Raw genomic sequence first — 46003 nt, forward strand, 5'->3', positions numbered from 1 at the left:
GACCGTCCTGCCCGTCCTCGAGGGCTCCTTCCTCGGCATCCGCGGCTATCTCTATGTCGTCGTCGGGGTCTCGCCGAAGCCCGGCGAGGAGGCGCTGCTCGACATCCGCCCGAGGCTGCGGACCGCCGTGGCCGACGGCGATGCGGTCGAATGGTGCCGTGCCCGGGCGCCGATGCGCCTGTCGGCCGATGACGGCGGCGCCTTCGAGCTGCAGTTCGCCCGGACGGGCACGGCGACCCTCGATCTCGTGGAGGTGTGGTGATGCCGCTGTTCCCCGGCACGGTCCGCGCCCAGGCGCAGGGCCAGCACGTGGTCTGTGCCCTGTTCGTGACCTTCGCGTTCAAGCAGGGCGCCCTGCGGGTGTGGGAGGGCGACGGCCCGCTGGACCGCGGCGGCTTCACCTGGCGCGGCATGGGCCACCGGCAGGACGGGGCGGGCAACCCGCTGCAGTCGATCGAGGGGCTGGAGCAGGCGATCAACGGCACCGCGCCGCAGCTCACCCTGACCCTGTCCGGCGTCGACCAGACGGTGGTGACGGCCGCGAAGCAGGATGCCGACGCCGACGAGATCGAGGGACGCGACCTGACGATCTCGATCGGCTTCTTCGACGCGACACGGCCGGGGCTGGTGCCGCTGGACGGCCTTGTGCCGCTGGGCACCTGGATCATGCAGAAGCCGGGCTTCACCGCCACCGGGCCAACCCTGCGCACCATCACGCTGCCCTGCGAGACGCTGTTCGCGCAGCGCAGCCGCGCCCCCTTCGGCATGCTGACCGACCGCGACCAGCAGCGCCGATTCCCGGGTGACCGGGCCCTGGAATTCGTTCCCAAGATGGTGGATCGGACCGCGACATGGCCGAAGTTCTGACCGCACTCGCGATCCATTGCCGGGTGGGCGCCTCGAGCGCCTTCGCCTGGGGCCGGATGGACTGCACCTGCTGGGTGGCGGACTGGGTGAGGGCCCGCACCGGCGCCGACGCGATGGCGGCCTGGCGCGGACGCTATCGCAGCCGGCTGGGCCAGGCCCGGCTGCTGCGGCGGGAGGCGGGCGGCCTGGTCGGCGCCGCCTCCCGCGGCCTGGCCGCCATCGGCGCCGTGCCGATCGATCCCGCCGCGGCCGGGCCCGGCGATGTCGGCATCATCGACACCGAGGACGGGCCGGCCATGGCGATCCGCGGCCAGCTGGCCTGGCTGGCCAAGACCGGTGACGGGCTGTGGCGCTGCCCGGCCGCGACGATGGCGTGGAGGATCTGATGCCGCAGGCGATTCCGCTGGTGATCGGCGCCGTCGGCTCCGGCTTCCTGTCCGCCGGGCTGGCCGGGGCCACCACCGTTCTCGGCGTGGCGCTGGGCACCACCGCGATCACAGCGATCGGCGTCGGGCTGACGGTCGCCGGCACGCTGGCGCAGGTGCTGCTGACGCCGCAGCCGCCCAGGCCGAAGTTCCAGGACGGCAGCCAGAGCGTGAAGCAGGCGGTGCCGCCGCGCGTGCGCTGCTACGGCCGGTATCGCCTCGGCGGCGCCTACATCGACTATGTCGGCGACGACGGCGATCTGAAGGTGTTGCTCTGCCATTGCGCGCATGAGATCGACGCGGTCGAGGAGCATTGGCTGGCCGACGACATCGTGCAGGTGGACACGGCCCATGGCGGTGCCGTGACGACCGGGAAGTACGACAAGTATCGGCTCGGTGACGAATCGTCGGTCTATGTCATCAGCCATCTCGGGTCGCCGGGCCAGACGATCGCATTCGGCATCGGTGACTGGACCGCGGAGCATCGCGGCCGCGGGCTTTGCGCCACCTATGTCAAATATTCCGACCTGAAGGCCGAGCAGCAGCAGGAGGTGTTCCCGAACGGGCCGCCGGCCTATCGGGCGACGCTGCGCGGCGCCAAGGTGTTCGACCCGCGTGACGGCACCCAGGCAGCGGGCGACGAGGCGACCTACACCTGGTCCGACAATGCGGCCCTGGTGATCCTGGATTATCTGACCAGGACCGAGGCGGGCGTGCCGGTGGGCTTCGGGCTCGACATGGCGAGGATCGACCTGGCCAGCTTTGCCCTGTCGGCGGATGTCTCGGACCAGATCGTGGCGCGCAAGCCGGCGGACCCGGCCTATCCGGACGAGAGGCGGTGGCGGATCTGGGGCGCCTACGAGCTGACCGAGGATCGCAAGACGGTGCTGTCCGACATGCTGGACGCCTGCGGCGGCCGGCTGACGCAGGGGCCGGAGGGCCGGATCGGGCTGACGGTCGGCGCCGGCGACACCAATGGCGAAACCGATATCGAGGGCAGGCCCGCCGCGTCGGTCGCTGTCGGCGACGACCAGATCCTGGAATACGACTTCTCCACCGGCAAGGCGGCGATCGAGCGCATCAACGAGGTGCGCGCCACCTATATCAGCCCGGACCAGGACTGGGTGGAGGTCGAGGCCGGCATCCAGCTCGACCAGGCTTCGATCGACCGCAACGGCACGGAGAGCAGCCAGGTCAAGCTGCGCTTCGTGCCCTCCGAAGGCCAGGCCCAGCGCATCGCGCGCTATACGCTGAAGCACGGCAACCCGACCTGGTCCGGCCGGATCCGCGGCACGCTGGCGCTGCTCGACGCCTGGGGTGAGCGCTGGGTCCGGCTGCAGCTCGCGGAGCTCGAGATCGACCGGATCTTCGAGATCACGTCGATGCGGCTGGACCGCACCACCATGTCGGTCGAGATGGAGGTGACCAGCTACGACGGCTGGTGGGACTGGAACGCGGCCACCGACGAGGCCGACCCGGCGCCGATCCCGGGCGACGACGCGGAGGAGGACGACATGCCGGTGCCGGCCGGCGTCGCCGTCTCGATCGAGCATCGGCCGATCAACGGCCAGAGCTACGCGGCGATCGGCGTCATATCGTGGGACCCGCCGCCGCGAAGCGTCTTCGTCGGGCAGGCCCGCTATCGGCCGGTGTTCCCGGAGCCCACCTCTGCCGGGCCCTGGCAGTTCCTCACCGCCGAGCAGGATACCGACACGGTCAAGACCGAACCGCTGGTCGACGGGCAGGCCTATGAGGGCGAGGCCCGATTCCTCGGTCCGCGGCGAACGGTGAGCGGCTGGTCGGATCCGGTGTCCTTCACCGCGGTGGCGGATCCGGTGGCCCCGTCGAGCCCGGTCGGCCTGATGGCCCAGGCGAACACGCCGGCGGTCGGCCAGGTGACCGTCACCGCGGCCCAGGCCAACGACCCCCGCGCCGCCTCGCTGCGCTTCTACCGGAACGGCAGCAACGCATTCACCGGCGCCACGCCGCTCGGCGATCCGTTCTTCGTCGGGCCGGGCGGGACGCGCAGCACCGTCGACACGCCGGGGGCGGGCGACTGGCACTATTTCGCGATCTCGCGCAACTGGTCGAACGTGGCCAGCGCGCCGGCGGGCGGTGTTCTGGCGGAGGTGTCGCCGCCTGCCCCGGTGATCACCGGCCCGTCCGACCCGACCAGCAGCTACGACCGGCGGCCGCCGGTCTCCGGCAATGGCGCGATCGCCGGGGCTGCGATCAGGCTCTACGCCAACGCGATCCAGGTCGGCACCGCGGCGGCGGCCGGCGACGGCACCTGGGCCGTGACGCCGTCGACCGATCTCGGCATCGGCGCCAACAGCATGACGGCGACGCAGAGCGTGGCCGGCAACGAGAGCGTGGCGTCCGGCTCGGTGACCATCACGGTGAATGCGATCGACACCGATGCCTGGGCCTACATCTCGGCGATGACGGTGCGGCCGAGCCTCGCCCGGCAGACGCTGATCAAGACCCTGGTCGAGAGCCTGAAATCCGCCGGGCTATGGGCGAAGCTGGACTGCCTCTATCTGCTGGCGGCGCATCACGAGCAGGCCTCGCGCCTGAATGCCAGGTCGCCGGGCAGCTTCACGCTGGTGGCGACGACGGCGAATTCCGTCCTCCCGAGCTTCACGGCCGATCGCGGCTGGCGGGGCGGGGGCGCCGGCACCACGGCCGGCGGCTATCTGGCCGGCGGCTTCAACGCCACGGTCGGCACCAACCAGCTGCAGCAGAACAGCGCGCATCTGGCCGTCTGGGTGCAGCAGACCTCGGCCGGCGCCACGCAGGGCACCTACCGGGAAGCCGGCGGCGGCCAGGCCCTGATCGCCTGCCGGAACCCGACGGCCGTCCTGTGGTGCATGTCCAATGCCGCCGGCGCCGACGTGCCGGCGCAGGGCGGCGACGGCACCGGTTTTTACGCCTGGAGCCGGCAGGGCGCGGCCAGCTACCGCGCCTATCAGGATGTGAACGACCTCGGGACGATCTCCCGGGCATCGGCGGCGCCGGTCTCGGGCGCCTTTCACGTGCTGCGCGGCGGCTCCGGCTACTCCGATGCCCGGGTCGCGGCGGCTGGCTGGGGGGCGGGGCTCGGCGGTACCGAGATCACGGCGCTGCGCAACGCGCTGCACGACTATCTGGCCGGCGTCGGCGCCGTCCTCTGATCGCCGCTGCGGCGGCCTGACACGACAACCGATGGAGTGATGCGGTCATGGCGATTCCGACCGTTGACGAGGTGTGGGCCGATTTCAACCTGGACGGCTCGGTGAAGGAGCCGGCCAAGCAGGACATCCGCCGCCTGCTGCGCTTCATCCAGGCCATCGCCGAGGCGAACGGGATGAAGACCTATCCCAACAAGGCGGCGATGGACGCGGACCTGACGCAGCCCGACGGCAAGCCGGCGCTGCTGTGGGCGGACCCGGTCGAGGCGAACAACTATCCGACCGTGTGGGTGTGGGATGACGGCGGCAATCGGTGGATCGAGGGGGTGGATCGGATTTCCGGCCTGCGGAGCCGGCTCGATGTCACCAGCGGCACCGTGGATGATCTCAAGGCCGGCCTCGTCCAGCAGCCGAACCGGGCGAACTTCAAGTCCAAGACCGGCTATGCCCAGACCTGGACCACTATCTCGAACCCGCAGACCCGCTGGACGATCACGGAGACGGACGGCAACTACAAGATCGACACAATGTCATCCCTGCCGCAGGTGTGGCCAATCGGCGTGAAGATGCCTTTCGATCTCGTCCCCGGCGACACGATCGAGGCCGAGTTCGTCCTGACGTCCGGTACGCTCGGCGGAGACGCAGGCCCCTTTATCGGGACCGATCCGGCGACCGGCGGCGATATATCGACCGGGGCGATCCTCTACCATTGGCGCAATGCAGCCGGCGGCTCTGGTATCTATGGCCAGGACTCCACCGGGACTGGTGGCATTGTTAGCGGCTACGCCACTGTGCCGCAGGCGGGTACTGATGCCCAGTTCGTTCCCTTCGTAGCCGGCGACCTGCTGAAGATCAGGGCGCAGGTCCACTTGGACCGCAGCCTTAATCTGGAGCTGTTCGTCAACGGCGCGTCAAAGATCAAGGTGTTGGCGCCGGGCGTGCTGCCGGTCGGCAGGGTGATCGTTGGCATGGTCACTCCGGTCAGCGGATCGGCCACGCTGCGAAGCATGAAGCGCATCGGCTTCAACGGCACCACCATCTACGTCGACGCTGAGGCGGATATCAGCGGTAACGGGTCTCTCTGGGCACCGGTCAAGACTTGGGATGAGGCGGTCGCCGTCGCCCAGGCCAACCGGCTCACAATGCTCGACGTGGTAATCCTCTCTGCCGAGTTGCGCGCCGCCATCGTCGCCGATGACAAGGCCTTCGCTCGATATCGGATACGGGGACGCGGCGGGGCTCAGACAAAGATCATTTCTGCCGACGAGAATCCAACGGACTGGCAGTCGCTGTCAGGCACCACGAAAGTCTTCTTCAGGCCGAACAAAAATGCGGCTGGCGCGGCAAACACGGCAAATTCGGGAGCAGTCTACCTGATAGAGAAGCCCATGGCGCCGATGCCCTGGTACACGCTGCCGGATAGCATCCTGCCCTATTTCACTGGAGCGCCGGCTGCCATGGAGTCAGAGGCGGCCGGCGGCCGGCGCGTATCGGGCGGCCAGCTTTATGTCCGCATTCCCGACAGCCTTGGCACAACTCCCTCCGTGACGCGTATGGAGGTGAACATCTCCGTCGCAACCCTCTATTGCATCGGCGCGCCCGAGATCGAATGCGAGAACGTCATCTTCAGCCGGGGCGGGATCTACAACGTCTACCTCGACCGGGCGACGGCCAGGTTTCGACATTGCGGCTTCGAGTGGAGCGAGAGCAACGGCACTGAGGACGCCGCAGGCAATGCCTTTTACCAGGACTGCTGGTGGGATGCGGCGTACAACGACCTCGCGGCACGCACCTTCCCGGCCGGATATGTCGAGACGCCGGCTGCTCCGCCTGTGTCGGTCTACGACGGCTGCCGGTTCCGCCGCACCGTCATAGGCGATGCAATCGCGCCGCACGCCAGCAGCACCGCCGTGAGATCCCGCATCCGGGTCCACAACTGCGATATTGAGGACATCGCCAAGGACGGCATCGTGCCTGCAAGCTGCGATTTCGAGATCAGTAGCACCAAGATCCGCCGCTGCGGCTGGGCACAAATCGAAGTGATCGGCGGCGCGACGTCGACCGCGCTGGAGGCCGGCATGGCCGCCCGCGGCTCGATCAGTAACTGCGTCCTCGATCCCGCCGGGGTCGGTCTGTATGGCTACTTGGCGACGGGCGCCGACGGCGGCTTGATGAATGTGACGCTCGACCAGTTGCACATCACGACGCCGGTCACATCCGAGATGCGCGGCAACCGCATCGTGGTATCCGGCCGGACGCAGGTGGTCACCGACTTTATGACGAAGTACACCAATCTGACGACCGAGCGTGACGCCGGAACGCGCTCGATCAGTGCCAACGGTGTGGTAATGTTTACGAAGGGTGCGTCCTTCGCGATCTGAGGCTACCTATCGAAGCCGGAAGACGACTAGGAGATCGCCAACGTCTTCCGGCGCAAAGTCCTGATCATCGACTTTCGCATAGACTCGGTCCACACGATCCCCGAACAGATCCAGGATCGCCTGCGCCGTGGGCAGCCGCTTGGCCGAACCGACGATGTATCCGGTCCGCTCGGCCGCGACCTGTTCTGGCGACTTCCGGCCCCACTCGATGCCAACGGCAACGATCGCCCCCGGCTTTGCTACGCGGGTGATCTCCGCCGCTGCGACGTCTTTTTGGTCAGAATAGGAGATCACCCAGCCAGCAATGATCACATCGAAGCTGGCATCGGGATAGGGCATGGCGTGCATATCGCCGAGTTGGATGCTCGGGGAGTAGCTGATCAGGTCAAGGCCGGCGATGTTCCGACGCCGGAATCCATGCGCGACAAGGTTGAAGATCTCGCCTTCGGTGCGCGGCCCGATCGTCAGAACCTTTTGGTCTGCAAGACTAATTCGTCGGGCCGCCGCCCACATGGCGATCGGGTAGATGAGTCTAAGTGATCGCTCGACATGCAGATCTAGCATGCCGCGCAGATTGTGCTTGATGGTGCTCCTGGCGACGCCGTCCGAACCAGATACGGTTCGGAGACGATGAAGGATAAACACGAACCACACATATCGCACGCCGGCAATAATGAAGCGGACCAGCTTGGTCCGGAGCAGTTCGCGCGGGAAGTTGCCAAAAATTGGCCAGAGCCAATTGACCAGTGCACGCCGCAACGAGCGACGGTGCTGGGTGGTCGAGCCATCGGCCGCGGTCAGGTCGGTGGTCATGACAATGATCCTCTAAAAAAGGCGAGCACCGTGTTGCGGTCCATGGCGCCTGTCAAGCGGCTGCCTTAGCCCCGGATCTCGCTTTCAACGGCTTGCGCGTGGGTTCGGCGCGCCTCCCTTGCGGCTACCGCCTCCGCGAGGCGATGCCCTAGGGCGTTCATTGGGCGTTCGACCAGTCTGAAAACGAGCCAGGCCAACAGAAGCGCGGTAAGGACGGAAAGCGGAATGGCGATCAGCGGGGACGGACGAAGGTCGGCAAGTGCAAAGGCCAGTTCAACGGCATCTCTGGCGTGGACGTGAAAGAGGTAAAGGGAATAGCTGATGGCGCCCAGCAGCACCATAAATCTGCCGGAGAGTCTGATTGCCGTCGTCAGCGCGACGAAGATCGCCAGCGCTGCCAGATATGAGATCAGGTACCTGACCCAGTTCTCCTCGAGACCGAGATCAATGTCATAGGCTAGGAGGCTTACGATGGGGATGACCACGACATAGACACCGAGCATCCAGACGGCGTAGCGACGGTGCATCTCGGAACAGTTCGCAATCGCCTCACGCCACAGCGTGCCCCAGAACATGATTGAGAGCGACAACGGGATAGCTACAGGAACCTTTCGCTCCAAGAAGTGCCGAGCGAGGGCAAACATGATCGCAACCGTGAGCCAAGCGACGCTGGCGCAGAGTGTGAAGCGCGGGGCGCGCAAAAGGCCGACGGCGAATGCGGCCGCGCACAGAATGTAGAAGAGCGCCTCGATGAACAATGTCCAGTAGACGCCGAGCACATTGGGATATCCGAGCGCCGCCTGGATCATAGTCACATTGGCCAGAATGGTGGTAAGGGACGGCAAGGTTGCCCCGGCAGCGGCGAGGAGAACGAGATAGCCGACCATAGAGAGCCAATAGGCGGGATATAACCGGAACAGCCGTGAGATTGCGAACCGGCGAAGCGGTGCAGGCCCCTTAGAGAAGCTGAACGGGATCACGAATCCGCTGATTGCGAAGAAGACTACGACCCCCACCTTGCCAGGGTCGACGATATCATAGATCAGTGTTTTGACCGGGCCGGTCGCGATCGGCTGGATATTGTGCATCAGGACAACAAGTAGCGCCGCGATACCTCTCAACGAGTCGATATAGGTTAGGCGCGCCTTTGCTGCCGACGGAGTCATCGCCGAACCTCCCGCAGCAGCGGGCGGACAAGCAAAGTCGGCCGGCGCCGTGTCAGCGCTATCGCGATCCAGAAGCTGATAAATGCCAGGTTGAAGAAGATGCCGTAGGCGGCCAGGAACGCATTGACCACGACGGCGGCCGCAATCTGGATCAGGAAGACAACATAGAGCGGTAGCGCCGCGACATCGCCCTGGAGCACTCTCAGCCGCACGAAAGAGACGAAGGCGCCCAGGAGCAGGCAGAACAGCGGTGCCAGCGGGCCAAAATCTACATAGAACGGACCGAACATGGTGGTGTAGAGGCCCACTCTGGGAACCGAGAAGACGACCGCGTTAGCGTCATAGGGCACACCCCAAAGGGACGACAGCAGGCGTGGGAAGAACGGGAAGCCGTAGATCCCCCACTGATCGCCTTTCGCGTAGTGCTCGACGAGATAGACGAATTCTGGCACCCCGTGAAGGACGTACTGGGCGAAGGTCGTCGCGATGAAGACGGTATCCCTCTGCCATATTGGAAGGGAGGCCGTGATCCGGTCATACTCGTTTGTAACGGGCACCAGGTGCGTGAAGGCAGAAAACTTGATGACCCCCTCGACCTTAAGGCCGATCTCGTTGAAGCGTGCAATGAACAGCAGGCCTCCAAGGTAAATCAAGCCAATGAAAACTAGGATGATTGCTGAAATCGCCAGCTTGGACGTGTGACGGGAAACGATGATCCGGGTTATTGCAATCATCCCGATGCTCATGAACATGCTAGATCGGGAGCCAATAACAATGGTCAGCAGCGGCCACAGCATCGCGAGGGCAAGGCTGGTCAGGGACCCGCCGACCCGCAGCCCGTTCCGCCGTGCTATGGCGTAGAACATATAGGGGACTACGGTGAATGGGATCAGCATCGCTGATGCCATCGAAAAGATGTTCGCGCCGGCGGTTTCGATCTTCTCACGGTTTTCCATGAACTCGGTATCGATCGACAGTCCGCGCAGAAACACCCAATCCGCGATGCGCAGAATGATCCCGAGAATGCCCAGAACGACGGCGACCCTATACAAGGTTAGCAGTTGACGTCTCAGTTCCTCCTGATCGACCACTCTACGTTTCAGAGTCCCTGGCTCGAAGAGCGTAAAGCCGAGGAGCAAGAAAACAAGACACGCTGCCAATAGGAAGTAAGGATAACTCAAAGTTGATCGGTACATCTCGATCGGCGCAACCCAGAAGATTGTTAGCCAGAAGATGGACATCATCGTCAGAACCCTGATTGGTGTCAGAGTTCTTGCGTTGATCAGGTCGATCTCAACGAAACGGATCATGCACGAATGGCCTATATGAATCGTGTCGATCTTCGCTGGTCCCGCTGATGAACGCCAGTCCCATTGCCCGACTTCGGCGGGCTTTTTGATGCTCCTCCGGGAGCGGGCTCCCCTCGTCAGGAGACCGATATGGCCGATCCGAACCTGCCCGACAGAAGCCGTTCACGATTCTGATGGCCTGGCCGGGCCTGTGATCTCCGCCGAGGTCGGTGTCGCGATGCACCACGTCCAACGCGCCGCGACGGGCGAGCCATTCTCGTTGCGACGGCAGTCCTTCGAGCTTCCGAGCGTGATCGGCTTTGGCATCGTGAGTGGTGCCCTGGACGACTTGCTGGGCGCCACGGAGACGGTGCGCTGGGAGCTGGCGGTGACGCTGGGTTACCTCGGCCTCAGGTGGTGGAGGTCGTCATCTTCTGCCGTTGAATAGTGCGGCAGGACCCGAGCTGACGCCCTACTTCGGGGGCTGGCCCTGGAACACGATACCGCCCTGTGGGCCGATGGTGCCGCCGAGCTCCTTGACCAGAGGCTCCGCGGCCCGGTCCACAACGCTGGGCTGCTTGGGTTTCGGCGGGGGAGGCGGCCCCCACTCGCCGGCACAAGCCGCCAGCCCGGCCAGCAATCCAGCAGACCCGATCCTCGCTAACGCTTTCATGCCTCATCCCCTTCCACTCCTCGCGCCAATCTAGCGCTGCCGCGGCTTGGCGGCATCGGCAAATCCTTCGATCAGCCCCGCCACAGAGCGGGGTTTTCCATTCATGGAGACCCACATGTCTGCACAGACCCGCGGTGAGCGGAACAATAACCCCGGGAATATCGAGCGGAGCTCCGTCAATAAGTGGCAGGGCCGCATCTCGGATGCGGACTATCGCAACTCCGCCGAGTATCGGAAAAATGGGGGGCGTTTTGAGGTGTTCTCGGTCGAGGAATGGGGCATCCGCGCACTGGCCGTGCTGCTGATTGCGTACCAGGACCGGCACGGCCTGCGGACTATCCGCGGTATCATCGTGCGCTGGGCGCCGGGGCATGAGAACAACACCGGCGCCTATGTCGACCACGTTGCCAAGCTGACCGGCTTCGGCCCCGACGCCATGCTGGACCTGCACAGCTACGAGCATGTCGCCCCGCTGGTGAAGGCGATCATCACCCATGAGAACGGCCGCTGCATCTACAGCCGGGCGACCATTGATGACGGGCTCTTCCGTGCCGGCGTGAAGCGGCCTGGGATGGTGGTGACGAGCCGGGCTGCGAACGCCGCAAAGGCCGCGGCGGTCGCCGGCGGTGGCGGCATCGCGCTTGTGGGCGCTGTCACTGACGGGCTTCAAGCCGCGGCGCCGGCGATCCCGATCGTCAAGGACATCGCCAGCCTGCCGTGGTGGCTTCTGCTCGCCGGCGGTGCGGCGGCCGGCATTGCCGTCGTGGTCTGGCTGGTGCTGAGGGGCCGGTGATCGCCGCGGCATGGGCATGGTTCGCCGGTTCGAGGGCGGGACGGTGGGGCATCGCCGCGGGCGCTGTTGTGCTGGCGATCGGGGGCGCCCTGCTGCTCGGCCGGCGGCAGGGGCGCCAGGCGCAGGAACGGGAGCAGGAGGCGCAGGACCATGAAGCCTATCGCGATGCGGTGGAGACTCGCCGCACGGTGGAGGATCGCATTGGCCGCGCTGGCAACGGCACCGCTGCTGACGAGCTGCGACGGCGCTGGTCGCGCGACTGACTGCGCCTGGGTCCGGCCGATCTACATGAGCCAGGGTGATCAACTGACCGACGGCACGGCGCGGCAGATCCTGGCGCACAATGAGACGGGAGTAGCAATCTGTGGATGGCATTAATGCTCCTGCATCTGCAGCGCAGGCGGGTCTAGCCAGGGTGCCGGTCGATCTCGAATATCCAGAGCGATACGCGAAGTTGGAGAACAGCCGGTGCATCATCCTGATGCGCCAACTCCGCCATCGTCATGTCATCACCGGCGCTGCCTTTGGCGAAATCGCTGCCGTCGAGCCCGTAGATCGTCGGAGGTTTCATTAAGAATATTATTATTATATTGAAAAATATCTTCATTTGAATAAAATTTACTTGAGATCATTGTCAAAAATTGTAAAAGGAGCCGGATGATATCTTGATCATCATTCTGCGAACATTGCGATGCGGTCGGCCTTTCTCGTCTGGACAGCACCAGTCTGGCCAAACGGACCGGACTGGCGCCGATGATCGGCCATGGCCGAAAGCGCCTTGGCTGGCCGTGAGAAGAGGGCGGAGGCCGGCCCGGCCTCCGCCCTTGATCAATCTAGAACCGGCCGGCGCGGAAATCCTCGATGGCCTCGATGATCTGCGCCTCCGTCGTCATCACGAAGGGGCCGTACTTCGCCACCGGCTCGCGCAGCGGCTTACCGGCGACGATCAGCAGCCGCGCCGGGCCGGCCTGAGCCGCCGTGCGCACGCCGTCGCCGGCGCCGAGCACGCCCAGGGTGCCGCGCTCCAGCACCTCGCCGCCGATCTCGGCCGCGCCCTGGTAGACGTAGGCGAAGCCGGCATGGCCCTCCGGCAGCGGCAGGTCGACCGCGGCGCCGGCCTCGAGGTGGACATCCAGATACACCGGCTCGGTGGTGCCGCCCTCGACTGCGCCCGCCGTGCCGCCGAAGCGGCCGGCGATGACGCGGATCCGGGCGCCGGGGGCGGCCGCCACCTCGGGCACCGCCTCGGCCGGGATGTCCTGGTAGCGCGGCTCCGCCATCTTCTCCGCCGCCGGTAAATTGACCCAGAGCTGGAAGCCCCACATCAGCCCGTCCTCCTGCTCCGGCATCTCGGAATGGACGATGCCGCGGCCGGCGGTCATCCACTGCACGCTGCCCGGGCCGAGCAGGCCGACATTGCCCTTGTTGTCGCCGTGCCGCATCCGGCCGGCCAACATGTAGGTCATGGTCTCGAAGCCGCGATGCGGATGGTCCGGGAAGCCGGCCAGGTAGTCGGCGGCCTCGTCGGACCGGAACTCGTCCAGCATCAGGAAAGGGTCGAGGTCGGGCAGGCCGGGCTGGCCGATCACGCGGGTCAGCTTCACCCCGGCGCCGTCGCTGGCGGGGCGGCCGCGCAGCATCCGGGTCACGGCGCGCGGGCGGGCCAGGTTGGCGGTCTCGACAGTGGCCATCATCATCTCCATTCGCGGGCGCCGGGATCGCCGGCGCGGTTTCGCTCTGTCGCCAAGATCGGATCGACGGCCGGCGAAGAGAATGCAGCTTTCCTCGAAATCGCCGTTCGATATGATCGAACGATGCGATACAAGCTCGATGACATTGCCACCTTCCTGCAGGTGGTGGACAGCGGCAGCATCAGCGCCGCGGCGCGGCGGCTGAACCTGTCGAAATCCGTGGTCAGCAAGCGCATCAGCGACCTCGAGGCCGCGCTGGGCGGGGCGCTGTTGCAGCGCTCGACCCGGCGGGTGCTGCCGACCGAACGCGGCCTCGCCTTCTACGAGCGCGGCCGCAGCATCCTGCGCCAGCTCGACGAGGCGGCGGAGGAGGTGGCGGAAGGCGACGGCGACCTGCGCGGGGCGCTGCGCGTCGCGGCGCCGATGAGCTTCGGCACGCTTTATCTCGGCCCGGTGCTGTTCGACTTCGCCCGCCGCCATCCGCGGCTGGCCCTGGCTCTCGACCTCGACGACCGCATGGTCGACCTTGCGGCGCAGGGGTGCGATCTCGCCATCCGCATCACCCGGCCGCGGGATTCGGCGCTGATCGCCCGGCGTCTCGCCGCCAGCCGGCGCGTGGTCTGCGCCAGCCCCGGCTACGCCGCCGCGACGGGACTGCCGAAGACTCTGGCCGAACTGCCCCAGCACGAGGCGATCGGATATGCCGAGGCGCCGTCCACCTGGCTGTGGCAGTTCGAGCCCTTCGCCGCCGGCGGGCCGCCGCGCAGTGTGGCGATGCGCAGCCGGGTCACCGTCAACAACGGCGAGGCGGCACGGGATGCGGCCATCGCCGGGCTGGGCCTCACCGTGCTGCCGACCTTCATCGTCGCCGACGCGCTGCGCCAGGGCCGCCTGGTGCCGGTGCCGCTGGATGCCGAGCCGGTGGCGGATGTGATCCATGCCCTGTATCCGCAGACCCGGCACCTGTCGCGCCGCGTACGCGCGCTGATCGACCACCTGGCCGACACCTGCAGCGAGGCCGCGCCGTGGGAGCACGGCCTGTCGTTCGCCCCGGCCGAACAGCGGTTTTCCTGATCCGCGGCTTTCACCTTCGGCCGGCCGGCCCGATCTTCCCGGCATCACCACCGGATCGGAGAGATCGCGATGATCACGCTGCACGACCGCATGGCCCGGGGCCGCACCGAGACCGGCCTGATCGAGGCCCGCCACACCTTCTCCTTCGGCCGGTTCCACGATCCGGCCCGCATGGGGTTCCGGTCGCTGCGGGTGCTGAACGAGGACCGGATCGTCCCCGGCGCCGGCTTCCCGGCGCATCCCCATGCCGAGATGGAGATCCTGACCTATGTGCTGTCCGGCGCAGTCGAGCATCGCGACAGCCTCGGCAACACCGCGGTGATCCGCGCGGGCGACCTGCAGCGGATGACGGCCGGCACCGGCATCACCCATGCCGAGATGAACGCCTCGGCGACCGAGCCGCTGCACCTGCTGCAGATCTGGCTTCATCCGGACCGGCGCGGCCTGGCGCCGGGCTATGAGCAGCTGAGCGCCGGGGAGGGCGCGACCGGCGGGCTGCGGCTGGTGGCGGCGCCCGACGCCGGCGACGGCGTCCTGCGGATCCACCAGGACGCCCGGCTTTCCGTCGCGCGCCTCGCTGCCGGCGAGACGGCAGAGCATGCGATCGCGCCGGGACGGGCCGCCTTCATCCAACTGACCCGCGGTGTCGTCATGCTCGACGGGCACGAGATGCGCGCCGGCGACGGGGCGGCGGTCGAGGACGAGCCGGGCCTTCGCATCGTCGCCGAGACGGAGGCGGAGGTCCTGCTGTTCGATCTCGCCTGATCGCGACCCTGCGGCCCGGGACGTTTCGCACCCGGGCCGCAGGCCGCGTCCCTCGACAGCCGCGGGACGGCCCGGGCAGGATGGGGCCGGCAGCGGTGGCGGGACGGGCGACGGATGAGCGGGCAGGGGGCAGCGGCGGGGCAGGGCAGAGGCGCGGCGGGGCGGCTGGTCGTCTTCCTCCGGGATGCCGCCTGGCTGTCGGCCGATCGGGCGGAGGCCTATGTCCGGGTGCTTGCCGTCATGCTGGCTGTCGTCGCCATGGGGTGGATCGCCCTGTCGCGGGACGGGGTCACCGTCGCCGGATACCCGCTCGGGTCCGATTTCGTCAGCTTCTGGGCGGCCTCCGAGCTCGCGCTGGAGGGCCGGCCCGAAGCCGCCTACGACCCGACGGCGCATTACGCCGTGCAGCGGATGGCGGTGCCGGCGACGGATGAGAGCTATTACGCCTTCTTCTATCCGCCGGTCTTCCTGCTGGTCTGCCTGCCGCTCGCGGCACTGCCCTATCTCTGGTCGCTGGCCGCCTGGCTGGGCGTGACCGGGCTGGCGTACTGGCGCTGCCTGCGCGCGCTGCTGCCCCAGCGCTGGGCGGCATTGCCGATCCTGGCCTATCCGGCGGTTCTGATGAATGCGGGGCACGGCCAGAACGGCTTTCTCTCCGCCGCCTGCTTCGGTGTGGGGGTGCTGGCGCTGCAGCGCCGACCGGTGCTGGCAGGGCTGGCCCTCGGCGGGCTGGTGTTCAAGCCGCATCTGGCTGTCGTGGTCCCCTTCGCCTTGGCGGCGGCCGGGCGGTGGCGCACGCTGATCTCGGCTGCATTGTCGGCGCTTTCGCTCTGCCTGCTGTCCTGGCTGGTCTTCGGCACCGCCACCTGGCGCGGCTTCCTGGCGCAGACAGCGTTGGCGCGGGCGGTGCTGGAGCAGGATCTGGTGGGCCCGGCGAAGATGGTGAGCACCTTCGCGGCGGTCCGGCTGCTGGGCGGCAGCGTCGGTGTCGCCTATGCCGCGCAGCTCGCGGTCGGGCTGGCGCTGTGCGGATTGCTGTGGGGCATCCGCCGGGTTCGCCCCTCGGGGCTCGACCTTGGTGCGTTGATAATGGCAATGGCGGTGCTGGCCTCTCCCTTCCTGCTCGACTACGACCTGGTGCTGCTGGCGCTGCCGATGGCCTGGCTGATGGCTTCGGCGCAGCGGACCGGCTTCCGGCCGTGGGAGAAGACCGTGCTGTTCGTGGCCTTCATCGCACCCCTCTTCGTCCGCACCATCGGCCTCAGGCTCGGTGTGCCGCTCGGTCCGCCGGTGCTGGCCGCGCTGCTGCTCGTGGTCGCGGGCCGCGTCTTCTCCCCTTCCGAACCCTCCCGGTCTTCGGCGCCATGCGCATCGCCCTGCTGATCGCGGCCATCGCCGCCTTCCTGATCGGAATCGGCGTCTGGAGCTTCGCCATCACCGGCGACCTGGCCGGAATCGACGGTGGCCGGGCCATCCGGATCGCCGCCGCCGCGGCGGTGGCGGCCCTGCTGCTGATCGGCGGCTTCGTGATCCTGATCCTGCGGGGACGGCCGCGCGACCGGGATCGGGGCTGACCCGACCGTGCAGGGGCTTGCGCCGGCCGCGGCCCTGTGGCCGGATGCCGGAAACCGCGGGAAGCGCAGCAGAACCAGGGCATGGCCGACGATCCGATGACCGAGCCGCCGCAGCGGGTGGGGTTCCTCCTGGTGCCGAACTTCTCGATGATGGCCTTCTCGGCGGTGCTGGAGCCGTTCCGGGCCGCCAACTGGGTGGCGCGGCGCACGCTCTACGACTGGCGGCTGCTCTCGGTCGACGGCGAGCCGGTCACCGCCAGCAACAGCGGCGTGCTGATGGCGCAGGGCGCGATCGGGCCGGAAGATTCCTTCACCATGATCGTGGTCGTCGCCGGGCTCGACCCGCAGGAGGGCCGCGATGAGCGCATCCTGGCCTGGCTGCGGCGGATGGCGCGGCGCGGTTCGCGCCTCGGCGCCGTCTCGACCGGCACCTACCACCTGGCCTGGGCCGGCCTGCTCGACGGCTATCGCTGCACGATCCATTGGGAGAATCTCAGCGCCTTCACCGAGACCTTCCCGCGGCTCGACGTCACCGGGCGGCTGTTCGAGATCGACCGCGACCGCTTCACCTCGGCCGGCGGCACGGCGTCGCTGGACATGACCCACTATCTGATCGCCCAGGCCCACGGGATCGACCTCGCCAACCAGGTGGCGGAGCAGTTCCTGCACGCCCGGCCGCGCCAGGGCCATGCGCCGCAGCGGATGGAGCTGCGCGAGCGCCTCGGCGTCAGCCATCCGAAGCTGCTGGCCGCGATCGCCGAGATCGAGGCCAATCTGGCGGAGCCGCTGCCGCGGGCGGCGCTGGCCCGCGCCGCCGGGCTCTCGACCCGGCAGCTCGAGCGGCTGTTCCGGATCTACCTGAACTGCACGCCGTCCCAGTACTATCTCGAGGCCCGGCTGAAGCACGCCCAGATCCTGCTGGCGCAGACCTCGATGCCGATCCTGGAGGTGGCGGTGGCCTGCGGCTTCGCCTCGGCCTCGCATTTCGCCAAATGCTACCGCTCCCTGTTCAACCATTCGCCGCGGGCGGAGCGGGCGCCCCGCCCGGTCGCGCCGACCCAGGTGATGGGCCAGCGCCGGGCGTGGTAAGAGACCGTCCGGAAATGCTGCTGGCGCGGCCGTCTGACGGCGGACTCGAAGCTTCCGGTGCTCACGGACTCAATGTCCGCTGCGCTCCGGTTCTCGAAACCACCGCCAGCCGACTCACGCCAGCGCATTTCCGAACGGCCTCTGACAGGATCGGCGCTGCCGGCTACGGCAACTGCACCCGGGCGGCGGTGACGCGGTTCTCGCCCTTTTCCTTGTCGCGGACCACGCCCCAGATCACGCCCGGCTGCGTCCGGTCCCAGGCGATGCCCTGGCCGGCGATGTCGAGCGGCGCGGTGCCGACCCAGCGCAGCACCGAGCCGGCGTCCGGCAGCTCGAGGGCATAGACCTCCGGCTCGTCATGGCCGGTGATCCAGAGCCGCCCGTCCGGCCCCCAGGATCCGCCGGAATTGCTCATGTCGCCGAACTTCTCCAGCAGTTCGGGCGGCAGCACCCAGGCTTCGGCGACGCGCCAGCCGGGATCGAAGCGGACGATCTGGGTGTTGTATTTGTTGCCATAGGCCATCGGGCTGCGGTCGAACACCCGGTTGTAGTTGGCGAAGCCGCCCCACCATGTCCCCTCGTGATAATCGATCCAGGTCAGCGAGCCGCGATCGATGCCGAAGCTGTGCGTGCCGACATGCTTCAGCGTCGCCGCGTCCCAGATCTCGACGGAGCTGGTCATCGGCCATTCCGGGTAGTTGGAATGGGCGGTGTAGAGCTTGCCGTCGACGACCACGCCGCTGTCGAGATGGACGATCGGCCCGTCCCTGGCTTCGGTCCACGCCGCGATCCGGGCGCCGGTCTTCCGGTCGTAGCGGGCGATCGCCCGGCTGTTGATGGCGTAGAAGGACTCGGCGTCCACCGCCACGGCCTGCCGCGCCTCGGACGCCGGGAAGGAGGCGACCGCCTCGACCGGATACGGCTTCGGTTCCTCCGCCCCGGCCGGCGCCGAGAGCAGGCCGGCGGCGAGAAGCAGGGCTGGAACAGCGGTCATACGGATCATCGATCGTCCCTCGCGTCTTCGGAGGGCGCCGACCCTAGGCCCCGGGTCGTGACAGGACGATGATGCTTCCTTGATGCTTCGATTGCCGGCGACGACGGGTCAGCGCAGCAGCGGCGTCACCTTCGCGCGCAGCAGCCGTGTCAGCTCCGGGTCCATGAACTCGAAGCGGTCGGGGATGTCGAGGCAGATCACGCGGGGCCGCTTCAACGAGCTGCGGAACCGGGCGGACAGCTTGGCGCGCTGTGTCCTCTCCATGACGAAGATCAGGTCCGCCCATTCGACCAGCTCGGCTGTCAACGGTTCCTCGGCATCGGGATTCAGTCCGGCGGAGGCCGTCTCGACGCCCTGCGCATCGGCGAAGATCGCTTCCGCCGTGGGGCTGCGTCGCAAGTTGCGGCCGCAGACGAACAGGATGCGCTTCACCCGGCCGTCGCGTCCGCCCGCTGCAGGATCTCGGCCAGGCCTGGGGGCAGGGTGCCGTTCAACAGCATCACCTGCAGCCGCAGCAGGGCGGCGACGGTCAGGGAATCGGTGAGCCGGCCGTCCGCCACCATGGCGAAGGCTTCGGCCAGCGACACCGTGCGCAGTGCCAGATCCTCCGTCTCCTCCGGCTCGGCCTCGCCCTGGGTCAGCCCCCAGGCGACGAACAGATGGGCGGTCTCGGTCGAGACGCTGTTCGACGTATGCATGGTCAGGATGTCATGCCAATGCGTCGCCTCCAGCCCGGTCTCCTCGCGCAGCTCGCGCTGGGCCGACACGACCGGCGGCAGCTGCGGGTCGCCGCCGCCCTCGGGGATCTCCCAGCTGTAGAGGCCGAGGGCGTAGCGATGCTGCCCGACCAGGGTGACGCGTCCGCGATCGTCGATCGGCACCACCCCGATCGCCAGGTTCTTGAAGGTGACCACCCCGTAGATCCCGGGCGTGCCCGCCGGGGTCAGCACATCGTGCTCGTCGACCTTGATCCAGGGATTCTCATAGACCGACTTGATCTTCAGCGTGGTCCAGCGGTTCAGGCCGCCACCACCGCCGCCGCCGTCACCACTCGCCACGGACATCCTCCACCAGCCGCTCCAGGCGGGTCAGGTCGGCGACATGCAGATGGTCGGCGGCGCGGACGACGATGCCCGATCTGGCGAGGTCGCTCAGCACCCGCGCCACCGTCTCGCGCGTGGTGCTGACCCGGCTGGCGATGTCGGAATGCACCGGGATCGGCCGGATCGTCGCACTGCCGTCCGGCTGGGCGCCGTGCGTCGCCAGGCGCAGCAACTCGGCATGCACCCGGTTGTTGGCGCCGACCGTGCTCAGCTCCATGATCCGTTCGTTGGCCCGGCGGACCATGCCGACCAGATGCACCATAAGGGCCAATGCCAGGGCCGGATGCTCGGTCACGGCACTGCGGAAGACGGCGGTCGGCAGGGCGGCGACGGTCGCCTCCGTCAGCGCCATGACGTTGGCGGAGCGCGGCGCCCGGTCCAGCGCCGACAGCTCGCCGAAGGCGGCGCCGGCCGAGAGGTCGTCGAAGGTGATCTCGCGGCCGGAGGCGGAATAGATCACCACCCGGACCTTGCCCTCGACCAGGAAGTAGACGTGGTCCGGATCGTCGTTGCGGTCGATGATCTGCTCATGCGGCGCGAAGCGCTGCCAGCGGCATTGCTTCTGCAGCTCGGCACGCAGGGCGGCCGGGGCGACCGCGAGGAGATCGATCCCGTCGAGGGGGCGGGGGTCGTTGGCAGGCACGGAGGCGTCTCGTTCTTGAGGCGCGCCAGAATAGGGCCGGCGGGCCGCGCCCGCCAGAGCCGATCTGCGTTCCTCAACTCGGCCGCTGGAAGGCGGGGCGCAGCGGACGCGGCGCGCCGATCCGGCGCAGCCAACCGCGGGCCGGCACCTCGACCAAGCGGTGCAGCAGGATGGAGAGCGGCAGCAGCGCCGCCACCATCACGGCGATGACCATCAGAGACTGTGCCGCGGAGAAGCCGGCGTCCTTCAGTTCATAACCGGTGATCAGGTGCCAGCCGAGAATCACGCTGTCGAGCAGCAGCACCTGCGCCAGGTAGACGGCGTAGGAAATCTCGCCGAGGAAGATCATCGGGCGCGTGCCCAGCGCCCGGCCCACCCGCCCCGTGTTCTGTGCCAGGCAGAGGATCAGCAGGCCGAACAGCGGGATCAGAAACACGCCACGCATGTTCACATGCATCGCCAATACGATGGCCGCTGCCGCAGCCAGCGCCGGCCCATCGGCCGCCATCCAGCGCGGCGTGCCGTCCCGCCAGAGGCGGTGGAGAACCATGCCGCCGACGAAACCGAGGACGCAGCGCGGCACGCCCCAATCGGCGGTCAGATCAAGATCGATCTTCGGTCCGGCGGACAGCAGCACGAAGCCGATCAGCGTCGCCATATACAGAAGGAGCAGGCCCGCGGGGCGCAGCCGGGACACGACCGGCACCAGCAGCGGGAAGGCGAGACCGACGATCCATTCGGCGCTGATCGACCAGGACGGCCCGTTCCAGGTCAATGCCTCGTAGATGCCGGCGGCGTTCAGCAGCAGGAGGCTGCCCGGCAGGGTGGCGAGGGTGTGCGGGTTGCCGAAAGCGTCGAGGCCGGAGCGGTCGACCGCGAGTTTCAGCAGTTCCAGCAATACGAATCCGCCGAGCACGACGAGGTGCAGCGGGTACAAGCGTGCAAGGCGGGCTTTGAGGAACGGGCCTAGCGTCGCCGCGGACGGCCCGTCGGCAAAGCCGCGGCCGTAGACATGCATCAGGATGAAGCCGCTGAGCGCGAAGAACAGGTCGACGAAGAGATAGCTCTTGCCGAAAAAGAAGGTCACCTCTGTCGGATGCAGGTTCGGGAAGGACCCGACCGAGTAGTGGAACAGCACGACGCAGAGCGCAGCGATGCCACGCAGGGCGGTCAGGGCGGGGAAATATTGCTGCTGGCTGCGGGGGAATGCCTCGGCCATGGCTCCGGAATGCTGTTGTCGATGACGCCTGATGGACCGAACCATCGGGTCGACGGAACGTTCCCCGGGTTGCGGCGTCCCGCCTCAGCCCCGTCCGGCCAGGGCGCGCTCCTCGACGCCGATGCGGTGGCGCAGCAGCAGGGCGTTGGCGAGCGAGAAGGCGATGGCGATCACCCAGGCGTCGAAGGCCAGGGGCAGCACCGCGATCTCCGCCGTCACGATCAGGTAGTTGGGGTGCCGCACCCAGCGATAGGGGCCGCGGCGCACCAGCGGGGCGCCGGGCAGGCTTAGCACCCGGGTGGTCCAGTACGGCCCCAGCGTCGCCACCACCCAGAGTCTTGCGGCTTGCAGCAGCAGGAACAGGGCCAACATCGGCCAGGACGGGATGCTGTCGGCCGGCACCAGCAGGAAGACGGCCAGCAGCCAGGCGCCGTGCAGCAGGATGAACAGCGGATAGTGCCGGGCGCCGCTCTCGACCGCGCCACGGGCGCGCAGCCGGGTCTCGTTGCGGCGGGCATAGGCCAGCTCGCCCAGGCGCTGCGCCGCTACCAGCAGCGCCAGCAATTGCGCCCAGCCCAGCATCAGCCGCAATCCAGCACGGCGAAGCCGGCGCAGAAGCCGGGGCCCAGCGCGCTCAGCAGCCAGCGGCCGGCCATCTGCCGGCGCTTCTCCGCCAGCACGAACAGCACCGTCACTGCCGACATGTTGCCGTAGCGGCGCAGCACCGCCCGTTCCGCCGCCATCGCCGGGTCCGGCAGGTCGAAGGCATCGCGCAGCGCCTCGACCACCTTGGTGCCCCCGGGATGGAACACGAAGCCGGAGAGGTCGCCGAGGGCGAGCCCGTGCCGGTCGAGGAAGGCCTCCGCCGCCGGCCGCAACTCGTGGCGCACCAGCGCCGGGATGTCGCGCGAGAAGATCACGCCGAGCCCGTCCGCCTCGACCGACCAGCCCATCACATCCAGCGTGCCGGGCCAGCGATGCTCGCCGGTCGGCCCCAGGGCCGGCACCCCGTCTTCCGGCCGGATCAGCACCGCGGCGGCGCCGTCGCCGAACAGCGCCGTGGCGACGACATTGCTCTTGGTCAGGTCGCCGCGGCGGAAGGTCGGGCCGCACAGCTCCACCACCAGGAGCAGCACCGTACCGTGGAGCGCGCGCGACAGGGCCGCGGCGCGGGCGAGGCCCAGCACGCCGCCGGCGCAGCCCAGGCCGAAGACCGGCAGCCGCACCGTATCCGGCCGGAACGGCAGCCGCTCCATCAGCCGGGCGTCGAGGCTGGGCGTGGCGATGCCGGTCGAGCAGATGGTGACGATGGCATCGACGTCGCCGGCGCCGATGCCGCCCTCGTCCAGGCAGCGCCTTGCCGCGTCCTCGAGGAGGTCGAGCGCCGTGTCCAGGAACACCGCGCTGCGGTCGTGCCAGTCATGCGGGGCGAAGTACCAGTCCAGCGGCACGGCGGAGCGGCGGGTGTCGATGCCGGCAGCGTCGTAGATCGGCGCCATGCGTTCGAACAGCTCCGGCCGCGCCGCGAAGACGCGCCGGGCGCCCTCGCGCGCCTCGTCCTGGGTGATCACGTGTCGGGGAACGGCCGTGGCCAGCCCCGCGAGCCTGGGCATACTCTACCTCCGCGGGGTCCGCCCCGCTCAGGGTGAGACCAGGGAACTGGTCCGTCCAGGCTGTTCGGACAGGGCGACCGCCGCGTTTCCGGCAGCGAACGGCGTCAGGATGCCGCGGGGCCTGTGACCCTGCGTGGCCGCAGCGCCGTCGCGGCGACCACGGCGGCGGCGAGGCAAGCGGCGGCCGCGCCCGTCGCCAGCGGCGGGAAGCCGGCGGCGGCATAGCCGATCCCGGCCAGGCCGGTGCCGGTCAGGGTGCCGAGATAGGTGACGGCGCTGTTCAGCCCCAGCACCGCGCCGCGCGCCTCGGGCTTCGCCCGGGACAGCAGCAGCACCAGGATGTTCAGCCCGAAATGGTTGGCGAAGCCCCACAGCCCGGTCAGCGCGGCGATCGCGGCGAAGCTGTGCGCCGCCGGCAGCATCAGCGCGTAGATCGCCGCCACAGCCAGCAGCACCAGCGGGAACAGCCGGCGCGGCCCCAGCCGGTCGACCAGCCCGTCGCCCAGGCTGGCGGCGCCGAAGCCGACGCCGTAGGTCAGCACGATCACCCCCGCCTGGCTGGCGCTGAGGCCGAGCGTAGCCCGCACATGGTCGCCGATGAAGGCGTAGACGCCGTAGAAGGACGCCATAAAGCCGAGGCAGATCGCCAGCAGCGCCGGCACTCCGGGATAGGCGAGGGGGGCGACCAGCGCTCTCAGTCCCGGCCTCGCTGCCCGCGGGCGCGGCGGGGCCGGCAGCCGGGCGGTGCCGAACATGGAGAGGATTGCCAGGCCCGCCAGCAGCAGGAAGACGGCGCGCCAGCCCAGCGTCTCGGCGACCAGGGCGGCGGCCGGTACCCCGGCGACCATGGAGATCGACCAGCCGGTCAGCACCCGGCCCAGGACCCGGGATTCCCGGCCCGGCGGCGCGATGGTGGTGGCCAGGGTGTAGATCGAGGGCAGGATGATCCCGGCGCCGAGCCCGGCCAGCGCCTGGGCTGCCGCGAGCATCAGCCAATGCATGGCGAAGGCCGAGAGCAGCGTCGCCGCCGCCAGCCCGACCATGCCGCCCAGCAGCGCCCGGCGTGGTCCGATGCGATCGATCTGCGGTGCCAGCAGGAAGGCCGACAGCGCGGTCGCCCCACCATAGGCGGCGATGGCGTGCGAGACGGCCACCGGCGTCGCCCCCATCGCCGCGGCGACGTCGCCCAGGATCGGGCTCAGCACCAGCGAGTTCGAGCCGACCACGGCGATGCCGGCGGTCAGGATCGCAGTCTGCAGCGAGACAGCGCTCTGATGTTGATGGTGTTCGGGCATGAGGCGATACTCGCCGAACCTGGTTCGGTCATGAAGAGTGATTCACGTGGTCATCGAAAATACGAAAACGGTTCGGCGCCGGCCCGCCGAGGCCCCATCCCTCGATGCTGTCGACCGAAAGCTGTTAGGGCTGCTCGCGACCGATGCGACACTGAGCTACGCCGAGCTCGGCCGGGCGCTGAACCTGTCGCCGCCGGCGGTGCATGAGCGGGTGAAGCGGCTGAAGCGCGACGGGGTGATCAAGGCCACGGTGGCGGCGCTGGATGGGCGCAAGCTCGGCAAGCCGATCCTGGCCTTCATCCATGTCAACACGACCGGCTGGGGCAAGACCCAGGAGATGCTCGACCTGGCGCAGCGGCCGGATGTGGAGGAGATCCACACCGTCACCGGCGACACCTGCGTGATGCTGAAGGTGCGGACGCAAGACGCCCAGGGGCTGGAGGACCTGCTGCGGGTGATCTACGACATCCCCGGCGTCCAGGGCACGCGCAGCTACATCGTCCTCAGCTCGCATCTGGAGCGCGGGGCGCTGCCGGCCGGTTAGGGAGCGGGTGACGCGTCTATGGTTTGCGCGGGCCGCAGGCGGCATTCGGCCAGGCGGTCCAGCTCGTCCAGCGCGGCAGCGTGGCGCTGGCCCCAGTCGCACAGGGCGCGCAGCACCGGCTCCAGGCTCAGCCCCAGCGACGTGGCCGTGTAATCCACCCGCGGCGGCACCTGGCGGAAGATCTCGCGGTGGACCAGGCCGTGCTCCTCCATCTCGCGCAACTGCTGGATCAGCACCTTCTGGCTGATCTCGGGCAGCGATCGCCGGAGCTGGGACAGCCGTCGCGGTCCTTCGAACAGGTGGTACAGGATGACCGCCTTCCAGCGGCCGCCGACCACCTTGAAGGCGCGCTCCACCGGCAGCACCGGCAGCCGCTTGATCGTCTCGGCCATGGTCACCTTCTGGTCAGTATGGAACGAAAGGGTGTGTAGAGCCGCAGATCGGCATACTGGCAAAAGGCGCCTTACGCTGTCCAACGCCAGGTGAGGCCATGAAAGCCGTCCAGTTCAGCCGCTTCGGCGGGCCCGAGGTGCTCGAGATCGTCGAGCGGCCGACCCCGCCACCCGGCCCAGGCGAGGTGCTGGTCCGGGTGCGGGCCGCCGGGGTGAACTATTTCGAGACGCTGCTGCGCCGGGATCTCTACGCCGTGACGCCCGAGCTGCCGATGGTCCCGGGCGTCGAGGTGGCAGGAGAGATCGAGGCGGTGGGGGAGGGCGTCGACGCTGCCCTGCATGGCGTGCGGGTCGCGGTGCCGATGTTCGCGATCGGCCGCCCCACTGGTGGCTACGCCGAGTATGTCGCCGCCGACGCCGGTTCCGTCGTGCCGCTGCCCGACGACTTGTCCTTCGAGGATGCCGTGGCGCTGCTGGTGCAGGGGCTGTCTGCGCTGCATCTGGCGCGGCACAGTCCGCTGCGCGGGCGGACGGTGCTGGTCACCGCCGCGGCCGGCGGCGTCGGATCTCTGCTGCTGCCGCTCGCCCGGCGCGCCGGCGCGGAGCGGGTGATCGCCGTGGCGGGCGGGCCGGAGAAGCTGGATGTCGCCCGCGGCCTGGGAGCGGATCTCGGCATCGACTATCGCGAGTCCGGCTGGGCCGCCAGGGTCCAGGTGGCCACCGGCGGGCTGGGGGCCGACATCATCTACGACACCGTCGGCGGCGCCGTGACCAAGGCCTGCCTCGACGCCCTGGCGCCGGGCGGCGAGCTGGTGTTCGGCGCGTTGGGCCGGTTCGAACTCGGGGCCGCCGAGCTGGAAGGAATGATCCTCCAGAACCAGTCCCTGAAGGGCTTCGCCCTGCTGCCGCTGCTGACGCCCGAAGGTCTGCGGACCGATCTGGCGGAGCTGTTCGCCCTGGCCGCAGCCGGTGCGTTGACGGTGCGGCAGGGCGGGCGCTACCGCCTGGACCAGGCCGCCGAGGCGCACCGGGCGCTGGAAAGCCGCCGGAGCACTGGCAAGGTCGTGCTGATCCCGTAGGAAGGTTCAGCCGCGCTCGCGCCGGTAGTGCAGGATCACGGCGCCGGTGTCGAGCGGCCTGGTCTCGATCAGCTTCAGGTCGATGCGGTCGAAGCCTGGGGCGAACAGACGCTGTCCGTCGCCGAACAGGTTCGGCGTCACCATCAGCCGGTACTCGTCGAACAGGTCGCGGGCGACGAAGCTCTGGGCGATGCCGGCGCCGCCGAACATGAACAGGTCGCCGTCGCCTTCCGCCTTCAGCCGCGCGACGGCGCCCTCCAGGTCGTCGCGCACCACCGTGCCGTTCCAGCCGGGATCGCCGGCCAGCGTGGTCGAGAACACGGTCTTGGGCAGCCGGTTCATCACCGGGGCCCAGGAGATGCCTGCGGCCGGGCTGTCCGGATCGGTTGCCGCCGGCTCCCAGAACGCCTTGTTGAACAGGAAGTTGACCCGGCCGTAGAGCAGGTGGCCCGCCCGCTCCAGGGCATAGCCGGACCAGTGCGTCGCCAGGTCGTCGGACCATTGCGGCGGCACGAACTCCCCCTTCGGCCCGGTGATGTAGCCGTCCAGGCTGATGAACATCGACAGGATGGCCTTGCGCATGGGTGTCCTCCTCTCGAATTATTCTGATTGCGTATCGCAACTGGTTGCGTTCTATCCATTCCGATTGCATATTGCAAGCGGAAAAGGAGCGACCCGCATGACCAGCGAACCGCGATCCGGCTGTCCGATCAATCTCACCCTCGAGGCCCTGGGCGACCGTTGGAGCCTGCTGGTGATCCGCGACATCATGTTCGGCGACCGGCGGCATTTCCGCGAGCTGCTGACCCAGTCGGAGGAGGGCATCGCCTCCAACATCCTGGCCGACCGGCTGAAGCGCCTGACCGAGTCCGGGTTCCTGACCCGCGCTGGCGACGAGACCCACAAGCAGAAGGCGATCTACAGCCTGGCCGAGAAGGCGATTCAGTTGGTGCCGCTCCTGGCCCATATGGGCGCCTGGGGCCGCCGCCACATGCCGGCCACCCGCGACCTGTCGATCCGCGCCCAGCTGCTGGAGGAGGGCGGGCCGGCGCTGTGGGAGGAGTTCATGGAGGACCTGCGCAGCACCCATCTCGGCCGGCCGCGCCGGCGCAGCGGCCCAACCGTTGCCGAGCGGCTGCGCGACGCGTTCCTGGCGGTCCGTGCCGCCGGCTGAGGAAATTTTCGAGGCCGTGTCGGAACCTCGGCCAGGGGACCGTCCTTGGGGCATCAAAGATTCAAACCAGGAGATGCCCCCGTGATCCCCACCCCCACCTCCGACCGCGAGCTCGTCCTGACCCGCCTGATCGACGCGCCGCGCGAGAAGCTGTTCCGCGCCTGGACCGAGCCCGAGCTGATGAAGCAGTGGTTCACGCCGCGGCCCTGGACCACCCCGGTGATCGAGGTCGATCTGCGCCCGGGCGGCTCCAACCTGATCGTGATGCGCGGCCCCGATGGGACCGAATCCCCGATGCGGGGCGTCTATCTCGAAGTGGTCAGGAACGAGCGCCTGGTCTTCACCGACGCCTACACCCGCGCCTGGGAGCCGTCGGAGAAGCCGTTCTTCACCGGCATCATCACCTTCGAGGACGAGGGCGGGAAGACCCGCTACACGGCCCGGGCCCTGCACTGGACCGTAGCCGACCGCGAGGCGCATGAGAAGATGGGCTTCCACGAGGGCTGGGGCCAGTGCGCCGACCAGCTGGCCGAGCTCGTGACGAAGATCTGACGCCGCCGTAGGTTGGGTTCGCGTTGGGCGAACCCAACACCGTTCGGACCGCACCCATGTTGGGTTCGCAGTCGCGAACCCAACCCACTCTTCCGATCAGCCGGCCGTGGCCTTGCTGCGATAGTGGTAGCGGTACAGCTCGGTGCGAAAGCCCAGCGACCCGTAGAGCGCCAGGGCCGGCTGGTTGTCGGCCACCACCTGCAGGCAGGCGCCGCCGGCGCCCCGGGTCAGCGCCCAGTCCATCAGATGGCCGACGGTCCGCGTCCCGTATCCGCGCTGTCGGTGCTCGGGGTCGGTGGCGACGGATTCGACCACCAGCAGCCGGTCATGCACGACGCCATAGGCCGTCGCCACCACCCGGCCGTCGATCCGGCAGGACGCGAAGGTCTTGGGCAGGACGATGCTGTCGAGCATTTGGCGGAACACCGGATCGTCCGGGTCGGACCGCAGGGCGAGCCAATCTTCGTCCGGCCGGTCCGACAGCTCGATCCAGGCGCAGTCCCGCGGCCGGTGGTCGGCCAGGTCCGCCAGCAGGGTGGCGGTTTCGGCCTCGGCGGCATAGCCCTGCCGCTGCAGCGGTCCGTCCATGCCCGCAGCGATCGACGGCACCCGGAACCGGGCCGGCTGGCCGAGGCCGCGATAGATCCCTTCCGCCGCGGCGATGATGCCGCTCGGGTCGCGCGGGCCGCTGCGCAGCGGGTTGACCGAGTTGGTGCGTCGCGTGGCGCCGCCGGAGGCGCGCAGCAGCCAGCCGCCCAGCAACATCTGCCGTGGCGACGGCCAGGCGTTCTGGCAGGCTTCCTCGACTCTCCAGGCGATATCGTCGGCGGACATGGGCGCTGATCCCCGGAAACGGAAAGGGCCGGACGGCTGCCCGGCCCTCTCTCTATGTAGCGACGATTCAGCGCCGCGGCAGCAGCTTCTGCACCTCGTCGGCGGCGTCGGCCAGGGCCTCCTCCGGCGTCGCGCTCTGCTCCACCACCCGCGACAGGTTGTCGACGATGGTCTGGGTCACCTTCACGCCGTTGGTGCCGGGGAAGGCGTACCACGGCCGCATCTTCGGCATCTGCTCCAACCCGGCACGGAACAGCGGGTTCTTGGCATAGAAATCGCCGAGATATTCGGCCGACTTGGGCGCCATCTCGTTGTTCGGGACATAGCCGGTGCCGGGCACCACCACCGAGGCGCCGTAAGGGCCGGCGGCGAATTTGATGAACTCCCAGGCCGCCTGCTGCCTGGCCGGGTCGCGGGTCAGCATCACCGCGGCGTTGCCGCCGGTCGGCAGCCGGCCCTTGGCCGGGTCCAAGAGCGGGATCGCCGCGGTCCGCAGCTCGAACTTGTCGCCGACATTCTTGATGGTGTTCCGCAGCGCGCCCGTGGTCTGGAACTCGATCCCGACCTTGCCGGCGACGAAGGCCTGCTCGCCGGCGGACTTGGTGAAGACGGGCATGCCGCCCTCGGTGACCATGCGCTGGACCAGGGTGAAGGCGGCCAGCCCCTCCTGCCCGTCGAAGGCGACCTTCTTCTCATCCGCCGACAGCATGTCGCCGCCGGCGCCGAACAGCAGGGCGCTGAACATCCAGTCGTCGCCCTGCCAGCGGAAGTCGATGCCGTCGACGCCGTCGCCCAGCGCCTTGATCTTGGCGCCCAGCGCCAGCACCTCGTCCCAGGTCTTGGGCGGAGTGTCGGGATTGCCGCCGGCTTTCCGCACGAGGTCGGCGTTGTAGTACATGATCGGGTTCGAGGTGGCGAAGGCCAGCCCGGCCTGCTGCCCGCCGAACTGGGCCAGGCCCAGGATATGGTCGCTGAAGCCCTGCTCGGCCATATGGCCGTCCTTCTCGACGAAGGGCTTGAGGTCGACCGAGATGCCGCGCTCCGCCACCACCCGCAGCCGGTTCAGGCCGATGAAGGTGATGTCCGGCATCTCGGCGGTGCCGGCCTGGCGCAGGATCAGCTGCAGCCCGTCCTCATAGGTCGGCGACGGGCTGGCGAAGACGATCTTGATGTCCGGATGCTCGGCCATGAACTTCTGCGAGATCGTGTCCATCACGTCCTTGAAGAAGCCCGGCATCGGGTAATGGACGGTCAGGGTGGTCTCGGCCTGCGCGGCACCCACCAGCCCCGCCGCCAGAGCCATGCCCGCCAGCGCGGTTCGGATCAATTTCACGTTTGCCCCTCTCTGGAAGAAATACGACCGGGTCAGCCCTTCAGCCCGGTCAGGGTGATGCCTTCGATGAAGCGGCGCTGGGCGGCCAGGAAGGCGGCGACCAGCGGCAGGGTGACCACCACCGTGGCGGCCATCAGCGCGCCGTAGTCGTCCCCGGCTTCGGCGGCGCGGAAGAACAGCAGGCCCAGCGGCGGCGTCGCCATGCGGGTATCGCTGACCACGATCAGCGGCCAGAACAGGTCGTTCCAATGGGCGACGACCGAGAAGATCGCGAAGGCGGTGATCGCCGGCCAGGCGTTCGGCACGATGACGCGCCAGACGATCGCCAGCTCCGACATCCCGTCCAGCCGCGCCGCGGCGATCAGGTCGTCCGGCATCGCCCGGAAGAACTGCAGGAACAGGAAGATGCCGAACACCGAGATGGTGAAGGGCGCCACCAGCGCGACGTAGGTGTTCAGCGTCCCGGTGGCCGACAGCGCCACGTAGATCGGCAGGGCGATGGCGTGGATCGGCACCAGGAGGCCCAGCATGATCATCGTGACCATGGCCCGGGATCCGCGGAAGCGCAGCTTGGCCATGGCATAGGCGCAGGGCACGGCGACCAGCACCTGCAGCACCAGGATCAGGCCGCAGACGATCACGCCGTTCAGCAGGATCTGCGCCATCGGCACCCGGGTCACCGCCTTGGTCAGGTTCTCCACCAGCGCCCAGCGCTGCGGCAGCAGCGAGAGCGACGAGGAGAAGATCTCGTCCTGCGGCTTCAGCGCGACCGACAGCATCCACAGATAGGGCGCGACGAAGACCAGGGCCCCGAGCGACAGCAAGGCCAGGCGGGTGATCCTGAGGGGGGACCAGGCGGTCATGCGTAATGCACCCGGCGGTCGAGGACGCGGTACTGCAGCAGCATCAGCACCACCAGCACGGCCAGGAACACCACCGTCATCGCCGAGGCGTAGCCGACCCGGAGATAGACGAAGCCTTCCTGGTAGATGGTCCAGAGCAGCACCTCCGACGCCTTGTTCGGGCCGCCCTGGGTCAGGGTGCCGACGGTCTCGAACACCTTCACCGCGTTGACCACGCTGATGGTGATCACGAACAGCGTCGTCGGCCCCAGCATCGGCCAGGTCACCAGCCGGAACCGCTCCCAGGCGCCGGCGGCGCCGTCGATCTCGGCGGCGGCATACAGCTCGCGCGGGATCGCGGTCAGCCCGGCCAGGAACAGCACCATGTTGAAGCCGACCGACTGCCACACGCCGATCAGCGCCAGGCTCAGCAGCACGGTCTTGCTGTCGCCCAGCCAGTTCGGGCCGGGGATGCCGAACAGGCGCAGCATCTCGTTCACCGGGCCGATGCTGGGGTGCAGCAGGTACTGCCAGACCGTGGCCATGGCCACGAGCAGCGAGGCGACGGGCAGAAAGTAGACAGTGCGGAACAGGGCGCGGCCGCGCGTCTCCGCCTCGATCAGCAGGGCGACGCCGAGGCCCAGCAGCACCGAAGCCGGGGTGACGATGGCGGTGTAGATCGCAGTGTTCTTCAGCGAGATCAGGAAGGTGCGGTCGCCCAGCAGCTCGGCGTAGTTGTCGAGACCGATGAACCGGATGCCGTCATAGCCCAGCTCGTAGTCGCTCAGGCTGAACCCCACCACCGCCAGCGTGGGCGCCAGGATCAGCATCGCCAGCAGCAGCACCGCCGGGGCGGACAAGCGCCAGGCGGCGAAGCCCTCCGCCCGCGCCGCGGCCCGCGCGGCCCGGCGGGCGGTGCCGTCGTCGAGGGCGAGATCAGCCATGGGCGGCGATCCGAAGCGGCGCCGCCGTCACCGGCAGGCGGCCGCCCTCCGGGCCGAAGACCAGGATTTCGGCGGCGTCGACCGCCAGGGTCGCCGGCGCGCCGGGGGCCAGGTCAACCGCCAAGGCCGGGGCAGTCTTGGCGACCAGTTCGGCGCCGTCGGCCAGGGCCAGGAAGACCAGCAGCTCGGACCCCAGGAACTCCAGCCGCCGCACCTTTGCGGTCAGGCTGGGCGCCGCCAGGCCCGGCTGGCCCGGCATCAGGAGGCGCAGCGCCTCCGGCCGCACACCCAGCCTTACCGCCGTGCCGGGCGCGGCCTCGACGTCGTCGACCAGGACCCGGCCGCTGATGCGGGCGGCGCGCGTCTCGTCCAGCACCGTCTGCAGCAGGTTGATGCGCGGGCTGCCGATGAACTGCGCCACCTCGACATGGGCCGGGTCAGCATAGACCTTCGCCGGGCTGTCCAGCTGCAGCAGCCGGCCGCCCATCATCACGGCCACCCGGTCGGCCATGCTCAGCGCTTCGGACTGGTCATGGGTGACGTAGAGCGTGGTGACGCCGGCGCGGCGGTGCAGCTCGACGATCTCGCCGCGGGTGTGGACGCGGAGGTTGGCGTCGAGATTCGACAGGGGCTCGTCCATCAGGAAGGCGGCAGGCCGGCGCACCAGGGCGCGGGCCAGGGCCACCCGCTGGCGCTGGCCGCCGGACATCTGGCCCGGCTTGCGGTCCAGCAGATGGTCGATCCTCAGGCTGGCAGCCGTGTCGCGGACCTGGGTCTGGATCTCCGCGCGCAGCGCTCGTTGGCCGGGCATCAGGTTGCCGATGAAGGGCAGGCGCTGGGCTGTCGACAGCCGCCGCATCGCCAGCGGCACGGCGATGTTCTGGCCGGCCGTGAGATGCGGGTACAAGGCGTAGGACTGGAACACCATGGCGATGTCGCGCGCCGCAGGGCGCAGCGCCGTGATGTCGCGGTCGTCCAACTGCACCGATCCGGTGTCGGCGTGCTCCAGCCCGGCGGCGATGCGCAGCAGCGTAGTCTTGCCGCAGCCGGACGGGCCGACCAGGGCGATGAACTCGCCCGGCGCCGCCTCGATGGTCACGTCCTGCAGGATACGGTTGCCGCCGAAGGCCTTGCTGATGCGGCGCAGGGCGAGCCCGGTCACGAAGCGGCCTCGGCGGGTTGGTGGCGGGGATAGACCTCGTGGATCACGTCGTCGATCACGAAGGGCTGCAGCTCCGGCAGCTCCACGATCTCGCTCGACACCGTCTCGTCGAGGGTGTGGATCACGGCGCCGAGGATGCGGTCGCCCGGCATGTCGCGCTCCATCGGCCCGACGACGAAGCCGGAGGAGGGGCCCCAGACATAGCGGGTGCCGAGATGGGCGCCGGTCCAGGCGCGGTGCAGGTGGCCGCTGGCGACCAGGGCCACACCGTGCCGCTCGAACAGCTCCAGCAGCCGGCGGCGCGGCGCCGGGCGGATGCTCCAATAGCCGGTGTCGCCCTCGTCCGGCCGGTCGACGAAGATCGGCTTGTGGGTGAAGACCGCGACGCCGCGGCCCTCGCAGGCCTCCAGCACGCCCTCCAGCCAGGCGAACTGCTCCGCCTCCTCCGCGTCGTCGTCGCCGATAACCTGGCTGTTCAGCCCGACCAGGCGCCAGCCGGGCTGGTCGTGCACCCAGCGGTCCGGCCCGACGATGCGGCGCCAGCGCTCCAGCCGCTCGCGATTGGCCGGCTGGCGCGTCCCGGGCAGGTCGCCGACATCATGGTTGCCGGGCACCGACAGCACGGGGAAGGGCAGGGCGCGCAGCAGCTCGGCGCAATGCTCCAGATCGGCCTCGACATCGGCCCCGTCGACGCTGAGGTCGCCGGTGTGGACCACCAGGTCCGGCCGCGCGGCCTGCAGCCACTCCGCCAGCGGCGCCCAGTTCGGCGCGAAATGGCGCTTGCCGGGGCTCAGATGGGTATCGGTGATCTGGATCACCCGCACGGTCGGCTCCTTTGCTGCTGCCGATCGCGCCGGACGTCATGGCAAAGCACCCGCGCATCGGGCGGTCCGACGAGCGGCGGCAATCGGATGTGTCGAAATGCGAGCTTTGGTGCCGCGGCCGGTGTCCGGTTCCGCTGCGTCTCGCGGCGCGCGGATGATAGGAGCCGGAGATGACGGATCTGTTGCGTGTGCATGAAGAATCGATGTCCGCCGAGCCGGATCGGCGGTCGACGCCGTGAAGCATCGGCGGGCATCATGGTCCGGGGGGCGACTCGAAGAAGGCGGATGGATGATCGTTCGAGGGTGGCAGGCGGAATGGCGATGACCGAGGCGGCGACCCGCCGGCGATCGCCGCTGCTGATGGCCCTGGTGCAATGGAACCGCGCCACCATCCCCTGGCCGGTGGCGCTGCGCAACGCGCTGGCCGTGGCGCTGCCGGTGGTCCTCGGCGTGCTGTCCGGCCAGACCGATGTCGGGCTCGCCGTCGCCGGCGGCGCGCTCAACGTCGTCACCTCCGACGCGCCGGGGCCGCATGCGCTGCGCCTGCGCCGCATGCTGCTGATCTCGCTCGGCGCCGGGCTGGCGGCCCTGGCCGGCTTCTCGCTCGGCACGCAATGGCTGCCCTTCCTGCCGGTGCTCGCGGTCTCCGCCTTCCTTCTTGCCATGCTGGTGGCGCTCGGCCCGGTGGCGACGCAGGGTGGCACCGCGATCCTGATCGTGCTGGTTGTGACCGCGGGCACCGCCGGCCACGGCTTCGATCCCTGGGCCGCCTCCGGCCTGTTCTTCGCCGGCGGCCTGCTGGCGACGCTGTTCTCTGTCGCCGCCTGGCCGCTCCGGATCTACCAGCCGGAGCGCGACGCGCTGGCCTCGGTCTACCGCATGCTGTCGGAGATCGCCCGGGCGATGCCGGAGGACACGGAGTTCATGCCGCTGGCCGATTCCCTGGGCGAGGCACAGCAGCTGCTGGCCCGCGGCGGTGCCGCCCGGATCCGTGGGGTCGAGGCGTTCCGGGTGTTGCTCGGCCTGGCCGAGCGCATCCGGCTCGAGCTCCTGGCCCTGTCCGACCTGCGCGGGCAGGTCGATGATCCGGCGCTGCCGGCCGTGATGCGCCAGGCGGCGGTGGTGCTGCGCGGCCTCGGCATGGCGCTGCGCCAGGGCCGGCCGATGGAGGGCGGGGCGGCGCTGAAGGGCTTCGAGGCGGCGCTGGCCGGGCTGCGTGACGCCCGCCACGCCACGCACGATCCGCTCCTGCGGTCCCGCCTGCACCTGGCGGAGGCACGGGCGATCGGGCTGGCCGGCGCCCTGCGCGCCGCGATCCGCAACACGGCCGAGGCCGGCGCCCGCGGCGACCGGCGGGCGGCCGAGCGCGACGCCCTGCAGCCGGCGGCGCTGCGCCCCGGCGCGCCGCTGGCGACGCTTCGCGCCAACCTGTCGCTGTCCTCCGCCGCCTTCCGGCATGCGCTGCGGCTTACCGTCTGCGTGGTGGCGGCGGAGGCGCTGGGCCGCGCCATCGGCCTGCCGCAGTTCTACTGGATCGCGATGACCGTGGTGATCGTGCTGAAGCCGGATTTCGGCGGCACCGTCAGCTTCGGCCTGCTGCGCATGTTCGGCACCCTCGCCGGACTGCTGGTGGCCACCGCCGTCGTCTATCTGGTGGCCGACCATCCGCTGGCCCAGGCGCTGCTGCTCGCGCCGCTCTATTTCGGGTTCCGCTACCTGGTGCCGGTGCATTACGGCCTGGCGGTGTCGCTGCTGACCGCCGTGGTGGTGCTGCTGCTGGGCCTGGCCGGGCAGCCGGCCGGCCATACGCTGCTGGACCGCGGCGTCGCCACCGTGCTGGGCAGCCTGCTGGCGCTGGCCGCCTATCTGCTGTGGCCGACCTGGGAGCGGGGGCGCGAGCGGCCGGTGATCGCCGCCATGCTCGACGCCTACGCCGCCTATCTGGCCGCGCTGCTCGGCACCGACCCGAAGGCCCAGGCCGAGGCCCGCACCGCCGCCCGCGGCGCCCGGGTCAATGCCCAGGCCTCGGTCGAACGGCTGCGGGTCGAGCCGGCCGATCCCGAGCAGCCGGCGCGGGCCGAGGCGATCTTCGCCAATGCCAATCGCATCCTGCGTGCCGGCATGGCGCTGGAGAGCGCACTGCACGACCACGGCGGCGCGGCGCTGGCGAAGCATGCCGCGATCGGGTCCTTCGGCCATGCCATCGCCGCCGCCCTGGGCGAGCTGGCGGCGGCGCTGCGCGACCACCGGGCGCCGGCGATCCCGTCCGACCTGCCGGCGCGCCACCGGGCGCTGGCCGAGCTGCTCGACCCGGCCCGCCAGCCGGACGCGGATCTGCCGGTGATCATGGCGCTGCTTGAGGCGACCGACCGTATGGTCGACGCCGTCGAGGCGCTGGCCGGGGTGATCGGAGCCGGGGCGGCCGTGCCGCCGCAGACGAACCTCTGGTAGTCAGCGGCGGCGGGCTGGGCCGTTGCCTTCCAGAAGCCGGATCAGGCGTCGGTTCTGGCGGGCGCGGGCGATGTCCGGCGGCGTGCCCCCGAAGTCGTTCCGCCGCTGCGGATCGGCGCCGCGGGCCAGCAGCAGCTTGACGACCTCGATCCGGTTCTGCATCACGGCTTCGTGCAGCGGGGTATTGCCGAGCTCGCCCGACGCATTCGCATCGGCGCCGCCGTCCAGCAGCGCCGTGATCTCGTCGGTCCGGCCGCGGTTTGCCGCGACATGGATCGGGGCGTCGCCGAAGATCCCGACCTGGTTCACGTCGGACAGGTCGATCCCGGCAAAATCGGGCAGATCCTCGTCCTTGTAGCGTCTCAGCACATCATCGGCGTTCATCAAGGCATTCTCACCATAGGAGTATCAGGCCGCATCGCGCCGCATCGCTGCGCTCTCGACCACGGCGGCAATGGCGTCGAGCATGGCGGTGTCGTCGCCGGCCATGGCCTCCATCGACGCCATGCGGTCGATCACCGTGGCGGCCACGCTCTCCTCCACGGTGCCCTCGGCATAGGCGTAGTAGATCACCGCGCGCTCGCCGTCGCGGTGGCAGCGCCCCTCGATCTGCTGCAGCTGGATGGCGCTGTGGCGCATGTCGTGCACCACCAGCGACCGGTCGCGGTCGCCGCCCGGCAGCTCGCCGCGATGCAGCGAGATCGATTCCGTGACCGTGAACAGCACCGCGTCCAGCCGGCCGGTCTGGAAGGCGATCCGGACATCCTCGTTGGCGTTGCCGGTCTGCGTGCCGTTGATCTCGCCAACCGACCAGCCGCGGCCGCGCAGCGTCTCGGCCAGCATGGCGCTGGTCTCCAGGAAGGCGACGGAGACCGCGACCTGCTGCCCGTTGGCCAGCAGGTCCTCGCAGAAATCGGCGGTGCCGGCGATGCGCAGCAGGCTAGCCTTCTGGCGGAAGCGCAGGTCGGCCGCCCAGCCGGTGGCGCGGCGGGTGCTGCCGCCGGCCAGGCCGAGCTCGCGCCGGAACTCGCGCCAGGTCGCCTCGTAGAGCCGCCGGGCCGGCGCGTCCAGCGCGGTCGGCGCCAGCTCGCGCTGCACCTCCGGCCAGCCGGCGATGTCCTCCGGCCGGCGGCGCAGCCCGATCGCCTTGGATCCCTTGTACAGCAGGTCGGCCATCACCCGGCGGTCCTCCGGGTTCGGCTCCCAGCTCCAGTTCTTCCAGCGGCCCTTGGCGCGGCCGATGCGCAGCCGCTTCATCAGGGCGCGGAATCCGTCGAGGTCGCCGGTGCCGCCCGCAGCCTCGGCCAGCAGCCGGCCGAGATAGGACAGCTCGTGCGGCGCCTGGCCGGCGGTGGCGCTTATATAGATGGTGAACGCGGCGGCCGCGGCCATCTGCCGGCAGACGAGGCCCTGCTGAGAGTTCGGGTTGCGGATGCGGTGCGCCTCGTCGATCACCACGATCGGCCAGGTTCGCTTCGGCGTGCCGTGCTTCGCCAGCTCGTTGTTCTTGGCCCGGGTCGACCGCTTGGTGCTGGCCGGCGGCGGCGCCAGCAGCACCTTGGTCTTCTCGAAATTGATCAGCGTCACCCGCTTCGCCGCGGTGCCGGAGCGGGCGATGGTCCGGCGCCATTGCGGCACGGCGCCCTTCGGGCAGATCACCAGCACCTCGTTCTCCGGCATCGCCGCGACCGCCAGCCAGGCCGACAGGGTCTTGCCCAGCCCGGTCAGATCGCCCAGCAGGAAGCCCGGTCGCCCCTTCGTCCGGGCCGCGAGGATGGCGTCTCGGGCCACCAGCTGGTGCGGCCGCGGCACGAAGCCGGGGCCGTCATCGGCAGGGCGGATCTTGGCAGCCGGATCGATGGTCTCCATCGCGCCTTCCTGGCCCGATCCGGGGCGAAGCGCAATGGCACCCGCCGCGATTCCCGGCCGGCCTCTTGGCAGGACGTGTTCCCTGTGTCCAAGGCAATGGTATGATATTCCTGTTACATCGTTGTTTTTGCTTTGTTTTATGGATGGCCGGGAGCATGGTGCGCCGCGTCATCCCGAAACGATCGCTTGCGATCAGAGGTTTCCATGAGGAAGAGCTTATTCTGTGGGGCCGCATTGGCGGCCCTCGCCGTCGCGAGTACGGCCCAGGCCGACGACGCCAATGTGACGTCGGGCCTGCAGCTCAAGATCTCCGGCCGCATCGGCTTCCTGGCAGGGCTGTCGTTGACCGACAACGGCACCGAGAAGTTCGATCGCGACTACGACTTCGCGTCCGGCGCGCGGATGCAGTTCGACATCAAGAACGTCACCGATTCCGGCCTGGAATACGGCGCCCGCATCCGGTTCAACAACGTCAACCGGCGCCAGGACGTCACGGTCGACCGCACCTATGTCTACGTCAAGGGCGACTTCGGCACGGTCACCTTCGGCGACGCCCCCTACATTGCCGAGGATATCGGCGTGGTCTACGCGCATCAGACGCTGGCCACGAAGTTCGGCCTCGACACCGACTGGGCCGACGGCTTCCGCAGCTCCGCCAACACCTTCGGCGGCAGCGACAGGTTCTTCGCCGTGGCCGCGTATGACACCATCGGCGGGCTGAGCAACAAGGACACCAAGATCAAGTACACCTCGCCGAACCTGGCGGGTTTCTCCTTCGGTGTCGATTTCACGCCGGTCGTCGGCGGCAACGGCCATGCCGGCAACGGCGGCCGCAACGACCTGTTCAACGACAGCAGCACCCTCTACGAGAATGTGATCGGCGGCGGCGTCGACTACAGCCAGAGCTTCGACGGCACCGCGGTGCGCCTCGCCGCCACGGCCTATAACGGCAACGGCGTCAGCGGCAACCATGACTTCGAGGCCTACACCCTCGGCGGCCAGGTCGGCTTCGCCAACGCCTTCTGGGCCAGCGTGAACTGGACGCACTTCTCCAGCATGTATCAGACCGACAAGGCGATCGACTCGATCGTCGGCGACCTGTCCTACACCACCGGCCCGTGGCTGGCCTCGGTCGGCTATGCCTACACCACGGCTGAGAAGGGCAACGGGCTGGATTCCTCCTTCACCGACGGCCAGGACCTGAAGACCAACCACAGTGTGATCGGGACCCTGGTCTACAACCTGGCGCCGGGGCTCAACCTGTTCAGCGAGCTGCGTTACGAGAAGAACGAGTTCCGCGTGGGCAAGGACTTCGAGACCTCGGCCCTGACCGCCGGCACGGTCCTGACCTTCTGATCCGGACCCCGGGGCGCGGTCCTGCCGCGCCCCCGACCGCCTCAGGCCAGCTTGATTCCCAGCACGTTGGCGCCGGTGTAGAGACCCAGCAGCACGATGGCGATGCTGCTGATCACCAGAAGCGCGTTGAACGCCGCCCCGCCATACAGGTCGGGATCGGTTTCGGACCGCCGCAGGTACCAGACCGCCACCACCGCGGCGAGCAGGAAGATCCCGGTCGCCACGCCGCCGATCTGGATCATCAGCACCGGCGACTGCACGGTCATGTAGGCCAGCCCCCAGATGATCGGCAGCGCCACGGTGAAGATGCGGATCCAGCGCGTCCGCTGCCGCGTGTCGTGCCAGTCCACCGCGCCGATGACGGCGAGCAGGTTGACATACATCCGCGACCAGCTCGGGATCGAGGCCCACAGGGTCGAGCCCAGCACCGCGATCGCGCCGACCAGGAACAGGAACCCGGCCCATTCGCCGAGCGTATCGGTGTACATGCGCGAGACGGTGGTGATCATCTCGTTGCCGGCCGGCACCAGCCCCTGCGGGTTCAGCACCGCGGCGCCCATGATGTAGAAGGCGATGGTCGAGAAGGTGTAGATGCACCAGGACAGGAAGGCGTCCTTGTACATCACGCTGATCCAGCCCCGGGCGCGGCGCTTCCAGGCCTCGCTGCCGTCATTGGGGCCGACCGACCGGGCATATCCCTTCTCGACGCACCAGTAGGTGTAGAAGGTCAGCTCGTCCGCGCCGACGCCGGTGATGCCGAACATCGCGATCGCGGCGCCCACCGCGCCTGCCGGGATGGTCAGGGCCAGCCCCGTGGCCAGATCGCCGGCGGCATAGGGATAGGGCGTGAAGGGCAGGCCGAGCGCGATCACCACCGTGACGAAGGAGAAGACCACGACCAGCAGCACCGCGCCGCGCTCGATCAGGTTGTAGTTGTTGGAATACAGCAGGGCGATCGAGACGCAGACCAGGAGCGCCGTCCAGATCCCGAGCGACGTGGTGCCGAGCGGGTCGCCGCCCAGCGGCATCAGGATCGAGAAGGCCAGCGCGGTGCCGCCCAGGACGCCGCCGACCTGCAGGATCTTCGACAGCGCCATGACGACCCACAGCAGGTTGACCCAGCCGATACGCCCGACGGCCGGCGGCACCTTGTTGTAGCCGGTCAGGGCCGGCTGCCCGGTGGAGATGGTCCAGCGCGCCAGCTCGACCTGCACGGCCACCTTCACGAAGGTCGAGAAGATCACCATCCAGAGCAGGGCGAAGCCGACCTGCGCACCCAGCGTGGTGGTGGCGACGAGCTCCCCGGATCCGACGATCGAGGCCGACAGGATCAGCCCGGGTCCGAGATGCTTCAGGCTGGCGCCCCAGCCTGCGGGCGGCTCGCGGACGCCTTCCGGGGTGAGGTGATAGGGATCGTCGATGTCTGTGGTTCGCCCCTGGGCGATGTCGGTCATGGCGGTTTCCCCTTCTCAGCTCCGCGCATCCCGCCCGATCGTCGTCGGGCTTGCGAATGCGTCCGGTTGCGAAGGCTATCGTCCGACATTTCGGCGCGGCAGACGAGCCCAAACCGTACCCTCCGCCATGGTCGGATGATCCCGAAGCGCCCATATCGTTCCGAAAGGAGCTCGGAAGCGTGAGCGCGTCGCGTGCGGCCCTGTTTGCGGCGATTCTCGTCGCCGGTGTGATCGGCGCCTCCAGCCCTGCGGCCGCGGAGGATGGCACGGCCGGGGCTGTGCCGTCCGGGCCGGCGCTGATGGTCGCGATCGATGGGCCGATCGGTCCGGCGACGGCGCGCCACGTGCATGACGCCCTGGCCGAGGCGGTGGGGCGGCAGGCCGCGGTCGTCATCCTGCGCCTGGACACTCCGGGCGGCCTCGCCACCAGCATGCGCGAGATCATCGCCGAGATGCTGGCCTCGCCGGTGCCGGTCGCCGGCTTCGTCGCGCCGTCGGGCGCTCACGCCGCCAGCGCCGGCACTTATATCCTCTACGCCGCGCATGTGGCGGCGATGGCGCCGGGCACCAATCTCGGCGCCGCCACGCCGGCGCAGATCGGCGGTGCGCCGCCCGGGCTGCCGGGGACGCCCGGCCCGGGCGACGAGGACAAGGGCGGAACCGGCGGCGATGCGATGATGGCGAAGGTGACGAACGACGCCGTCGCCTTCATCCGCAGCCTGGCGGAGCTGCGCGGCCGCAACGCCGACTGGGCGGAGAAGGCGGTGCGGGAGGCGGCCAGCCTGTCGGCCGACGCCGCGCTGACCGCCGGGGTCATCGACCTCGTCGCCCGGGATCCGGCCGATCTCCTGAAGCGGATCGACGGCCGCAGCGTCGTCATGGCGGACGGGACTCATCGGCGCTTGGCAACCAAGGGGCTGGCGCTGGAGACGATCGAGCCGGGCTGGCTGATCCGGCTGCTCTCCGTCATCACCGATCCCAATGTCGCGATCATCCTGATGCTGATCGGCGTCTACGGCCTGATCTTCGAGTTCACCAGCCCCGGCGCGGTCGCCCCGGGCGTCATCGGCGCGGTCTGCCTGGTCCTCGGCTTCTATGCCCTCGACATGCTGCCGATCGACTACACCGGCCTGGCGTTGATGCTGCTCGGCGTCGCCTTCCTGGTGGTCGAAGCCTTCAATCCCACCGTGGTGCTCGGCCTGGGCGGCGTCGTCGCCTTCCTGCTCGGCGCCGCCATGCTGCTGCGGATCCAGGGGCCCGGATACCAGCTCTCCTGGCCGGTCATCGGCATCGCGATCGCGATGATGGCCGGGCTGGTTTTCACCGTCAGCCGTCAGCTCTGGCTGGTCCGGCGGCGCCCGGCCGGGGTCGGCGCCCAGTCGATGCAGGGATTACCGGCGCGGATCATCGATTGGGAGGGCGAGGCGGGCCATGTCTTCGCCCGCGGTGAGCGCTGGCAGGCCCGCGGCGAAGCCGGCTTCGGTCCGGGCGAGACGGTGGAGATCGCCGGCATCCGCGGGCTGACGCTCCTGGTCCGGCGGCGGGCCGCGCCTCGGGACGGAGATCGACGATGACCATTCTCGACAATATGGCCTATGCCCTGCTGCTGGTACTGGCGGTCGTGTTCATCGCTGCGGCGATCCGCATCCTGCGCGAATACCAGCGCGGCGTGGTCTTCACCCTTGGCCGCTTCACCGGGGTGAAGGGGCCTGGCCTGATCCTGCTCGTGCCCGTCGTGCAGCAGATGGTGCGGGTCGACCTGCGCGTGGTGGTGCAGGATATACCGCCCCAGGACGTGATCTCGCGCGACAACGTCTCGGTCAAGGTCAACGCCGTGCTCTACTTCCGCATCGTCGATCCGGAGCGGGCGATCATCGCGGTCGAGGACTTCATGGCCGCGACCAGCCAGCTGGCGCAGACCACGTTGCGCTCGGTGCTCGGCAAGCACGATCTCGACGAGATGCTGGCCGAGCGCGACCGCCTCAATGCCGACATCCAGGAGATCCTCGACCAGCAGACCGACGCCTGGGGCATCAAGGTCACCAATGTCGAGATCAAGCATGTCGACCTCAACGAGAGCATGATCCGGGCGATCGCGAAGCAGGCGGAGGCGGAACGGCTGCGTCGGGCCAAGGTGATCAATGCCGAGGGCGAGCAGCAGGCGGCGGAGAAGCTGGTGGAGGCCGGCCGAATGCTGGCGCGCGAGCCGCAGGCGATGCAGCTGCGCTATTTCGCGGCGTTGCACGACATCGCCGGCGAGCGCTCCTCGACCGTGGTCTTCCCGCTGCCGATGGACCTGCTCGGACACTTCACCCGCCGGCCGGATGGGGAGCAAAGCTAGCCCGCCCGCAGGTATTTCGCGCTGCTGTCGTGCTCGAACAGGTACAGCAGGGTGCGCAGCGCCTGGCCGCGCGGACCTTCCAGCTCCGGGTCCTTGTTCAGGATCAGGGCGACGTCGTCCTTCGCCACGGCCAGCAGGTCGCCCTGGGAGTCGATGTCGGCGACGCGGAACTCCGGCAGGCCGCTCTGCCGCGTGCCCAGCACCTCGCCGGCGCCGCGCAGGCGCAGATCCTCCTCGGCGATGCGGAAGCCGTCCTCGGTCTCGCGGATCGTCGCCAGGCGCTGCCGCGACGTCTCCGACAGCGGCGGGGAATACAGCAGGATGCAGCGCGACGCGGCGTCGCCGCGCCCGACCCGGCCGCGCAGCTGATGCAGCTGGGCCAGGCCGAAGCGCTCGGCATGCTCGATCACCATCACCGTGGCCGCCGGCACGTTGACGCCGACTTCGATCACGGTGGTGGCGATCAGGAGGTCGATGCCGCCCTCGGCGAAGCCGGCCATCACCGCATCCTTCTCCGCCGCCTTCATCTTGCCGTGCACCAGCCCGACCTTCTCGCCGAACATGCGGCGCAGGTCGTCGAAGCGGTCGGTCGCGGCGGCCAGGTCGCTGGTCTCCGATTCCTCGACCAGCGGGCAGACCCAATAGGCCTTGCCGCCGCTCGCGAGATGCCGGCCGATGCCGGCCACCACCTCGTCGATCCGCTCGGCCGAGACGGCGCGGGTGTCGACCGGCGTGCGCCCCGGCGGCTTCTCGGTCAGCTTCGACACCTCCATGTCGCCATAGGCGGTCAGCTGCAGCGTGCGCGGGATCGGCGTCGCGGTCATCACCAGCACGTCGACGCCCTCGCCTTTGGCTGAGAGCTGCAGCCGCTGATGCACGCCGAAACGGTGCTGCTCGTCGATCACGGCCACGGCCAGGTCGGCGAACTCGACGCTCTCCTGGAACAGCGCGTGGGTGCCGACGGCGATGCGGATCGAACCGTCGGCCAGGCCGGCCAGGGTCTCCTTCCGTACCTTGCCCTTGTCGCGGCCGGTCAGCAGGCCCGGCTCCAACCCGACCGGCTGCAGCAGCGCCGCCAGCGTCTCGCGGTGCTGCCGGGCCAGGATCTCGGTCGGGGCCAGCAGCGCCGCCTGGCGGCCGTCCTCCACCGCCGCCAGCATGGCCAGGAGCGCGACCACGGTCTTGCCGCTGCCGACATCGCCCTGCAGCAGCCGCAGCATCCGGTTCGGCGCCGCCATGTCGGCATAGATCTCGGTCAGGGCCAGGCGCTGGGCGTTGGTCAGGGCGAAGGGCAGGGCGGATTCGACCTTTTCCCGCAGCGACCCGTCGCCTTTGGTCGGCCGGCCGGGGCGCTGACGGGTGGAGCGGCGGAACAAGGCGAGAGCCAGCTGGTTGGCCAGCAGCTCGTCATAGGCCAGGCGCTGCCGGGCCGGGGCGACGGGCAGCAGGTCGGCCGCATCCCCGGGCGCATGGGCCCGGCGCAGCGCGTCCTGCCAGCTGGGCCAGCCGCGGCGCTGCAGCCAGGCAGGGTCCTGCCATTCCGGCAGCTCCGGCGCCCGGGCGACGGCGTCGGCGATCACCTTGGCCAGGGTGCGCGGCTGCAGCCCGGCGGTCAGCGGATAGATCGGCTCGACCACCGCGATCGCCTCACGCTCCTGCAGCGTGCCGACCCGGTCGGGATGCGGCATCTGCAGGCTGCCCTGATACTGCTCGATCCGGCCGGAGACGATGCGGGTCTGGCCGATCGGGAAGGTCGTCTCCAGCCATTTCGCCTGGGCGTGGAAGAAGACGAGGTCGATCGTCCCGGTCGGGTCCGAGGCGCGGACCCGGTGCGGCGCGCGAGTGGACGAGCCCCAGATATGGCCATCGATCCTGAGGGTCAGGGTGACGATGCCGCCGGGCTGGGCCTCGCGCAGGGTGACCACCCGGCGACGGTCGATCACGCCCGAAGGCAGGTGCCACAGCAGGTCCAGCGCCTTCGGCCCGGCCAGTCTTTCGATCAGCCGGGCGATCTTCGGACCGATGCCGTGCAGGGATTCGATGGCAGCAAAGAGCGGGAAGAGGATTTGCGGACGCAAGGCTCGGGTCTATATGGGGGCTCACGTGGACACGCACCTTAACCCGCCTCTCCCGCCCTGGGTACGGTCTGCGCCGATCACGGAAGGCGCCAGGGCAGGAGCCGTGCGCAGCGCGATGCGGGGCATCGGGCCAGCAC

At 69.0% G+C, this 46003-nt stretch carries 45 protein-coding genes (1 of these 45 only partly in view); 20 read left to right on the plus strand and 25 right to left on the minus strand.

Going from position 1 to position 46003, the window contains the following annotated elements; genetic code table 11:
• The 5 genes in view from ACFW16_RS09530 to ACFW16_RS09550 are tightly spaced (at most 47 nt apart) and all read left to right on the plus strand, a layout consistent with a single transcriptional unit that may run on beyond the window.
• Nucleotides 1–262 carry the 3' end of a hypothetical protein gene (locus tag ACFW16_RS09530; protein ID WP_380304176.1) on the plus strand. 404 nt of this gene lie to the left of the window's left edge, so only the last 262 of its 666 coding nucleotides appear in the window; its start codon lies off the left edge, out of view; its stop codon occupies nt 260–262.
• Nucleotides 262–867 carry a hypothetical protein gene (locus ACFW16_RS09535; RefSeq protein WP_380304177.1) on the plus strand — a complete coding sequence of 202 codons (606 nt, stop codon included), beginning with the start codon at nt 262–264 and terminating at the stop codon, nt 865–867. The genes ACFW16_RS09530 and ACFW16_RS09535 overlap by 1 nt, the downstream gene beginning before the upstream one ends.
• A complete protein-coding gene (locus ACFW16_RS09540; RefSeq protein WP_380304179.1) occupies nt 852–1253 on the plus strand; it encodes a DUF6950 family protein in 402 nt (133 codons plus the stop codon). Before ACFW16_RS09535 ends, ACFW16_RS09540 begins: the two co-directional genes overlap by 16 nt.
• Entirely contained in the window at nt 1253–4465 is a 3213-nt protein-coding gene (locus tag ACFW16_RS09545; RefSeq protein ID WP_380304181.1) for a phage tail protein, read from the plus strand. The genes ACFW16_RS09540 and ACFW16_RS09545 overlap by 1 nt, the downstream gene beginning before the upstream one ends.
• A 47-nt stretch (nt 4466–4512) precedes the next feature.
• Nucleotides 4513–6843, plus strand: coding sequence for a hypothetical protein (locus tag ACFW16_RS09550; protein WP_380304183.1), 2331 nt, complete (start codon nt 4513–4515; stop codon nt 6841–6843).
• Nucleotides 6844–6849: 6 nt separating this feature from the next.
• Here the strand turns inward: ACFW16_RS09550 and ACFW16_RS09555 are convergent, their stop codons facing one another.
• The 3 genes from ACFW16_RS09555 to ACFW16_RS09565 form a co-directional block, all read right to left on the minus strand.
• Nucleotides 6850–7656 (minus strand): class I SAM-dependent methyltransferase, encoded by an 807-nt coding sequence (locus ACFW16_RS09555; protein WP_380304185.1) that lies wholly within the window; start codon nt 7654–7656, stop codon nt 6850–6852.
• Between the two features lie 65 nt (nt 7657–7721).
• Nucleotides 7722–8822: an acyltransferase family protein gene (locus ACFW16_RS09560; protein ID WP_380304186.1), complete on the minus strand. Its 1101-nt coding sequence runs from the start codon at nt 8820–8822 to the stop codon at nt 7722–7724.
• Nucleotides 8819–10132: an O-antigen polymerase gene (locus tag ACFW16_RS09565; protein ID WP_380304188.1), complete on the minus strand. Its 1314-nt coding sequence runs from the start codon at nt 10130–10132 to the stop codon at nt 8819–8821. The genes ACFW16_RS09560 and ACFW16_RS09565 overlap by 4 nt, the downstream gene beginning before the upstream one ends.
• Nucleotides 10133–10899: 767 nt before the next feature.
• On the opposite strand from ACFW16_RS09565, the gene ACFW16_RS09570 reads away from it, so the two are divergent.
• Entirely contained in the window at nt 10900–11577 is a 678-nt protein-coding gene (locus ACFW16_RS09570) for a structural protein (RefSeq protein ID WP_380304190.1), read from the plus strand.
• Nucleotides 11574–11840, plus strand: a complete 267-nt coding sequence (locus tag ACFW16_RS09575; RefSeq protein ID WP_380304192.1) for a hypothetical protein — start codon at nt 11574–11576, stop codon at nt 11838–11840. The genes ACFW16_RS09570 and ACFW16_RS09575 overlap by 4 nt, the downstream gene beginning before the upstream one ends.
• 143 nt (nt 11841–11983) lie before the next feature.
• Here the strand turns inward: ACFW16_RS09575 and ACFW16_RS09580 are convergent, their stop codons facing one another.
• Together ACFW16_RS09580 and ACFW16_RS09585 are read right to left on the minus strand one after the other, a co-directional pair.
• Complete coding sequence (locus ACFW16_RS09580) at nt 11984–12148, minus strand: hypothetical protein (protein WP_380304194.1); 165 nt, start codon at nt 12146–12148, stop codon at nt 11984–11986.
• 262 nt (nt 12149–12410) lie between these two features.
• Nucleotides 12411–13268, minus strand: coding sequence for a pirin family protein (locus ACFW16_RS09585; RefSeq protein WP_380304196.1), 858 nt, complete (start codon nt 13266–13268; stop codon nt 12411–12413).
• A 123-nt stretch (nt 13269–13391) separates the two neighbouring features.
• On the opposite strand from ACFW16_RS09585, the gene ACFW16_RS09590 reads away from it, so the two are divergent.
• The 5 genes from ACFW16_RS09590 to ACFW16_RS09610 all read left to right on the plus strand — a co-directional run bounded on the left by ACFW16_RS09590 (nt 13392) and on the right by ACFW16_RS09610 (nt 17770).
• On the plus strand, nt 13392–14342 hold the full coding sequence (locus ACFW16_RS09590; protein WP_380304198.1) for a LysR family transcriptional regulator: 951 nt from the start codon (nt 13392–13394) through the stop codon (nt 14340–14342).
• A 69-nt stretch (nt 14343–14411) separates the two neighbouring features.
• Nucleotides 14412–15107 (plus strand): pirin family protein, encoded by a 696-nt coding sequence (locus ACFW16_RS09595; RefSeq protein WP_380304199.1) that lies wholly within the window; start codon nt 14412–14414, stop codon nt 15105–15107.
• Nucleotides 15108–15221: 114 nt separating this feature from the next.
• Nucleotides 15222–16490 (plus strand): glycosyltransferase family 87 protein, encoded by a 1269-nt coding sequence (locus ACFW16_RS09600; RefSeq protein WP_380304201.1) that lies wholly within the window; start codon nt 15222–15224, stop codon nt 16488–16490.
• On the plus strand, nt 16472–16681 hold the full coding sequence (locus ACFW16_RS09605; RefSeq protein ID WP_380304203.1) for a hypothetical protein: 210 nt from the start codon (nt 16472–16474) through the stop codon (nt 16679–16681). Before ACFW16_RS09600 ends, ACFW16_RS09605 begins: the two co-directional genes overlap by 19 nt.
• Before the next feature lie 81 nt (nt 16682–16762).
• Nucleotides 16763–17770: a GlxA family transcriptional regulator gene (locus tag ACFW16_RS09610; RefSeq protein ID WP_380304205.1), complete on the plus strand. Its 1008-nt coding sequence runs from the start codon at nt 16763–16765 to the stop codon at nt 17768–17770.
• 163 nt (nt 17771–17933) lie between these two features.
• Here the strand turns inward: ACFW16_RS09610 and ACFW16_RS09615 are convergent, their stop codons facing one another.
• The 8 genes from ACFW16_RS09615 to ACFW16_RS09650 form a co-directional block, all read right to left on the minus strand.
• On the minus strand, nt 17934–18764 hold the full coding sequence (locus ACFW16_RS09615; RefSeq protein WP_380304207.1) for a hypothetical protein: 831 nt from the start codon (nt 18762–18764) through the stop codon (nt 17934–17936).
• Between the two features lie 108 nt (nt 18765–18872).
• Nucleotides 18873–19196, minus strand: a complete 324-nt coding sequence (locus ACFW16_RS09620; RefSeq protein WP_380304209.1) for a low molecular weight protein tyrosine phosphatase family protein — start codon at nt 19194–19196, stop codon at nt 18873–18875.
• The gene (locus ACFW16_RS09625; RefSeq protein WP_380304211.1) at nt 19193–19828 is read right to left on the minus strand and encodes an NUDIX domain-containing protein; all 636 of its coding nucleotides are present in this window, start codon (nt 19826–19828) and stop codon (nt 19193–19195) included. Before ACFW16_RS09625 ends, ACFW16_RS09620 begins: the two co-directional genes overlap by 4 nt.
• Nucleotides 19809–20510: a Crp/Fnr family transcriptional regulator gene (locus ACFW16_RS09630; protein WP_380304213.1), complete on the minus strand. Its 702-nt coding sequence runs from the start codon at nt 20508–20510 to the stop codon at nt 19809–19811. Before ACFW16_RS09630 ends, ACFW16_RS09625 begins: the two co-directional genes overlap by 20 nt.
• Nucleotides 20511–20583: 73 nt before the next feature.
• On the minus strand, nt 20584–21729 hold the full coding sequence (locus ACFW16_RS09635) for an acyltransferase family protein (RefSeq protein ID WP_380304215.1): 1146 nt from the start codon (nt 21727–21729) through the stop codon (nt 20584–20586).
• 84 nt (nt 21730–21813) lie between these two features.
• A complete protein-coding gene (locus tag ACFW16_RS09640; RefSeq protein WP_380304217.1) occupies nt 21814–22311 on the minus strand; it encodes an isoprenylcysteine carboxyl methyltransferase family protein in 498 nt (165 codons plus the stop codon).
• Nucleotides 22311–23342: a type III polyketide synthase gene (locus ACFW16_RS09645; protein WP_380304219.1), complete on the minus strand. Its 1032-nt coding sequence runs from the start codon at nt 23340–23342 to the stop codon at nt 22311–22313. Before ACFW16_RS09645 ends, ACFW16_RS09640 begins: the two co-directional genes overlap by 1 nt.
• A gap of 104 nt (nt 23343–23446) precedes the next feature.
• Nucleotides 23447–24637, minus strand: a complete 1191-nt coding sequence (locus tag ACFW16_RS09650) for an MFS transporter (RefSeq protein WP_380304221.1) — start codon at nt 24635–24637, stop codon at nt 23447–23449.
• 46 nt (nt 24638–24683) lie between these two features.
• Between ACFW16_RS09650 and ACFW16_RS09655 the strand changes: the two genes are divergently transcribed.
• Nucleotides 24684–25181 (plus strand): Lrp/AsnC family transcriptional regulator, encoded by a 498-nt coding sequence (locus ACFW16_RS09655; protein ID WP_380304223.1) that lies wholly within the window; start codon nt 24684–24686, stop codon nt 25179–25181.
• On the opposite strand, the gene ACFW16_RS09660 is transcribed toward ACFW16_RS09655, so the two are convergent.
• The gene (locus ACFW16_RS09660; RefSeq protein WP_380304225.1) at nt 25178–25573 is read right to left on the minus strand and encodes a winged helix-turn-helix transcriptional regulator; all 396 of its coding nucleotides are present in this window, start codon (nt 25571–25573) and stop codon (nt 25178–25180) included. The two genes, ACFW16_RS09655 and ACFW16_RS09660, sit on opposite strands and share 4 nt — an antisense overlap.
• 98 nt (nt 25574–25671) lie before the next feature.
• Here ACFW16_RS09660 and ACFW16_RS09665 point away from each other — a divergent pair, with 98 nt between their 5' ends.
• Nucleotides 25672–26652, plus strand: coding sequence for a zinc-binding alcohol dehydrogenase family protein (locus tag ACFW16_RS09665; protein ID WP_380304227.1), 981 nt, complete (start codon nt 25672–25674; stop codon nt 26650–26652).
• 6 nt (nt 26653–26658) lie between these two features.
• Here ACFW16_RS09665 and ACFW16_RS09670 read toward each other — a convergent pair whose 3' ends face one another.
• Entirely contained in the window at nt 26659–27234 is a 576-nt protein-coding gene (locus tag ACFW16_RS09670; protein WP_380304229.1) for a dihydrofolate reductase family protein, read from the minus strand.
• A 97-nt stretch (nt 27235–27331) separates the two neighbouring features.
• Between ACFW16_RS09670 and ACFW16_RS09675 the strand changes: the two genes are divergently transcribed.
• Both ACFW16_RS09675 and ACFW16_RS09680 read left to right on the plus strand, forming a co-directional pair.
• Entirely contained in the window at nt 27332–27826 is a 495-nt protein-coding gene (locus ACFW16_RS09675) for a winged helix-turn-helix transcriptional regulator (RefSeq protein WP_380304230.1), read from the plus strand.
• A gap of 81 nt (nt 27827–27907) precedes the next feature.
• Complete coding sequence (locus ACFW16_RS09680; RefSeq protein ID WP_380304232.1) at nt 27908–28378, plus strand: SRPBCC family protein; 471 nt, start codon at nt 27908–27910, stop codon at nt 28376–28378.
• Between the two features lie 96 nt (nt 28379–28474).
• Here the strand turns inward: ACFW16_RS09680 and ACFW16_RS09685 are convergent, their stop codons facing one another.
• The 6 genes from ACFW16_RS09685 to ACFW16_RS09710 form a co-directional block, all read right to left on the minus strand.
• Nucleotides 28475–29212 carry a GNAT family N-acetyltransferase gene (locus tag ACFW16_RS09685; RefSeq protein ID WP_380304234.1) on the minus strand — a complete coding sequence of 246 codons (738 nt, stop codon included), beginning with the start codon at nt 29210–29212 and terminating at the stop codon, nt 28475–28477.
• 67 nt (nt 29213–29279) lie between these two features.
• A complete protein-coding gene (locus ACFW16_RS09690; protein ID WP_380304236.1) occupies nt 29280–30545 on the minus strand; it encodes an ABC transporter substrate-binding protein in 1266 nt (421 codons plus the stop codon).
• Between the two features lie 32 nt (nt 30546–30577).
• Entirely contained in the window at nt 30578–31408 is an 831-nt protein-coding gene (locus tag ACFW16_RS09695) for a carbohydrate ABC transporter permease (RefSeq protein ID WP_380304238.1), read from the minus strand.
• Nucleotides 31405–32331, minus strand: coding sequence for a carbohydrate ABC transporter permease (locus ACFW16_RS09700; protein ID WP_380304240.1), 927 nt, complete (start codon nt 32329–32331; stop codon nt 31405–31407). Before ACFW16_RS09700 ends, ACFW16_RS09695 begins: the two co-directional genes overlap by 4 nt.
• Nucleotides 32324–33493, minus strand: a complete 1170-nt coding sequence (locus tag ACFW16_RS09705; RefSeq protein WP_380304242.1) for an ABC transporter ATP-binding protein — start codon at nt 33491–33493, stop codon at nt 32324–32326. The genes ACFW16_RS09700 and ACFW16_RS09705 overlap by 8 nt, the downstream gene beginning before the upstream one ends.
• Entirely contained in the window at nt 33490–34317 is an 828-nt protein-coding gene (locus tag ACFW16_RS09710; protein WP_380304244.1) for a metallophosphoesterase family protein, read from the minus strand. The genes ACFW16_RS09705 and ACFW16_RS09710 overlap by 4 nt, the downstream gene beginning before the upstream one ends.
• Nucleotides 34318–34638: 321 nt before the next feature.
• Here ACFW16_RS09710 and ACFW16_RS09715 point away from each other — a divergent pair, with 321 nt between their 5' ends.
• Complete coding sequence (locus ACFW16_RS09715) at nt 34639–36768, plus strand: FUSC family protein (protein WP_380304246.1); 2130 nt, start codon at nt 34639–34641, stop codon at nt 36766–36768.
• On the opposite strand, the gene ACFW16_RS09720 is transcribed toward ACFW16_RS09715, so the two are convergent.
• Nucleotides 36769–37152 (minus strand): ankyrin repeat domain-containing protein, encoded by a 384-nt coding sequence (locus ACFW16_RS09720; protein ID WP_380304248.1) that lies wholly within the window; start codon nt 37150–37152, stop codon nt 36769–36771.
• Between the two features lie 24 nt (nt 37153–37176).
• Nucleotides 37177–38637 (minus strand): DEAD/DEAH box helicase family protein, encoded by a 1461-nt coding sequence (locus tag ACFW16_RS09725; RefSeq protein WP_380304250.1) that lies wholly within the window; start codon nt 38635–38637, stop codon nt 37177–37179.
• Between the two features lie 204 nt (nt 38638–38841).
• On the opposite strand from ACFW16_RS09725, the gene ACFW16_RS09730 reads away from it, so the two are divergent.
• A complete protein-coding gene (locus ACFW16_RS09730) occupies nt 38842–39993 on the plus strand; it encodes a porin (RefSeq protein WP_380304252.1) in 1152 nt (383 codons plus the stop codon).
• Nucleotides 39994–40034: 41 nt separating this feature from the next.
• Here the strand turns inward: ACFW16_RS09730 and ACFW16_RS09735 are convergent, their stop codons facing one another.
• The gene (locus tag ACFW16_RS09735) at nt 40035–41447 is read right to left on the minus strand and encodes an Nramp family divalent metal transporter (protein WP_380304254.1); all 1413 of its coding nucleotides are present in this window, start codon (nt 41445–41447) and stop codon (nt 40035–40037) included.
• 179 nt (nt 41448–41626) lie between these two features.
• Between ACFW16_RS09735 and ACFW16_RS09740 the strand changes: the two genes are divergently transcribed.
• Complete coding sequence (locus ACFW16_RS09740) at nt 41627–43021, plus strand: nodulation protein NfeD (protein WP_380304256.1); 1395 nt, start codon at nt 41627–41629, stop codon at nt 43019–43021.
• Nucleotides 43018–43788, plus strand: a complete 771-nt coding sequence (locus ACFW16_RS09745) for a slipin family protein (protein ID WP_380304258.1) — start codon at nt 43018–43020, stop codon at nt 43786–43788. The genes ACFW16_RS09740 and ACFW16_RS09745 overlap by 4 nt, the downstream gene beginning before the upstream one ends.
• Here ACFW16_RS09745 and recG read toward each other — a convergent pair.
• The gene (recG, locus tag ACFW16_RS09750; RefSeq protein WP_380304260.1) at nt 43785–45866 is read right to left on the minus strand and encodes an ATP-dependent DNA helicase RecG; all 2082 of its coding nucleotides are present in this window, start codon (nt 45864–45866) and stop codon (nt 43785–43787) included. The genes ACFW16_RS09745 and recG overlap by 4 nt on opposite strands.
• Nucleotides 45867–46003 lie beyond the last annotated feature (137 nt).

This window comes from Inquilinus sp. NPDC058860 (assembly GCF_042743185.1).
Classification (GTDB): domain Bacteria; phylum Pseudomonadota; class Alphaproteobacteria; order DSM-16000; family Inquilinaceae; genus Inquilinus.

What these genes read in the sequence shown, in the direction of transcription:
- ACFW16_RS09695 (WP_380304238.1), bottom strand. Translation starts at nt 31,408, where the DNA reads ATGACCGCCTGGTCCCCCCTCAGGATCACCCGCCTGGCCTTGCTGTCG.
- ACFW16_RS09660 (WP_380304225.1), bottom strand. Translation starts at nt 25,573, where the DNA reads ATGGCCGAGACGATCAAGCGGCTGCCGGTGCTGCCGGTGGAGCGCGCC.
- ACFW16_RS09590 (WP_380304198.1), top strand. Translation starts at nt 13,392, where the DNA reads ATGCGATACAAGCTCGATGACATTGCCACCTTCCTGCAGGTGGTGGAC.
- ACFW16_RS09640 (WP_380304217.1), bottom strand. Translation starts at nt 22,311, where the DNA reads ATGCTGGGCTGGGCGCAATTGCTGGCGCTGCTGGTAGCGGCGCAGCGC.
- ACFW16_RS09670 (WP_380304229.1), bottom strand. Translation starts at nt 27,234, where the DNA reads ATGCGCAAGGCCATCCTGTCGATGTTCATCAGCCTGGACGGCTACATC.
- ACFW16_RS09540 (WP_380304179.1), top strand. Translation starts at nt 852, where the DNA reads ATGGCCGAAGTTCTGACCGCACTCGCGATCCATTGCCGGGTGGGCGCC.
- ACFW16_RS09735 (WP_380304254.1), bottom strand. Translation starts at nt 41,447, where the DNA reads ATGACCGACATCGCCCAGGGGCGAACCACAGACATCGACGATCCCTAT.
- ACFW16_RS09685 (WP_380304234.1), bottom strand. Translation starts at nt 29,212, where the DNA reads ATGTCCGCCGACGATATCGCCTGGAGAGTCGAGGAAGCCTGCCAGAAC.
- ACFW16_RS09645 (WP_380304219.1), bottom strand. Translation starts at nt 23,342, where the DNA reads ATGCCCAGGCTCGCGGGGCTGGCCACGGCCGTTCCCCGACACGTGATC.
- ACFW16_RS09720 (WP_380304248.1), bottom strand. Translation starts at nt 37,152, where the DNA reads ATGAACGCCGATGATGTGCTGAGACGCTACAAGGACGAGGATCTGCCC.
- ACFW16_RS09610 (WP_380304205.1), top strand. Translation starts at nt 16,763, where the DNA reads ATGGCCGACGATCCGATGACCGAGCCGCCGCAGCGGGTGGGGTTCCTC.
- ACFW16_RS09545 (WP_380304181.1), top strand. Translation starts at nt 1,253, where the DNA reads ATGCCGCAGGCGATTCCGCTGGTGATCGGCGCCGTCGGCTCCGGCTTC.
- ACFW16_RS09600 (WP_380304201.1), top strand. Translation starts at nt 15,222, where the DNA reads ATGAGCGGGCAGGGGGCAGCGGCGGGGCAGGGCAGAGGCGCGGCGGGG.
- ACFW16_RS09635 (WP_380304215.1), bottom strand. Translation starts at nt 21,729, where the DNA reads ATGGCCGAGGCATTCCCCCGCAGCCAGCAGCAATATTTCCCCGCCCTG.
- ACFW16_RS09700 (WP_380304240.1), bottom strand. Translation starts at nt 32,331, where the DNA reads ATGGCTGATCTCGCCCTCGACGACGGCACCGCCCGCCGGGCCGCGCGG.
- ACFW16_RS09665 (WP_380304227.1), top strand. Translation starts at nt 25,672, where the DNA reads ATGAAAGCCGTCCAGTTCAGCCGCTTCGGCGGGCCCGAGGTGCTCGAG.
- ACFW16_RS09550 (WP_380304183.1), top strand. Translation starts at nt 4,513, where the DNA reads ATGGCGATTCCGACCGTTGACGAGGTGTGGGCCGATTTCAACCTGGAC.
- ACFW16_RS09625 (WP_380304211.1), bottom strand. Translation starts at nt 19,828, where the DNA reads ATGTCCGTGGCGAGTGGTGACGGCGGCGGCGGTGGTGGCGGCCTGAAC.
- ACFW16_RS09715 (WP_380304246.1), top strand. Translation starts at nt 34,639, where the DNA reads ATGACCGAGGCGGCGACCCGCCGGCGATCGCCGCTGCTGATGGCCCTG.
- ACFW16_RS09560 (WP_380304186.1), bottom strand. Translation starts at nt 8,822, where the DNA reads ATGACTCCGTCGGCAGCAAAGGCGCGCCTAACCTATATCGACTCGTTG.
- ACFW16_RS09565 (WP_380304188.1), bottom strand. Translation starts at nt 10,132, where the DNA reads ATGATCCGTTTCGTTGAGATCGACCTGATCAACGCAAGAACTCTGACA.
- ACFW16_RS09585 (WP_380304196.1), bottom strand. Translation starts at nt 13,268, where the DNA reads ATGGCCACTGTCGAGACCGCCAACCTGGCCCGCCCGCGCGCCGTGACC.
- ACFW16_RS09555 (WP_380304185.1), bottom strand. Translation starts at nt 7,656, where the DNA reads ATGACCACCGACCTGACCGCGGCCGATGGCTCGACCACCCAGCACCGT.
- ACFW16_RS09745 (WP_380304258.1), top strand. Translation starts at nt 43,018, where the DNA reads ATGACCATTCTCGACAATATGGCCTATGCCCTGCTGCTGGTACTGGCG.
- ACFW16_RS09730 (WP_380304252.1), top strand. Translation starts at nt 38,842, where the DNA reads ATGAGGAAGAGCTTATTCTGTGGGGCCGCATTGGCGGCCCTCGCCGTC.
- ACFW16_RS09570 (WP_380304190.1), top strand. Translation starts at nt 10,900, where the DNA reads ATGTCTGCACAGACCCGCGGTGAGCGGAACAATAACCCCGGGAATATC.
- ACFW16_RS09580 (WP_380304194.1), bottom strand. Translation starts at nt 12,148, where the DNA reads ATGAAACCTCCGACGATCTACGGGCTCGACGGCAGCGATTTCGCCAAA.
- ACFW16_RS09615 (WP_380304207.1), bottom strand. Translation starts at nt 18,764, where the DNA reads ATGACCGCTGTTCCAGCCCTGCTTCTCGCCGCCGGCCTGCTCTCGGCG.
- ACFW16_RS09675 (WP_380304230.1), top strand. Translation starts at nt 27,332, where the DNA reads ATGACCAGCGAACCGCGATCCGGCTGTCCGATCAATCTCACCCTCGAG.
- ACFW16_RS09725 (WP_380304250.1), bottom strand. Translation starts at nt 38,637, where the DNA reads ATGGAGACCATCGATCCGGCTGCCAAGATCCGCCCTGCCGATGACGGC.
- ACFW16_RS09650 (WP_380304221.1), bottom strand. Translation starts at nt 24,637, where the DNA reads ATGCCCGAACACCATCAACATCAGAGCGCTGTCTCGCTGCAGACTGCG.
- ACFW16_RS09605 (WP_380304203.1), top strand. Translation starts at nt 16,472, where the DNA reads ATGCGCATCGCCCTGCTGATCGCGGCCATCGCCGCCTTCCTGATCGGA.
- ACFW16_RS09595 (WP_380304199.1), top strand. Translation starts at nt 14,412, where the DNA reads ATGATCACGCTGCACGACCGCATGGCCCGGGGCCGCACCGAGACCGGC.
- ACFW16_RS09535 (WP_380304177.1), top strand. Translation starts at nt 262, where the DNA reads ATGCCGCTGTTCCCCGGCACGGTCCGCGCCCAGGCGCAGGGCCAGCAC.